The sequence below is a fragment of the Sphingopyxis macrogoltabida genome, assembly GCF_001307295.1.
GTDB lineage: Bacteria > Pseudomonadota > Alphaproteobacteria > Sphingomonadales > Sphingomonadaceae > Sphingopyxis > Sphingopyxis macrogoltabida_B.
This window is the reverse complement of record NZ_CP012700.1, coordinates 2,323,697-2,381,147: the sequence shown is the minus strand read 5'-3', so window position 1 is coordinate 2,381,147 and position 57,451 is coordinate 2,323,697. Positions and strand designations below refer to the sequence as shown.

Here is a 57,451-nt window from a genome sequence, read left to right as displayed (position 1 = left end):
GAGCGAGACGTCTTCGCTTCCCTCGGCGAGTGCATCGCGGAGTTCGGTGATCAGCCGCGCTTCCTCGCCCTCCGAGAAGAGCTGGACATCGATGCCGAAGACGGCGTTGATCTTGAGCAGCACCGGGACGGTGAGCGGGCGCTGATTCTGTTCGAGCTGGTTGAGATAGCTCGGCGAAATGCCGAGTGCGTTCGCGAGCTCGACCTGCTTGAGCTTGCGTTCCTCGCGCAGGCGGCGGAGGCGGACGCCCATAAAGGCTTTACGCATGGCAGACCCCTGTATTCGCAATATTTGCAAAATCGGCGATCGATGTTCGCAAATCTTTACAAAAATGCCTGTTTTACGTCACTTATTGCGTCTTCGCATATTGTAAAAATTATAAGGCGGCAAGGTCGGGTCGAGTGCTATTTTGGGGATCAGTTGGACCGCTGACCGCTGGAAGTGAACCTCTTCTCATCGTCACCCCGGACTCGATCCGGGGGCCATGACTTCGACGCCGCAGTGGATCCCGGATCAAGTCCGGGATGACGAAGGCGGGTGAAGCACCGCCCGCTCCCACCCCAAAGCCGCCTTCCATAATGTCGGGCCATGGCGACTCCCCAGCCGCCATGGCCCATCGCCCGTCCGGACGACGAACGATCGCGATCAGACTTTCTGCGGCATCGCCTGCGGGACGATCGTCCGGACGATGCTGGCGTCGAGTTCCTCGAACGCGTGGAGGCCGATGGTGTCGTAGAGCTGCTGGCGGGTCTGCATCCGGTCGATCATCTTGTGGGTCCCGCCATGCGCCTTGAGCGAGGCGTAGAGATCGGCCTGCGCCTTGTTGGCGACGCGGAGGCTGGAGACGGGCCAGATCACCATCTTGTAACCCATCGCCTCGAACTCGCCGGCGGTGAAGACGGGGGTCTTGCCGAATTCGGTCATATTGGCGAGCAGCGGCACATCGGGCAGCGCGGCGGCGAATTTTTCGAACATCTCGCGCGTGACGAGCGCTTCGGGGAAGATCGCGTCGGCGCCCGCTTCGACATAGCGTTTCGCACGCGTGACCGCGGCGTCGAAGCCCTCGACCCCGGCGGCGTCGGTGCGCGCGACGATGACCAGATCGCGGCTCGCCTTCTTCGCCGCCGCGACCTTGGCGGCCATATCGTCGGCGGGGACGAGGTGCTTGCCGTTGAGATGGCCGCATTTTTTCGGGAGAATCTGGTCTTCGAGATGGACCGCGCCCGCGCCGGCGTCCTCGAAGCTGCGCACCATGTGCATGACGTTGAGCGCCTCGCCATAGCCGGTGTCACCGTCGACGAGCAAAGGCAGGCCGGCGGCGCGGGCGATCTGGCGGACGAAGAAGGCGACCTCATCGACGGTGATGATGCCGAGATCGGGGAGCCCCATCGACGCGGTCATCGCGGCGCCCGAGAGATAGAGGCCGTCGAAGCCCGCCGCCTTCGCCTGCAGCGCGGCGTGGCCGTTGTGCGCGCCGGGGAGCTGGTAGATGCCGGGGCGCGCGAGCGCTTCGCGGAAGCGCCGGCCGGCGGTTTCGTGCGGCAGGTCGCTGGCGATCAGATAGGGCATAGGAGCTCTCCTCAGGCGGCTTCGCTGCGTTCGGCGAGCGGGACATATTTGAGATTCTCGGGCCCTGTATAATGGGCCGAGGGGCGGATGATCTTGTCGTCCTGGCGCTGTTCGACGACATGCGCGGCCCAGCCCGAGGTGCGCGCGATGACGAACAGGGGAGTGAACATTGCGGTGGGCACGCCCATCAGATTGTAGGAAACGGCCGAGAACCAGTCGAGGTTGGGGAACATCGCCTTGGCGTCCCACATCACGCTTTCGATGCGCTCGGCGATCGCGAACTGGCGGTGCGCCCCCGCTTCGTCGGCGAGGCTCTTGGCGACGCGCTTGATCACGACGTTGCGCGGATCGGCGATGGTATAGACGGGGTGGCCGAAGCCGATCACGACTTCCTTCGCATCGACGCGGCGGCGGATATCGGCCTCGGCCTCGTCGGGGTTCGCATAGCGTTTCTGGATTTCATAAGCGACCTCGTTGGCGCCGCCATGCTTGGGGCCGCGCAGTGCGCCGATCGCGCCCGCGACACAGCTATACATGTCCGACCCGGTACCCGCGATGACGCGCGCCGCGAAGGTCGAGGCGTTGAATTCATGTTCGGCATAGAGGATGAGCGAGCTGTGCATCGCGCGCACCCAGCTTGCCGTCGGCGGCTGGCCGTGGAGCAGGTGGAGGAAATGGCCGCCGACGCTGTCGTCGTCGGTCTCGACCGCGATGCGCCGGCCGTGATGCGCGAAATGATACCAGTAGAGGAGGATCGAGCCCAAGGAGGCGATCAGCCGGTCGGCGACGTCGCGCGCGTCGGGGACATTATGGTCGTGCGTTTCGGGGAGCACGCAGCCGAGCGCCGACACCCCCGAGCGCATGACGTCCATCGGATGCGCGGCCGCGGGCACGGCTTCGAGCGCCTGCTTCACCGACTGCGGCAGGCCGCGCAGACCGCGCAGCTTGGCCTTGTAGGCCCGGAGCTGAGTGGCGGTCGGCAGCGTGCCATGGACGAGCAGGTGGGCAATTTCCTCATATTCGGCACTCTCGGCGAACTCGAGGATGTCGTAGCCGCGATAGTGGAGGTCGTTGCCGGTGCGGCCGACCGTGCAGAGCGCGGTGTTGCCGGCGGCGACGCCCGACAGCGCGACCGATTTCTTGGGTTTGAAGGTAGCTCCCATGATCTTTTCTCCGGTCAGGTGAGGGCAGCGAAGGTGAAACGGCCCGACGCGGCGATGCGGCGGCCGCCGTCCGCTTGCGGTGTGGTGGCGAAAACAGCGATGACGGCCCGGCCGTCGCCCGCGCGCACCGTCCAGCTTTCGATGGCGAGATCGGCGGCGTCGAGATCTTCGGCGAGATCGAGCGACTGACAGTCGGTGAGACGGATCGCGCCGCATAGCCGCGCCGCGGCGCGGTCGGCGGCGGCCGCAGCCATACGGACGAGGAGGTCGAGGCCGTGAACAGGGGCGTTGGAGAGCATGGCGGCCTTATCGGCGCGCGCAGGCACGCCGGAAATGGCTGAAAAGGCGGAGGATTGCGAAGCCGGGCCTGCAAATCGGCGAAGCTTGCGAAGCGCCTCAGCAGACATCGGACGGTACCCTGACAAATCCTTCCATCAGGATGCGCGCGCTGCGGCTCATCACCGCCTTGGCCACGGTCCACTTGCCGTCGATCCGCTGCGCTTCGGCGCCGACGCGCGATGTTCCCGACGGGTGGCCGAAACGGACGGCCTGACGCTCGCCGCCGCCGGCCGCGCGATTGACCAGCGTGCCGGGGATCGCCGCAGCGGCCGCGATGGCGACCGACGCGGTGCCCATCATCGCATGGTGCAGCTTGCCCATCGAAAAGGCGCGGGCGAGCAGGTCGATGTCTTCGGCGGCGATGGTTCTGCCGCTCGATGCGACATAGCGCGCGGGCGGCGCGACAAAGGCGATCTTTGGCGTATGCTGGCGCGTCGCGGCTTCCTCGGGCGCGCCGATCAGTCCCATGCGCAACGCCCCGATCGCACGCAGCCGTTCGAAACGCGCGAGGAGGTTGGCGTCGCCGTTGATCGCCTCGCGAAGCTCGGTGCCGGTGAGGCCGAAATCGGCGGCATCGACGAAGATCGTCGGGATGCCGGCATCGATCAGCGTCGCCTTCAGCTTGCCGCCCGCGACGATGTCTTCGGGGACGTCGAGCGTGTCGACGAGATTGCCGGTCGGAAACATCGCGCCGCCTTCGCCATCGTCATCGGCCGGATCGATAAATTCGATGACGATCTCGGCGGCGGGAAAGGGCACGCCGTCGAGTTCGAAATCGCCGGTCTCGACGACCGCGCCGCCCGTCACGGGAACATGCGCGACGATCGTCTTGCCGATATTCGCCTGCCAGATGCGAACGGTGCAGACGCCGTCGCCGGCCGGCACCACATAGCCTGCGTGAATCGCGAAAGCGCCCGCTGCGGTCGAGAGATTGCCGCAATTGCCCGACCAGTCGACGAAGTCGGCGTCGACCGCGACCTGGCCATAGAGATAGTCGATGTCGTGATCGGCGCGCGCGCTCGGCGCGACGATCACGCATTTGCTGGTGCTCGACGTTGCGCCGCCCATGCCGTCGATGTGCACGGCATAGGGGTCGGGGCTGCCGATCACACGCTGGAGGAAGCGGTCGCGGGGGGCTCCCGCAACGCGCGCTGCTTCGGGCAAATCCTCGCGCCGGAAGAAGACGCCCTTGCTCGTCCCGCCGCGCATATAGGTGGCGGGAACGCGGAGATGGGGAGCCGATGCGGTCATGCGGCCTTGCTTTCCGAAGCGAGAAAATCCTGTGCGAAGCGCTGGAGCACGCCGCCGGCTTCGTAGATCGATGCTTCCTCGGCCGTATCGAGGCGGCAGGTCACCGGGACTTCGAGCGTCATGCCATTGCGGCGGCGGATCACGAGCATGAGGTCGGCGCGCGGGCGCGGCGTTCCTGCGACGTCATAGGTTTCGGTGCCGTCGAGATTGAGCCGCAGCCGCGTGGTGCCCGGCTTGAACTCGAGTGGCAGCACGCCCATGCCGATGAGGTTGGTGCGGTGAATGCGCTCGAACCCCTCGGTGACGATCGCCTCGACCCCCGCGAGGCGGACGCCCTTTGCCGCCCAGTCGCGCGACGAGCCCTGCCCGTAATCGGCGCCCGCGATGATGATCAGCGGTTGGCGGCGTTCGAGATAGGTTTCGATCGCCTCCCACATCCGCATGACCTTGCCGTCGGGCTCGACGCGCGCCAGCGATCCCTTTTTCACCGCACCGTCGACCACCGCCATTTCGTTGACGAGCTCAGGGTTGGCGAAGGTGGCGCGCATCGCGGTCAGATGGTCGCCACGGTGGGTGGCGTAGCTGTTGAAGTCCTCTTCGGGGACGCCCATTCTGGCGAGATATTCGCCCGCCGCCGAGCTGGCGAGGATCGCGTTCGACGGCGACAGATGGTCGGTGGTGATATTGTCGGGGAGGATGGCGAGCGGGCGCATGCCCTTCAGCGTTCGCGGGTTGGCGGCGAGCGCGCCGACACCCTCGATATCCCAATAGGGCGGGCGGCGGATATAGGTCGATTGCGGGCGCCAGGCGTAGAGCGGCTCCGCCCTGTCGCGGCCGCGCGGGGCGAACATCGGGTCATAGACGGCGCGAAACTGCTCAGGCTTGACCGAAGCAGCGACGATCGCGTCGATTTCGGCATCGCTCGGCCATAGATCGGCGAGGCGAATATCCCTGCCCTCCGCAGTCCCGAGTATGTCGTTTTCGATGTCGAAGCGGATCGTCCCGGCGATGGCATAGGCAACGACGAGCGGCGGCGAGGCGAGGAACGCCTGTTTCGCCTGCGGGTGGATGCGGCCGTCGAAGTTGCGGTTCCCGGAGAGGACGGCGGTCGCATAAAGGTCGCGGTCGACGATCTCGCGCTCGATAGCGGGATCGAGGGCGCCCGACATGCCGTTGCACGTCGTGCAGGCGAAGGCGACGATGCCGAAGCCGAGCGTTTCGAGTTCGGCGAGCAGCCCCGCTTCTTCGAGATAGAGACGCGCGACTTTCGAGCCGGGCGCGAAGCTGCTCTTGACCCACGGTTTGCGGGTGAGCCCGAGCGCATTGGCTTTCTTCGCGACGAGCCCCGCCGCGACGACATTGCGCAGGTTCGAGGTGTTGGTGCAGCTTGTGATCGCGGCGATGATCACCGCGCCGTCGGGGAGCATGCCCGCGCGCTCTTCGTCGCGCGCCCCGTCGAGCCCGACCGCAATGCCGCGTTCTGTGAGTGCGGCGGTCGGCAGGCGGCGGTGCGGATTGGAGGGGCCGGCCATGTTGCGGCCGACGCCCGACAGGTCGAATTCGAGCAGGCGCTCATAATGTGCGGTCTTGAGCGCGTCTCCCCACAGGCCGGTCGCCTTCGCATAGGTTTCGACGAGCCGCACCTGCTCAGGGTCGCGCCCGGTCAGGAGCAGGTAATCAATCGTCTGCCGGTCGATATGGAACATCGCAGCGGTGGCGCCATATTCGGGGCACATGTTCGAGATCGTCGCGCGGTCGCCGATCGTCAGCCGGTCGGCGCCTTCACCAAAAAATTCGAGCCAGGCGCCGACGACGCGCGCCTCGCGCAGATATTCGGTGAGCGCGAGCACGATGTCGGTCGCGGTGATCCCCGGCGCGGGGGCGCCGGTGAGGCGGACGCCGACGATATCGGGCAGCCGCATCATCGCGGCGCGGCCGAGCATCACCGTCTCCGCCTCGAGCCCGCCGACGCCGATCGCGATCACCCCGAGCGCGTCGATATGCGGCGTATGGCTGTCAGTGCCGACGCAGGTGTCGGGGAAGGCGACGCCGTCCCGGACCTGAACGACCGGCGACATTTTTTCGAGGTTGATCTGGTGCATGATGCCGTTGCCGGCGGGGATGACGTCGACATTTTCGAAGGCGCTTTTCGTCCATTCGATGAAGTGGAAGCGGTCTTCGTTGCGGCGGTCCTCGACCGCGCGGTTCCTCGCGAAGGCGTCGGCGTCGAAGCCCGCATATTCGACCGCGAGACTGTGATCGACGATGAGCTGGGTCGGCACCACCGGGTTGACCTTGGCGGGGTCGCCACCCCGCTCGGCAATGGCATCGCGCAGCCCGGCGAGGTCGACGAGCGCGGTCTGGCCGAGAATGTCGTGGCAGACGACGCGCGCCGGATACCAGGGGAAGTCGAGGTCGCGCTTGCGGTCGACGATCTCTTTCAGCGCAGCGGGGAGGAGCGCGGGATCGCAGCGGCGGACAAGCTGTTCGGCGAGCACGCGCGACACATAGGGCAGGCTGTCATAGGCACCGGGACGAATGGCGTCGATCGCGGCGCGGGTATCGAAATAGTCGAGACCGGTTCCCGGCAGCGGCTGGCGATATGGCTGGTTCATGCCGCGCGCTATCGGCGGGCGCGGGCTCCGCGAAAACGGCTGAAAAGGTCAAGATTTGCGAAGGCGATGTTGCGAAGCGGCGAAGTTTGCGAAGCTGGATCGGCGTTTTCGCCTGAACCGTCATCCCGGCGAAGGCCGGGATCTCATCATATCGGGATGACGCAACGGCGAGATCCCGGCCTTCGCCGGGATGACGGAAAACCGGGTCGGAAGGCCCCTCCGCAAACCTCAGCGCCGCTGTTCGGTGGTGCGCGCCCATTCGGCGAGGCGGCCCTGCTGCTTGATCGTTTTCAGGCAGACGACGGTCGAGAGACCGTGCACGCCGGGCAGTTTGGAGAGGTCGTAACGGAGCAGTTCGTCGAGGTGGTCGACCGAGCGCGCGAAAATCTTGAGGATATAATCGCCGTCGCCCGCCGTCGTGTGGCATTCGACCACCGCGGGGTGCGCGAGCACCGCTGCCTCGAACTCGCTGTGCGCGTCGAGGTTGATACGGACCTCGACAAAGCTTTGTACGGCAAGACCGAGCGCGACGGGGTCGAGCGACGCGGCATAGCCGCGGATGATCCCCGACCCTTCGAGGCTGCGCACGCGCGACCAGCAGGGCGATTTCGAGAGGCCGACGGTCTCGCCCAGTTCCGCGAAGGACTGGCGGCCGTCCTGTTCGAGCGCGGCGACGATTTTCCAGTCGAGCCGGTCCATGGTCATTGGAAATCCGGCTGTAGGTCGGGATGCGCCGCGGCGAAGGCGGGGAGGGCGCGGGCGGCTTCCGCGGCGGCGAGGGTGCGCGGGAAGGCGGCGAGATCGACGTTATAGCGTTCGGCGTTATAGACCTGCGGGACGAGATAGCAGTCGGCGAAGGTCGGGGTGTCGCCGAAGGCGTAGCGACCGCCGGTGCGCGCGATCAGTTGTTCGAGCGCACCGAAGCCTTCGCCGATCCAGTGCGCGATCCAGGCCTTCACCTGCGCATTGTCGGCGTCGAACTGGCTGCGCAGCCGGGTGAGGACGCGCAGATTGTTGAGCGGGTGGATGTCGCAGCCGACCAGCGCCGCGATGGCGCGCACCGTCGCGGCATCAGCGGGGGATGCAGGCAGCAGCGGCGGTTCGGGCCATTTCGCCTCGATCCATTCGAGGATCGCGGGGCTTTCGATCAGCACGGCGCCGTCATGTTCGAGCGCGGGGACGAGGCCGTGCGGGGCGATGGCCAGATAGGCGGGGTCGCGCTGTTCGCCGGCGCGCAGGTCGTGCGCGACCTGTTCATAGGCGATCCCCTTGACGTTCAGCGCGATGCGGACGCGATAGGCGGCGCTCGACCGCCAATAGCCGTGCAGGATGGTCTGGCTCATCTTGTATTCCTTCTGCGTCGCTGCATCGTTCCGCCCTGATTCGGTAAATCGGATATAGCGCATGATATTTCGCGATTGCGAAGAACATTGTCCCTCATTTTTGGAAAAATGGCAAACAATCGGGGATTTGGAGCGGCTGCGAGCCGCAAATTGCGGACAATGTTTGCAGGCATCCGGCCTATCCTCCCGTCAGCTTTGGGAGAGCGCGCTTGGCTGCGACACATATTTTCGATGCCCCGCCCGAAGGGGTCGCCGCGGACTGGACGATGCCGCAGGACTGGCCGGCCTTTACCGCCGCGCAGCATGCGACCTGGCGGACGCTGTTCGAGCAGCAGTCGGCGGCGCTGCCCGGCTATGCCTGCGCGGATTTCCTCAGCGGGCTCGACATATTGCGCGCGGTGCCCGCCGGGGTTCCCGATTGTGCCGCGCTCAACCGCCATCTGAAACCCGCGACCGGCTGGGAAATCGTCGCGGTTCCGGGCTGGATCCCCAACGAGCCCTTTTTCGAGCATCTCGCGAACAAGCGGTTTCCGGCAGCCAACTTCCTGCGCCCGCCCGAGCAGATCGGCTACAGTGAAGAGCCCGATATGTTTCACGACATTTTCGGCCATGTCCCGATGCTGACCAACCCGGCCTTTTCGGAATTTCTGGTCGCCTATGGGCAGGCGGGGCTGCGCGCCGAGAAGCTTGGCGCGTCGGATTTCCTCGGGCGGCTGTGGCTCTATACGACCGAATTCGGGCTGGTGGTCGAGGATGGCGAACTGCGCGCCTTCGGCGGCGGCCTGCTGTCGAGCTATGCCGAGACGGTCGCCGCGCTGACCTCGCCCGAGCCGCGCCGCATCTGGCTCGATATCGAGCGGGTCATGCGGACCAAATATCATTTCGACGAATTTCAGCGCATCTATTTCGTCGTCGAAGGGTTCGAGGCGCTGCTCGCCGCCACCGAGGAATCCGACTTTTCTTCGATTTACAGCAGGATCGGCGACGATATTCCGCTCGAACCGGAAGATGCTTTCCCCGGAGACCGCGCCTATGATGGCCCCCTGCAGCCGGTCCGCCCGGGGCCGGCCTTCATGAACGGAGGCGCGCGCCCATGATCCGGCAGAGCAAGGACGACGGCACCACCGTCTTCGAAACCGAAATCGACGGCGAGACGATCCAGTGGGACAATGGCCTTACCTATGCGCGTCATCTCCAGACGCAGCAGCTGCTGTCGGCGCAGGTGCCGGTGTCGGACAAGCCCGACGAGATGCTGTTCATCATCATGCACCAGACGATGGAGTTGTGGATCAAACTGGTGCTGCACGAGGCGCGGCTGGTCGTCGGGGCGATCCGGGCCGACCGCCTGGAGATCGCGGGCAAGGGGCTCGACCGCATCGCGACGATCCAGCGCCACATGATCCATAGCTGGGAAGTGCTTGCGACGCTGACGCCGCATGATTTCCTGACCTTCCGTGGTTTTCTGCGCCGCGCGTCGGGGTTCCAGTCGCAGCAATATCGCGAACTCGAATATCTGCTCGGCAACAAGCGCGGCGACATGATGATCGTCCACCAGGACGATACCGAAGCGACGCAGCGGCTGCGCGCGGCGTTCGAGGCGCCGTCGCTTTACGACGAGTTGCTGAAGCTGCTCGCGCGGCGCGGTTTCGATATTCCCGCCGATCACCTCGAGCGCGACTGGACTAAGGCGTATGAACCTTCCGAAGCGGTCGAGCAGGCGTGGCTGGAGATCTATACCGACCCCGAGCATCACTGGGACCTTTATATGCTCGCCGAGAAGATCACCGCGCTCGAATATTATTTTCAGGAATGGCGCTTCAAGCACATGAAAACGGTGTCGCGCGTCATCGGTCACAAGCCGGGGACGGGCGGATCGTCGGGAGTCAATTACCTGGTCAAGGCGCTGAGCCTCAGCTTCTTCCCCGAACTCTGGTCGATGCGCACGTTGATGGCGGCGCCGCGCGAAGGCGGCGATTATGTCGGCGAGGCGAGGGCATGAGCCGGATCTGGGACATTTCGCAGCCGCTCCATGCCGGGGTTCCGGTGTGGCCCGGCGAGCCAGCGTTCGCGCTGCACAGCCATGCAGTGATCGGCGACGGCTGCCCGGTCAATGTCGGCGGTATGTCGACGCCGCTGCATGCTGGAACGCATGGCGATGCGCCGCTGCATTATGCCAATGACGGCGTGTCGTCGGCAGACAGCGCGCTCGATCCCTATATCGGGCCGTGCGTGCTACTCGACGTCCGCCATGCGGAAGGGCGCGTCGAAGTCGGCGATATCGACTGGGATGCGGTCGCGGGCGCCGAGCGGGTGCTGCTCAGGACATACGAGTCGTTTCCGCACGACGCCTGGGACAGCGACTTTACCGCGATCGCCGCCGAGGTGATCGCGCGGCTCGGCGGCATGGGGGTGCGGCTGATCGGCACCGATGCCGCGTCGCTCGACCCCGAACAGTCGAAGACGCTTGACGCGCATCAGGCGGTGAAGGCGGCCGACATGCGGATCTTGGAGGGGCTGGTGCTCGATGACGTGCCGCCGGGGCGGTACGAACTGATCGCGCTGCCGCTGCGCATCGTCGGCGCCGACGCGAGCCCGGTGCGCGCGATTTTGAGGGAGCTTGCATGACCGACACGATGTTCGCCAACGATGTCGCGGCGCGCGACGCCGCCGACCCGCTCGCGCACTTTCGCGAGCGTTTTCACCTGCGCGACGGGCTGATCTACCTCGACGGCAATTCGCTCGGCGCGCTGCCGAAAGCGACGGGCGAGCGGCTGGCGCGGGTTGTCGCCGACGAATGGGGCGAGGGGCTGATCACCTCGTGGCTCGGCGCCTCATGGTCGACCGCGCCGCGGCGGATCGGCGACAAGATCGCCCGTCTGCTCGGCGCGAATCCTGGCGAGATTGTCGCGAGCGATTCAACTTCGGTGAATATTTTCAAGGCGCTGACTGCCGCACTTTCATTGCGGCATGAACGGTCGGTGATCCTGTCGGAAGCGACCAATTTCCCGACCGATGTCTATATGATGCAGGGCATCGAGGCGTTTTCGGGCGGGCGGGTGAAGGCGATGACCGTCGCGCCCGACGATGTCGTCGATGCGCTGAACGAAGACGTCGCGGTGCTGCTGCTGACGCAGGTTCATTACAAGTCAGGCCGCGTCCGCGACATGGCGGCGATTACCCGGCGGGCACATGAGGTCGGAGCGCTGGTGGTCTGGGATTTGAGTCACAGCGCGGGGGCGATTCCGGTCGATCTGGGTGGCGCGGATGCCGATTTCGCGATCGGCTGCGGCTATAAATATCTGAACGGCGGCCCCGGTGCGCCCGCCTATCTGTTCGCCGCGGCGCGACACCATGCGGCGACTCCGGTGCTGTCGGGCTGGTTCGGCCACGCGCGGCCGTTTGCTTTCGAGGAGGATTATGACCCGGCCGCCGGTATCGAGCGTTTCCAGTGCGGGACGCCGCCGGTGCTCGGCCTCGCGGCGCTCGAGGTCGGGGTAGATCTGCTGCTCGAAGCCGATATGGCCGAGCTGCGCCGCAAGTCGCTGGCGCTCGGCGATCTGTTCATCGAGCGGATGGCGCCGCTTTGCGATGCCTATGGCTTTACGCTGGCGAGCGTCGCGGAGCATGCGGCACGCGGCAGCCAGGTCGCCTATGCCCACCCGCAAGGCTATCAGATCGTCCAGGCGCTTAAGGAATATGACGTGATCGCCGATTTCCGGGCGCCCGACATTTTGCGCTTCGGGCTGACGCCGCTCTACCTCGGCTATCGCGATGTCGTGGAAGCGGTAGCGCGGCTCGAAAAGGTCTGTGCGGCGCGCGCGTGGGACAAGCCGCAATATCACGAGCGGGCGGCGGTGACATGAGCGACGTGTCGGCCCCCTTTTTGCCCAAATCGCGCGTCGCGGCGGTGCAGGCCGCGCCGGTGTTCCTCGACGCCGCGGCGACGGTCGACAAGGCGTGTGCGCTGATCGCCGAAGCGGCGGCGGGCGGCGCGCAGCTTGTAGCGTTCCCCGAGGTGTTCGTCGCCGCTTACCCCTATTGGAACTGGCTGATGACGCCGATCGAGGGGGCGGCTTGGTTCGAGCGGCTCTATCGCGCCTCGATCCGCGTCGACGGGCCCGAGGTTGCGGCGCTGTGCGCGGCGGCGCGCGATCATGGCTGTACCGTCGTGATCGGGATCAACGAGCGCGATCCGGTCAGCGTCGGCACCCTCTACAACACCAACCTGATCATCGGCTCCGACGGCAGCCTGCTCGGCCGTCACCGCAAGCTGGTGCCGACCTGGGCCGAGAAACTGACCTGGGCCGGCGGCGACGGTGCCTCGATCCGCGTGTACGACACGCCGGTCGGGCCGCTGGGTACGCTGGCGTGCGGGGAGAATACCAACACGCTGGCGCGCTTCGCGCTGCTGTCGCAGGGCGAGCTCGTCCATGTGGCCAATTATATCGCGCTGCCGGTGGCGCCCGCGTCGTATAATATGGCCGAAGCGATCCGCATCCGCGCCACCGCGCACAGTTTCGAGGGCAAGGTCTTCACCATCGTCGCCTGTTCGACGGTAAGCGAGGAGATCATCGCCGCGATGAGTGTCGAGCGCCCCGAAAACCGCGCCTTGCTCGAACGGCGGAGCAGCGCCTGGTCGGGGGTCATCGACCCGCATGGCAATCTGGTCGGCGAGGCACTGATCGACGACGAGGGCATCGTCTATGCCGATATCGACCTCGGCGCCTGCGTTGGGCCGAAGCAGATGCACGACATCATCGGCGGTTATAACCGCTTCGACATCTTCAACCTGACCGTCGACCGGACGCCGCGCGCGCCGGCGACGTTCGCGGATGCGCCACCCGCCGTGGAGGGCGCCAGCGAGGAGGAGCCGTCATGACCGACCATCCCGCCGTGATCGACCCGCGCGACAAGGTGCTGGGGCGCTCGCACGTCACCGACACACCCGAACTGGAAGCCTTTTATCAGGAGCTTGCGGGCCGGAATGCAGGCGCATTCTGGAAGCGCGCAAATGCGATCGAGCCGTGGGAGCCCGAGACACGCTATCGCCCGACACTGTGGCGTTATGCCGATATGCGTGCGCTGTGCCTGCGCGCGATCGACCTCGTCCGGCCCGAGGAAGCGGGGCGGCGCGTCGTCACCCTGCTCAACGACAGCGATGCGGGCCGCGAGAATGTCGCGGTGTGCGGCTGGCTGTTCAGCGGCATGCAGGCGATGAAGCCCGGCGAAATCACCCCCGCGCACAAGCACACCGCCTCGGCGCACCGCTTCATCATGGAAGGGCGCGGCGCCTATACAGTCGTCGACGGGCATCATATCACGCTGGGCGCCAATGATTATGTGCTGACCCCGAACGGCTGCTGGCACGACCATGGTATCGCCGCCGACGGCGAGGTGTCGATCTGGCAGGACGGGCTCGATATTCCGTTGATGAACTGCATGGAAACGAACTTCTATGCGGTTCACGACCAGCCCCGCCAAACGCCGGCCTTTCCGTCGAACGATCTGCCGCTGAGCTATGGCGGCGCGGGGCTGCGGCCCGAGGGCGTCGGCGCGTGGGACAAGCCTTATTCGCCGGTGATGGTCTATCGCTGGGAGGCGGTGCGCGATGCGCTGTGGAACCTTGCCGCGGTGTCGGAGGGATCGCCGTTCGACGGGCATCTGATGCGCTATGCCAACCCGCTGACCGGCGGCTGGGCGCTGCAGACGATGGGCGCGCATATGCAGATGCTGCCCGGTGGCTTTCGCGGGCAGGCGCACCGGCACACCGGCAACGTCGTCTATAATGCCGCGGGCGGGCGCGGCTATTCGATCATCGGCGGCGAACGGTTCGACTGGGAAACGCACGACATCTTCTGCGTGCCCGCGTGGATGTGGCACGAGCATGTCAACCTCGACCCGTCCGAACCGGCTTTCCTTTTTTCGTTCAACGACTTCCCGGTGATGGAGGTGCTCGGCGTCCGCATCGAGGAGCCTTATCCCGACCACGGCGGCCGCCAGCCCGCCTGATTTTTCCAGACAGACAGGACATCTTCATGCGCTTCGTAACCTATCGCACGGTCGAAACCGAACCGCGGCTCGGGCTGCTTCACGACGGGCTGGTGATCGACGTCGAATATTTCGGCGACGCGATCGGGCAGGACCTGCCCTCGACGATGCTCGATTTCATCGATCTGGGGCCGATCGGGCTGCGCTTCCTCAAGGAAGCGGTCGCCGGCGCAACGGCGGCCGATCTGGTCGGCACCTCGCTGCCCGGGGGCAATGTCGCCTTGCTCGCGCCGATCCCGCGGCCGCGCAAGAATATCTTCGGTATCGGTCTCAACTATACCGAGCATGTCGCTGAATCGGCACGCAGCCTCGACACGTCGAACGAACTTCCGAAGCAGCCGGTGATCTTTTCGAAGCCACCGACCGCGGTCGTCGCGTGGAATGATCCGATCCGCCACAATGCCCGGGTGACGCAGCAGCTCGACTGGGAAACCGAGCTGGCGGTGGTGATCGGCAGCACCGCGCGTCATGTCGCCGAGGCCGACGCGCTAAACCATGTCTTCGGTTACACGGTGATCAACGACGTTTCGGCGCGCGACTGCCGCCGCGCCGGGCAGTGGATCGTGTCGAAGGGGCAGGACAGCTTCGCGCCGATGGGGCCGTGCATCGTCACGGCGGACGAGATCGGCGATCCGCACAACCTCAATCTGTCGACCCGCGTCAACGGGGTCGAGAAGCAGAACAGCAACACCCGCTTCATGCTGTTCAACGTCAACCAGCTCATCGCCGATATTTCGAGCGTGATGACGCTGGAGCCGGGGGACATCATCGCGACCGGCACCCCGGCGGGAGTCGGCGCGGGCCGCGATCCGCAGGAATTCATGTGGCCGGGCGACGTCGTCGAATGCACCGTCGAGGGCATCGGCACGCTGCGCAACCCGATCGTCGCGGTCTGATGGGCGGAATCATGGCAAGACCGATCCGGATCGGGCAGATCGTCCCGAGCTCGAACGTCACGATGGAAACCGAAATCCCGGCGCTGCTCCGTGCGCGCGAGGGCATCGCCCCCGAACGCTTCACTTTCCACTCGTCGCGGATGCGGATGAAGAAGGTGACGAAGGAGGAACTGGCGGCGATGGACGCCGATTCGGACCGCTGCGCGCTCGAACTGTCCGACGCCGCGGTCGACGTGCTCGGCTATGCCTGCCTCGTCGCAATCATGAGCATGGGCGAGGGCTATCATCGCGTGTCGGAGGCGCGGCTGCACCAGCGGACGGTCGAGAACGGCCATGCCGCGCCCGTCGTCACCAGCGCCGGCGCGCTGGTCGAAGGGCTGAAGGTGCTGGGGGCGAAGCGCATCGCGCTGGTCGCGCCCTATATGAAGCCGCTGACCCAGATGGTCGTATCTTATATCGAGACCGAGGGTGTCGAGGTAAGCGATTGGCTTGCCCTCGAAATTCCGGACAATCTGGAGGTCGCGGCGCAGGACCCGGCGAACCTGCTCGACCATTACAAACGGTTTGACCTGAGCGGCGTCGATGCGCTCGTCCTGTCGGCGTGCGTCCAGATGCCGTCGCTGACGTCGGTGCAGAAGATCGAGGATGCGATCGGCAAACCGGTGATATCGGCGGCGATCTGTACCGCGCACCAGATGCTGACGCGGCTGGGCCTGCGCACCGAAGTGCCCGGCGCCGGGGCGCTGCTGTCGGGCCGCTATTAAGGCGGCCAACCGCTTGCAAAGTATCGGGATGTGGGGAATGGGTCGGCGATGACGATTGCCGCCCGGACCCGATCAACTCTGCCGTTCGCGGCGGCCTTGCTGCTGCCGATCGCCTTGATCGCAAGCCCCGCCGCCGCCGAGGGGCAGCGCGAGCTTTGCCCCGACCGTCCGGGGCTCGGCACGCCGGCCTGCACCGTCGACCGCGGCAAGGTGATATTCGAGCTCGGGCTCGGCGACTGGACACGCGACCGGCAGGGGCCGGTGCGAACCGACACGGTGCAAGTCGGCGATGCGCTGGTTCGCATCGGCCTGACCGAAAGCCTCGAGGCGCAGCTTGGCTGGACCGCCTATGGCCATGTCCGGACCCGCGACCGCGCCGCAGGGACTGTCCGCAAGGCATCGGGGATAGGCGACGTCACACTCGCGCTGCGACAGAATCTGCGCAATCCCGACGGATCGGGCTTTTCGGTCGCGGTGATGCCCTATGCCAGCCTGCCTGCGGGCGGCAGCGCGATCGGTGCCGGCGACTGGGGCGGCGGATTGCTGGTGTCGATGAGCTTCGACTTGTCGGATTCCGTGTCGCTTGCCGTCACGCCGCAGGTCGATGCGGCGGTCGACGGCGATGGCGCCGGACGGCATCTGGGTTATGGCAGCGTCGTCGGCCTTGGTTTCGGCCTGAACGACAGCCTCTCGGCGGCCGCCGAAATATCGCTGTACCGCGACCGCGATCCCGGCGGCCACAATACGCAGGCGCTGGCGGGTCTGTCGATGGGCTGGCAGGCCGGCGACGACACGCAGCTCGACGTCGGGGTGAACTTCGGCCTCAACCGGGTCAGCCCCGACGCCGAGGTCTATTTCGGCATCGCGCGGCGGTTCTGAAGGGGGCGGCTTTCCGACTCCCTCCGATCGCGCCGGGTCAGCGGCGAAGCTGCGCGACCGCTTCGATCTCGACGAGCGCGCCGTCGAGCACGAGATCGCTGACCACCGTCGACCGTGCGGGGTAGGGGGCGCTGAAACGCGCGGCGTAGGTCGTGTTGAAGCCCGCGAAATTTTCCTTCGACGTGATCCAGATCGTCGTCTTGACCACGTCGGTCAGGTCAAGGCCGAGGCTGGCGAGATGGCCCTCTAGCCCGTCGAGCGCGCGCCCGGTCTGGGTAACGATGTCGTCGCCGAAGACCTTGCCGTCGGCGAGCGAGAGCTGGCCCGAAATGAAGACGAGGTCGCCGGCCTGGCGAACCATCGACAGCGGCAGGGCGGAAATATTAGTCATCATCTTGCTCCTTGATTTGGTCGGGACGTGTTGGTGCGAAGGCCGCGGGCGCGACCGTCGTCGATCTTTCGCCTTTGCGGGGCGGGTTATGGCCCTTCGGCGCCCCTAAGCGGCTTTGCCGGGGCGGTGGCTGGCGCTGGGGACGAGGGCCGACAAATCCTCGTCGGCGCTCGACATGACGCCGATGGTCAGCGTTTCGCCCGATTTCGCATCGCAGACATAGGCATGGCCCATGCCCGAATCGATATAGATCGACTCGCCGGGGTTCAGTTCGATCGGATCGTAAAATTCGGTGTGCACGATCAGCCGTCCCTCGACGACATAGATGAACTCCTCGCCCGAATGGCGGACGAGTTCGCCGAATTCCTCGATCGTCTTGGCGCGGATGCGCGTGATGACGGGCACCATGCGCTTGTTCCGAAGCTCGGTGCAGACATAATTATACTCGTAATTGGGCGTTTCGACGCGGACCGCGGTTTCGAGCGTGCCGACGCTGCGCCGTCCGAGCACGGTCGCCGCCGCGGGCTCCTCGGCGAACAGGTCGGCCATGCTGATGTTGAGCCGCTCGCTGACCTGTTGCAGCTTGTCGTAAGTGAGCGACAGCCGGTCATGCTCGACCTTCGACAGGGTCGACATGGGGATGCCGCTGTGCTGGCTCATTTCCTTGAGCGTCCAGCCGTTGCGCGTGCGAAGGCCCGCCATCACCGCACCCAAAGTCTTTCGACCACCTGCCACCGATATTCGCTCCTTCTGTTTCGGTCCGATACTTATATCCTAATCAGGATAAATTGAAGTGCTTCGCCCTAGATTTCCTGTTCTTTTCGGGTTTCCGATCGGATCGCCTGCACGGTCGATCGGTGCCGCGGCATGACAAAATCAGCGGCATGGCGCATAGGGCGACGGGTCGAGTTCGGGCGCCGTCCCCGCCATCAGGTCGGCGAGCAGGCGCGCCGAGCCGGCGGCGAGCGTCCAGCCGAGATGGCCGTGGCCGGCGTTGACCCACGACCCCGCGACCCGGCCGGGTCCGATATAGGGGCGCCCGTCGGCGGCGACCGGACGCAGCCCTGTCCACGGCTGGCCGGTCGCGAGCACGGCGCCGCTGGCGACCGCCGGATAGGTCGCCTTGAAAAGCTGGCCGAGATTGCCGATCCGCTTCGGATCGAGCCGTAGGTCGTGGCCCGCGAACTCGGCAGTTCCGGCGACGCGGAGCCGGGTGCCGAGCGGGGTGATGGCGGTGTGATAGCCGTCGTCGATGACCGGCAGGCGCGGCATCGGCCCCGCGGGGTCCGGCGTGTAGGTCATCGAATAGCCTTTGACCGGCTTGACCGCGAGATCGAGCCCGAGTTTCGCGGCGAGCGCGGGGCTGGCAACCCCGGCCGCGACGACGACCCGTTCGGCCGCGATCGTTTCGCCTGCCAGCCGCACGCCTGCGACGCGGCCGCCGCGCACCTCGACTGCTTCCACCGTCTGGCCGTAGCGAAAGATGCCGCCAAGCTCGGCGATCGTTCGCGCAGCCTCGCGGCAGAAAAGATAGGCGTCGCCCGACGCGTCGCCGGGATAGTGGATCGCGCCGGCAATCTCGGCGCCCACCGGGGCGAGGCACGGTTCGACCTCGACCGCGCCGTTGCCGTCGAGCGGCCGGGCTTCGATGCCATGTTCGCGGACGAGGTCGGCGATGGCGAGCGCGGCGTCGAATGCCGCTTCGGTGCGGAAGAATTTGAGCGCGCCGCCGTCCGATGCATCGAAGGCGAAGCCGAAGCGCTCGCGCAGTTCCTTCATCGCCGTGAGCGAATAGGTTGCGAGTTCGAGGTTGGCGAGCGTCGCCTTGCGGTGCGGCGCGGCGCGCGAATTGAGCAGGAATTGCGGGCCCCAGCGAAGGAGCGAGGGCAGGGCGCCGAGGCGGATCTTGAGCGCCGCCGACGAACTGACGAGATATTCGAACAGGTGGCGGTGGACGCCCGGGGCATTCCACGGATCGGACATCGACGGGGTCAGCAAGCCGCCATTGGCGAAGCTGGTGCCCAGCCCCTCCTGCGCCGCCGAATCGACCAGCGTGACGCGCTCGCCGCGCCCGAGAAGCTCGAGCGCCGTGGTCAGTCCGACGACTCCGCATCCGATGATCAGATTGTCGGCCACCGCATTCTTTCCCTTGCCGCCAGCGTGAGTCGCGGCGTCTTCGCCCACCTCGCGCCGGGCCCCACCGGCTTAGCGGTTGCGCCAAAAATCGACAATACAGAAATGTATGGTCGGAACGGAAAAATATATTCCGGCGAAGCCAATTTCGCCTTCGTCATTATCGCCGGCCGGTAAAACTGGCCGTTCCTAAACAGGCAATTGATCGATACAGCGATCCATGGGCGAACCGACTTCCATGCGATGGAAGCGCGATGAACAGAGGAGCAGGTGCAGTGGCGAACGGTCGTTTGACCCGCGGGGACTGGATCGCGGTCGCGCGCAAGGCGCTGATCGCGTCGGGCGTCGACGATGTGAAGGTGGATGTACTGGCGCGCCGAATGAAGGTGACGCGCGGCAGCTTCTATTGGCATTTCAAGCATCGGCAGGAATTGCTCGACGCGCTGCTGGAGGACTGGAAGGACAATAATCGCCGCGAAATCGCCGCGATCGAACAGCGCGCCGCGGAGGGGGCGACGGGGCTGATCGAGTTGTTCAAGGTCTGGCTGGGCGAGGACCCGAATTTCCCGGCGTTCGACATCGCGATCCGCGTCTGGGCGCGCAAGTCGCGCGACGTAACCAAGGTGGTTCACGATATCGACGACGCGTGGATCGGCTTGTTCCAGCTCTTCCTCGAGCGCAACGGGATACAGGGGACCGAGGCGTTTGTCCGCGCCCGCGTGATGTATTTCCACCAGATCGGCTATTACGCCCTCGCGATCCGCGAGAGCATCGAAGACCGTATCGAACTGGCGCCCTATTATTGCACCGCGGTGACCGGCCTGCCGGCGCCCGAGGGGCTGAAGGACGCGCTTCGCACGCTCGAAAAGCCGAAACCGCGGGCGAGGGCCAAGCCCAAGGCTGCCTGAGGAGCGCGCTGGGGCGCGGCCCGTGGCGTCGGTCACGACGAGACCGGCGCCATCCCCAGTTCGGCCATCACGAAGCCGAGCCATTCGGCGCGCTGGGTCACCGAGGTGTCGGCGTCGAACGAGGCGTGGCCGGTGTCCCTCCACACGCGCAGCAGCGTCCGGTGGCCCGACGTCGATGCTTCGAGCATCCGCGCCGTGAACTTGCGGCCGTGGAAGGGACGGCAACCGGCATCCTTTTCGCCGAAGACCTGGAACACCGCGGGATAGGCGATGCCATCGCGGACATTGTGATAGGGCGAATAGGAATAGAGGATCTTCGACATCACTGGATCCTGCGGATCGCCATAATCCTGCCAGAAGATCGCGCGGATCGGCGCCGATTCGGCGTCGTCGGGAAGCGGCTCCATCTCGTCGAAGGTCGGCACGTCGGGGACGACGACGCGGAACAGGTCGGGGCGATGGACGATCGCGACCCCGGCGAGCAGGCCGCCGTTGCTCGCGCCGGTCATCGCCAGCCGGTCGGGCGCGGTGACGCCGTTGGCGATCGCTTCCTCGACGATGGCGAAGAGATCGAGATAGCTGTTCCATTTGCACGCGAGCCGGCCGCTGTCGTGCCAGATCTTGCCATATTCGCCGCCGCCGCGGATGTTGGCGTGGATCAGCACGCCGCCGGCGCGGACGAAGGGCGTGAAATGGGCGAGGAAGGCCGGGACAAAGGCCGAATTGAAACCGCCATAGGCAGTGATTAGCGCCGGGCGCGGCGCGCTGAAGTCCAGATCGTCGCGGTGGACCAGATAATAGGGGATATGGACGCCGTCCTTGCCGCGCGCAAAATGCTGGCTGACCTTGATCCCGTCCAGTTCGACCTCGGGCGCGACGACGGTGCTAACCTCGCCGCTGTCCAGGTCGTAATGATAGATGCCGGCGGTCTTGGTGAAGCTTGCATAGTCGAAGGTCAGCGCGTCGGTGCGGTCGAAACGGTGGAAGGCACTGATCCAGCTCGCGCCCGCGTCTTCGAGCGGCACGAGCTGTTCGCTGCCGTCGACGGGATCGATGACGCGGAGGCGCAGCGAGACGTGCAGCAGTTCGGCGACGACGATCTTGCCGCGGATCGTGCCGACGGCGCGGATCACCGCCGCGCCTTGCGGCGCGATCTCTCGCCACGTGCTGCGGTCCTGCGAAGTCGCCACCGGAATGGCGACGATGCAGCCGCGCGGCGTGTCGTCGCCGTGCGCGCGCGCGACATAGGTGTCGGCGTCGAGCCAGCCGCCGGTCAGTTCGCCGTCATAGCCGTCGGGGATGAAGGGGCGCCATTCGCCCGTCGTCGTATCGCCGACGACATAGGCGGTGCGTTCGTGCGGGCCCGAATCCGCGATAACCCAGCGTTCGCCCGGCGAGACGTTGCAACTGAGGCCCGACATGTTGGCGGGCACCTCGGCATCGCCGAACACGACCTCGGGCCGGTCGGCAACGCCCTCGTCGAGCGCGACGAAGCCGATGCGGTGGCGCCCTTGCGCGTCGCGGCCGTGGAGATAGAAGCCGCTGCCGTCGGCGAGCCAACCCGGGATCGCGCCGCTGTAACCGATCGCCGGCAGCGGCGCGCGCAGCGCCTTGCCGGTCGCAGTATCGAAGATATGCCATTCGCCCATCATGTCGCCGCCGATGCAGACGATCGCCGCGACGCGGGCGCCGTCGGGCGACGGCTCCCACCACAATACCGCCGCGCTCGCCGCGTCTTCCCGCGCGACATGGTCGGCGAGGGCGAAGACCGGCTGCCCCGCGTCGGCGAGGCTGGTCGAGGTCCAGACCACGCGCCCGCCGCCGCCGGGGGGCGGCGCGATCCAGAACCAGCGATCGCCGCGAAGGCGCGGCGGTGTCCGCGAGACCATGAAATTGCCGGCGTCGTTGGCGCGGATCTGTTCCTTGAGCGCCTCGAAATGGGGCCAGGCGCGCGCTTCGCGCTGCGCGATCGCATCCTGTTCCCACTGCCACGCCAGCGCTTCGTCGCTGTCGTGCTGGAGCCAGTCATAGGGGTCGTCGAAGGTGACGCTGCCGATCGTCTTGGTGACCGGGCGGCGGGGTGTGGTGGTCATCTATTGTCTCCCGGTTGGGCGTGAGGCGCGGTTCAGCCCCGCGTTTCGAGTTTGGCCTTGATGCTTTCGAGATAGCCGGTCAGCGCGGCGTCGAATTGCGCGGTCATTTCCGCCACCGCGGCGGCGATTTCGGCGCGCCCGGCGCCCGCAGGCTGCGGTATGCCGAGCGTCGAATGGCAATCGAGACGGTAGCGGGTGCCACCGGGAGCCGCCTCGGCATGATAGGTCGCATAGACGATCATGCCGCCCGCGAGATAATCGGCGAACATGCTCAGCCGGTGCGCGATCTCGTCGCGTTCGGTGACATGGCAGAGGCGCTCGTCGACGACGGCGCCATCCTGTTCGAGGCGTATGCGGTAGCCGCCGAGACAGGCGGCGGGATCGTCGAGCGGTTCGATCGCGTAGCCGATCTCGCGGAACTTCTTCGCCTCGATATATTCGTCGAGGATCGTCTGCCACACCGCGGCGGGCGGCGCGGCGATGTCGACCGCGGCATGGTTGACGATCGTCACGCGGACATTCTGTTCGGTCATGGGCGGGCGCTTTCGAGGACGGGAAGTTCGAGGCGCGACGGCCGCGCTGCATCGTGAAAGACGGTGATCGTCGCGGTCTGCATCCGCGTCGCGGTGGCGATCGGTTCGCCGGTGTTCGGGTTGGGATCGACGAAGGGGAAGAAGTCGGGGCGCAGCAGCAGCGCGAGGCGATGCCCGGCGGTGAGTTCGTGCGCCGAGAGGGTGAGTTTCAGCCGCACCTCGACCGGCTCGCCGGGCACCATCGGCACCTCGCGGTCGAAGCCTTCACGGTAGCGGAGGCGCAGCGCGTGATAGGCAAGTTCGACCACTGATCCGTCGGGCCGGATCTCGGCGAGATGCGCGACGATATCGGCATCGGGCGTGTCGGTCGCGACGTGCAGCACGACTTCGGTTTCGCCGAGGATCGCGAGCGGCTGGGCGAGCGGTTCGGTGCGGAAGAGCAGGGTGTCGATATGGCGGACATGTTCGTCGAGGCTGCTGATCCGGCCGAGCGCTTCGGTGAGCGGCGCGGCGAAAGGCATCGCCGGGTCGGCGCGCATGCGGTCGGGATCGCCCTTGATCGCATCCGCGTCGGTGACGAGCGTGCCGCCGCCATATTCGCCGTTCGCGGCGCTGTCGCTGGCGAGGAAGAAGGACAGGCTGCGCACTTCGCGCGGCGGGAAGGCATCGAAGACTTCGTAGCGATTGCGTCCGGTGATGAAGATCTTCGCCTTGCCGCCGAGGTCGGGGCCGTTGCCCTTGCCCTTGAGATGCTTGTCGTAAAAGGCGAGGCGGATCGGGAAAGGATCGGCCGCGGCCGCGGCGTCGAATTCATGCGGGCCATAGCTGCTGCTACCGCCGGTATAGACCTGGCCATGGTCCCACGGGCCGAGCAGCAGCTGGCGGTCGTCGCGGTCGCGGGCGTTGGCGGCGACGCCGTGCCAGGCACCCATCGCGCCGAGGCTGGGGTCGAAATTGCCGGTGATGAACAAAGCCGGCAGGTCCATCGCGGCATAATCCTCGGCGCCGAGGGACCGCTCCCGCCACCAGTCGTCGAAGGTCGGATGTTCGAGCGCCTCACGGTAATGCGCGAGCTTGTCGCCCTTCAGCACGTCGTCGGCGGCGTCGATCGCCGGGCGCATCATCAGGCGGCGGAACCAGTCGGGCTGCGCGAGGATGGGCAGCGTCGAGACGAAGCCGCCGGTGAGTTCGGCGAGCGAGCCGATCGAGATCAGGTTCAGCCAGTTGATCGTGTGCTGGCGGGTGAAGGCGCCGCCGAAATAGGGGAGTTCGCGGAAATAATTGACCGCGGGTACCTGCGGGATGATGCATTTGAGGTGCGGCGGCCGTTCGGCGGCAGCGAGGAGTTGGGTGAGGCCGACATAAGAGCCGCCGTCCATCCCGACATTGCCATCGCACCATGGCTGCGCGGCGAGCCATTCGATCGTGTCATAGCCGTCGGTGCGCTCATAGGGCGAGCTGAAGCGGAATTCGCCCTCGGACTCGCCGGTGCCGCGGATGAGCTGGTTGACGACGATATAGCCGTGGTCGCGGTAACGGAGCTGGCGCAGCCGCGCCCAGCCGAGCACCTCCTCGCGGTACGGCGTGCGCCACAGGATCACCGGCGCCGGGGCGTCGCCGGCAGGGCGCCAGACATAGGTATCGAGCCGCACCCCGTCGCGCATCGGCAGCATCAGTCTGAGGTCGGGGTCGGGCATCATTTCGATCGCGGGCGTGTCGCTGCCGCCCGCGCGGCCGAGCAACGTCATCGAATCGTGCGGGGCTTCGTTGGCGGCTTCCGGGCCGTTGGGGGTAACCGTCTCTTTGCTCATTCCCGTCCCTTCCGGCTTTGACGATGCCGATTTGTCTTCCTGCGGGGAAACGAATCCTCAGTGGAAAATCTGATAGCGATATAGAAACATACAATACTGTACTGTCAAGCTTGGATGTGTCTGGCGGAGACTATATGCAGAAGAGGGCGGTGGCCATTGGCGGGTACGGAAGGGGAATTTGACTCTCTTCGTCATCCCGGACTTGATCCGGGATCCATTGCAGCGCCGAAATCGTGGACCCCGGATCAAGTCCGGGGTGACGGAGAAGGAAAGTTCGGTTTCAGTCGGACTGTCTGGCCAGCGATCAATCCGGCGCCGCATCGGCGTCGATCGGCCAGATCGGCCGTTGCAGCCTTTTGTATCGCGCAGGGTCGAGGTCGAGCGTCAGCGAGCCGGGAGTTTCGCAATAATAGATTTTGGCAGCGAGCGGGGCGAAGCGTTCGTAGAAATGCTGGGTCGATTTGACGACGATAACCCGCGCCGCCGACAGATCGACGCCGAGGGCGGTGAGGCAAACAGGATCATAGACCTGCTGGCGCACGCTGTTGACGACCACCTGCACGCCGCCGATCCGCAGCAGCGCCGCGCGGCCGATGCCGAACATCAGGCCGCCCGCCGGGTCTTCCTGTTCGATGTCGTCGGCGAGCGCGATCACGGTGGCTTCGCCATCTACCGGTAGCCCCGCGAAGGGGCCGGTCTTGCCGCCGAGGCGCAGGTTGAGCCGGTTGCCGACGCCCGCCTGATGCGCAAAATCGACCGCGACCGGATCCCAGATCATCGCGAGCGCCGCGTCCTCGACGCCGCGCTCGATCAGCCGGCGGAGGATGAAGGTCGAATCGGCGCCCGCGCCGCCGCCGGCGTTGTCGGCGACATCGGCGATGACAAACGGACCGGCTGCGGGCGACGCCGCGATCTCGTCGAGGATCGTGTCGATCGGCTTGCGCAGGCTGCGCGTTTCCTCGCGCGCCGCGAAGAAGCGGCGGCCGAGGTCACGCGCGAGGCCGGGCACGTCGGCCTGTCCGGGCTCGGCGACGACGACCACGGCGGCGCCGACTTCGGGATGGTCGGCCCACGGGAAGCCGTGCATGAGCGACACGGCGTGCACCCCGTCCTGCCGCTCGGCGGCGAGCACGGCAGCGTTGACCGCCTCCATCTGCGGCAGCGTCGTGTAGAAGAGACCGAGCATCGGCACGCGCCGGATATGGTTGCGGGTGCGGATCTCGCCGCGCACGAAGCGCTCGCCGATGTCGAAAAGCTGCTCGCCGCGTTCGTCGAAATCGGTGTGCGGGTAAAGGAGGCAGGCGACGAGCGCGTTCGATGCCTCGGCCATCCGCGCCGTCACATTGCCGTGCAGGTCGAGTTCGACCCCGATGAACACGTCGGGCCCGACAATTTCGCGGACCTTTTCGATGACGTCGCCTTCGCAATCGTCATAACCGTGCGCCATCTGCGCGCCGTGCAGCATCAGCAGCACCATATCGACCGGCATCGCGGCCCGGAGGTCGGCGAGGATTTCGTCGCGGAGGCCCTCATAATCCTCCTGCCGGCACGGCGCCGCAGGTTCGGCGAAGGCGTGGAGCGAGGCGTGGGCGGTATAGCCGCGCTCGCGCGCGAGCCGCAGGAAGGTGCGATAGCCGAACTGCTCGTAAGCCGCGGGCTCGGGGTCGGGTCCTGTGCGTTCGGGCCGGTAATACATCGGGTTCACGAAGGAATCGCGGGTGCAGGGGATGGCCGAAAAAGCGTTGGTTTCCATCATCATGCCGGCAACGAATATGTTCATGCATTTCCTCTTTCCGGGCATCGCGCCCTCGGGCCGGGCTCGCTCGCCATTTCTCGCGGCGGCCGCATTTTTTTGTCGACTCATATCCAAACACTTGTGTATCGTCGGGTCAATGGGCTTTAGCGAAGCCGAGGCCGGGAACGGGAGGAAAGCGTGAATCTGATGACGCCGCGGGCACTGCTCGACGACAGTCTGGTGTGGGACAATCACGGCTGCATGCCGCTGCGTCCGCTCGACGAGAGCTTCCTGCCGCAGCTTGCCCGTTACCGGGCAGGCGGCGTCAATGCGGTGACGATCAACATCGGCTTTGGCGATCAGGGCGTCGAGGAACATGTCCGGATGGTCGCGCAGTTCCGCCGCTGGCTGGCGCTGAACGGCGACGATTATATGCTGGCGACCTCGGTCGAGGATATCGAACGGGCGCGGCGCGAGGGCAAGCTGGCGGTGCTGTTCGACATCGAAGGCATGAACGCGATCGCCGACCAGCCGAGCCTCGTCCAGCTCTATTACGACCTTGGCGTCCGCTGGATGCTGATCGCCTACAACCGCAACAACCCGGTCGGCGGCGGCTGCCAGGACGAGGATCAGGGACTGACCGCGTTCGGCCGCACCATCCTCGACGAGATGGCGCGTGTCGGCATGGTCGCCTGCTGCTCGCACACCGGCGAGCGGACCGCGCTCGAGGTGATGGACTATAGTTCGCGGCCGGTGATCTTCTCGCACAGCAACGCGCGCGCGATCCACGATCATCCGCGCAACGTCCGCGATCATGTGCTGAAGGCCTGCGCCGCGACGGGCGGCGTCGTCGGGCTCAACGGCATCGGGCTGTTCCTCGGCAAGGGCGGCATCGATCTGGTCGATGCGCTGATCAACCACCTCGACCATATCGTCGGCGTGGTCGGGATCGAGCATGTCGGGCTGGGGCTCGATTATGTGTTCGACGCCGCCGAGCTCGAGGAATTCCTGGCCAATCCGGCGATCTTCCCGCCCGAACTCGGCTATGGGCCGACGCTCGAAATGGTGCCGCCAGAGGCGATGGAGGAGATTGTCGGCGGGCTCGGCAAGCTCGGCTATGCCGACGACGACATCCGCGCCATCCTCGGCGGCAATCTGATGCGCGTCGCAAAGCAGGTGTGGCGCCCGGCGTTCGGCTTTTCGGGCTGATCGCGGCCATGCTGGCGCTGCAGGACATTTGGGACAGCCTTGTCGACGATTGCACGAAGGGCATTCCGGCAGGCACGGGGCTGCCGCTCTGCGATATCGGCGGGCAGGGCTGGCGGTTGCTGGCGGGCGACACGCCCTTGCCGGCGGCGGTGCTGCGGCAATCGGCAATCGAGCATAATGTCGACTGGATGCGGCGCTTTACCGGGCTGACCGGCATGGTTCTCTGCCCGCACGGCAAGACCAGCATGAGCCCGCAATTGTTCGACCGCCAGCTCGAGGCGGGCGCGTGGGGGATGACCGCGGCGACGGTGTCGCACCTCCATGTCTATCGCCGCTTCGGCGTGCAGCGCATCCTGCTCGCCAACCAGCTCGTCGATCCCGCCGGTATCCGCTTCGTGCTGTCCGAACTGACACGCGATCCCGGGTTCGATTTCTATTGCCTCGTCGATTCGGTGGCGACGGTCGCCATGCTGCACGACGCCGCGGCGAAAAGCGGCTGTCCGCGCCCGATCCAGCTGCTCGTCGAAATCGGGCAGGCCGGCGGGCGCACCGGCGCGCGCAGCGTCCAACAGGCGATCGAGGTCGCGCGCGCCGTCCATGCGGCCGCCCCGCATCTCGCGCTGCGCGGCGTCGAGGGGTTCGAGGGGGTGCTCGAAGCGGCCGAGCCCGCCGAAACGCTTGCGCGGATCGAGAAAATGCTGGGCGATATGGCCGCGGTCGCGGTTGGCTGCGATGCCGAGGGGCTGTTCGCCGACGGGCCGGTCATCGTGTCGGCGGGCGGATCACAATATTACGACCTGCCGCCCTCGCTCGCCCGGCGGCTGGGCATGTCGCGCGAGACGCTGCTCGTCCTGCGCAGCGGCTGTTACATCACCCATGATTCGAGCTGGTTCAGCGAATATGCGAAGGCGATTGCGCAGCGTATGCCTGCGGTCGGCGAACTCGGCGAAGGCTTGCGCCCGGCGATCGAGGTGTGGGCCTATGTCCAGTCGCTGCCCGAACCGGGGCTGGCGATCGTGACGATGGGCAAGCGCGACGCCTCGTTCGACGTGCATCTGCCGACGCCGCTGAAATGGCACCGCGACAACATGGCCGCGCCGGCAGCGCTGGCGGGGCACCAGGTGCTGAAGTTGAACGACCAGCACGCCTATGTCGCGCTGCCCGACGACAGCCCGCTTGCCGTCGGCGACCGGATCTGCTTCGGTATCGCGCATCCGTGCACGACCTTCGACCGCTGGCCCGTGATGATGGTCGTCGATGACGATTACCGGGTCGTCGACGCGATCCGTACCTTCTTTTAATCGCCGCGCTGGAAGATCATCGCCATTTCCTCGATATCGAGGTCGCGTTCGAGTTCGTGGAGCACCTCGTCCTCGATCAGCCCCGCGCGGTGGATACGAATCAGTTCGGCGCGGCTCGCGGCAATCGCTTGCAGCAGCACGTCGAAATGCGAACGCAGCCCGTCCATCGCCGCCGCCGGTTCGGCGGTGTAGCGCTCCATGAAGCGCATGCGCTTGCGATGTTCCTCGAGCATCATCGGGTGGATCAGCGTGCCGTCTTCGTCATAGGCGAGCCGTTCGACGACCGCCGACCGGGCGTGCGCCATCGCGCCCTCGGCGGCGGGCAGCGCCATCTGCGCGGGCGGATCTGAGGATCAGCGTGCAATAGGCACCCCCTTCGTGGGGTGATCGGCGTGCAAAAAGGACCCCTTCATCCCGGGGATTTAGTCGGCCGACTGGTTTTGATCAGTTGGCGAGAACGGGATGTTGATCGTGGAGACAGTGGTTCGGATTCGGCGTGAGCATGCAGCGGGTAAGGCGATCAAGGCGATCGCTCGTGACCTTCGTTTGTCGCGGAAGGTCGTCCGCAAAGCGATCCGGTCGCCGGAGGCGGCGTTCAACTATCAGCGCAAAGTCCAGCCGCTGCCGCGGATCGGTCCTTATCAGGATCGTCTCGATGCGCTGCTTGAGGAGAACGAAGGTCGCGGCCGCCGCGATCGGCTACGGATGACGCGTATCCATGACCTGCTGGTGCGCGAGGGGTTCGATGGATCCTATGATGCGGTGCGCCGCTATGCGGCGCGCTGGCGTGCTGCGCGGCGGAAGGATGCTGGCGAAGGCGCACCGGCGTTCATCCCGATGACCTTCCAGCCGGGTGAGGCCTACCAGTTCGACTGGAGCCACGAGGATGTGGAGATCGCCGGCAAGCCGATGCGGGTGAAGGTGGCGCATATGCGTCTCTGCGACTCGCGCGCACCCTATGTCCGGGCCTATCCGCGCGAGGGCCAGGAGATGCTGTTCGATGCCCATGCCCGGGCGTTCGCGTTCTTCGGCGGTGTGCCGCGACGCGGTATCTACGATAATATGAAGACGGCGGTGACGGCCGTGTTCACCGGCAAGGAGCGTGTGTTCAACCGCCGCTTCCTGATCATGACCGATCATTACATGGTCGAGCCGACCGCCTGCTCGCCGGCGGCGGGATGGGAGAAGGGCCAGGTCGAGCAGCAGGTCCAGACGATCCGAGGCCGCTTCTTCCAGCCGCGACTCCGGTTCGCCAGCCTGGCCGAGCTCAACGGGTGGCTGGAGGCCGAGTGCCGGCGCTGGGCCGAGCATCATGCCCATCCCGAACGCGGGGATATTACCGTCGCCGAGGCGCTGGATATGGAGCGACCGGCCCTGCAGCCGATCCTGGCACCGTTCGACGGCTTCCATGAGAGCGAGCATGCCGTCACCGGCACCTGCCTCATCAGCTTCGATCGCAACCGCTACTCGGTCATGTCGACGGCCGCACGCCGGACCGTTCAGGTGCGCTCCTATGCCGATCGCATCGTCATACGCTGCGGCGATGCGATCGTCGGGGAGCATGAGCGCCACTTCGGTCGGAACCGCACGATATACGATCCCTGGCATTATCTGCCGGTCCTCGCGCACAAGCCCGGCGCGCTGCGTAACGGCGCACCGTTCCAGGACTGGGATCTGCCGCCCGCCCTGCACCGATTACGGCGAAGGCTCGGCACCGGGGACGAGGCCGATCGCAGGTTCGTGCGGGTCCTCTCGGCGGTGCTCACCGATGGCCTGGAGCCGGTAGAGGCTGCCGTGCGCGAAGCGTTGGCGAACGGAACGGCCAGCGACGAGCTGATCCTCAACATCCTCTCCCGGCGCCGCGAGCCGGCGACACCCCACAGCATCGTCACTTCGGAAGACCGGATGCTGCAGCATCCTCCGCTCGCCGACTGTGCCCGCTATGATCTGCTGCGAGGCTATGATGCAGCGGCATGATATGATCGACACGATGCGCGGCCTCGGACTCAAGGGCATGGCGGCGGCGTTCGACGAGGCGGTCACCACCGGCCTCCAGCGCAAGCGCACCACCATGGAGATACTGACCGACCTGCTCCGTGCTGAGGCGACCCACCGGGATGCAGCCTCCATCCGCTATCGGATGACGGCTGCGAGGCTGCCCGTGGTGAAGGACCTGGAGCGGTTCAGCTTCGAGGGCACACCGATCAATGAGGAGATGATCCGCTCCCTTCACGATGGCTCCTTCCTCCCGCCTCGCCGCAATATCGTGCTGGTCGGCGGCACGGGGACAGGCAAGACCCACCTCGCCATCGCGATCACCGCCAATGTCGTGCGAAGGGGCGCTCGCGCCCGCTACTTCAACACCGTCGATCTGGTGACACGCCTCGAAGAGGAGACCCGGATCGGCAAAGGCGGGACCCTGGCGGCGCAGCTGTCGCGGCTCGACCTGATCGTGCTCGACGAGCTCGGTTATCTGCCGTTCGCCCGCTCGGGAGGGCAGTTGCTGTTCCACCTCATCAGCAAGCTTTATGAGCGGACCAGCGTCATCATCACCACGAACCTCGCCTTCGGCGAATGGCCGACCGTGTTCGGCGATCCCAAGATGACCACGGCGCTGCTCGACCGCGTCACCCACCACTGCGATATCGTCGAGACGGGCAACGACAGCTGGCGCTTCAAAAACCGCAGCTGACAGCCACCTTCGGCGCCTTCAAAAATCTATCTTGCGCTGCGCGCGCCTCCGGTCGGGCTACGCCCGCCCTCCGCCGCACGCAGCGCAAGGCCATCTTCAACAAACCAGCATCATATTATCCGAAAAGGGGGTCCCTCTTCGACGCCGATCGGGGGTCCCTTTTGAACGCCGTTTGACACTTCTACGACTTTCGCGAGATAGATCGATCCGCCATCCACTGCCTTTGTTTTTGAGGCGCATTTAACTCGTACGCCTCCACGCACTCAGGTGACTGTCGGAACTATGGCCACGCGGACCAGAGGCGGGATTTTTCTGCCGGGCAGGGGCGAGGTCGCCGACGCAGGGCGGCCGGCATAGAGATCGGGGGCGCGGGAACGAGTCTCGCGTTCGCGAGGCATCACCGGCGAAAGTCAGGCCGCCGAGGCAGCGGGTGAAGCCGGGCGCGCCGGGATGGCGCGCCAACCCCACCACAGCGCGGCCGCCGCGATCATACCGGCACCGGTCGCATGCACCGGAGCCGAGATATCTCCAAATGCGATGTAGGCGGCGCTCCAGATCCGGGTGAAACCGATCGTCTCGAACAGTAGCGACTGCAGCATGATGAGAGCCGCCACGACCAGCCACGGCTGGCCGTTTCGACGGTGGCGGGACCATAGCCACAGCGCGATCATAATTGCGGTGAGGCCACCGAGATGGACACTCCAGCGGAATAGCGGGAAATCCTGGGGGCCGTTGATAATGAGACCGGGGAGGTGGGCATTGTACACGCGCCCCAGCGCAGGTCCGATCAGCAGCAACGGCGTCGCAAGCAGCCAGGCGGCATGCCGCCCGACATTGCGCCGTTCCTTCAGCGCCATCACGCCAAAAAGGAGAAAGGCGGCCGCGCCGATCAGATCGTAGATGCCCAGCGGCGAGACCCAGAGATTGTAAAAGGGATCCTGTCCGGACGCCGTCGCAATGGCCATGCTGTGCTCGACCCCGGCGGCACCGACCAGGAACAGCGGCACCAGTATAAAGATCGCCAGACCGAGACTGCGGTGCCGGGCGCGTTGTCCCCGATCGATCGACCAGCTCTGCGCTGCGAGCAGCAACAGCCAGGCCGTCGCGGTGATTGCGTGAACATGCCAGGCGATCTTCGCTGTGCCGAGCCGCGAGAAATATCCGGGCCAGAAGGCCAACACGGTCATCGCGATGATCGCGAGACAGTAAATCCACGCATTGCGATACGGCATCTTCATCGCCCCCCAATGTCAGCCATGGTCCATGACCGGTGCCCGCGTCCCCGTTCGCAAGTGACCACAAGAGAATGGGCAGGGCAAGATATAGCGAGGGGCGCTTTGGCTCCCTTCTCAACGCGAGCGATCGCGGCCCCACGGTTGTTCGGTCGCCTCGCGGTAAAGCGTGCGGCCCTCATCGCGCCAGAGGTTCCAGCCGGGCATTCCTACCTCAGCCTGCAGCCATGTCGAATAATGATCGGGCGGGACGATCGCGGGCATCGCGCGGGCTTCCACCGGGTCGGCACCGCTGACGAGGATACCGGCGAACCCGCGGTGGCGGCCGATCTGCCGCCAGACGCCTGCCCAAGCGAAGATCGGCATGTCGTCATAGCCATAGCTTGTTCGGGTACGCGCGCCCTTCGGGCCATCGGCGTGCGTAAAGCTGTCGAGAATGATGAGGCAGCGTTGCGCGGGTCCGAGCAGTGCAGGGTCGTACCGCCAGAGGTCGCGCTGCCAGATCGCCGTGGGGCGCGGTTCGTTCGCTTGCGGGCTCCCCGGTACGTGCGGCAAACCCCAGCGCATCGGGTCGCAGAAGCGGCCCATGCCATATTCGCGCACGACGAGGCCCTTCCTGCCAGGCCAGACTTCCGCGGACCATCGAGGAAAGAAGGACGGCCATAGCGGGAGCGGCGGAGCCGCGCCGGTCAGTCTTGCGACTTCGCTTTTGCTGGTTCGGCAGTAGTATAACTTGGGCACAGGAATCTCCCGGCGCATGCAGCAATGGCGAGGATGCCAATTGCTAAGACGCACGCGACGCGATTTTCAGGCGCGCAGCAGCTCACTACGAAGAAAATCAAAGCGTCCTTCCGCTCTATCGGTGGTGCTGTTCATCCATATCTTGAAGGTTGCTCCGCAGTTCAATGAGCATCGAAGCCTTCCCTCAACTCGGCTTTTGTTTGACCAAATTTGTCATGATTCTTGTCACGATTTTGATTCCATCGCTGTTCGCAATCCAGTATAAGGGAGAAATCCGCAGATTCCTGCGGCTTTCAGAGCGCTTGAGCGTAGGTCGAAATTCTCGATAGCGGCTTTTGATGCCGCCATTCGCAGGTTCGAATCCTGCCGCCCCAGCCAGCCGGTGTTTTCCCCTATCGCGCAGGTTTGCGGGCATAGACGCCGAAGGCAGCGATCACGGCATAACAGGCAGCCGGGAGCGCGAGGGCGATCGCCAGACTGCCCGTAACGTCGGCGAGCGCGCCGGTGGCAAGCGGCACGACGGCGCCGCCGAAGATAGCGACGTTGATGATCCCCGATCCGTCCGCGGCTCGGCTGCCCAGCCGCTCGCAGGCGAGGCTGAAGATCGTCGGGAACATGATCGCGTTCATCAGCCCGATCGCTAGCAGGCTGTAACCGGATAGCGCGCCTGTCGAGGCGGTCGAAACAAGGATCAGGGCGATCGCGCCGGCCGCCACACCGGCGAGGAGCTTGCCGGGGCTGACGATGCGCATCAGCCCCGACCCGATGAAGCGGCCGATCATCGCGCCGCCCCAATAAAGGCCGATCAGCTTGCCTGCCGCCTGCTCGGGCAGCGCCATGACGCCGGGCTGCATCAGGTAATTGACGATCAGCGAGCCGATCGACACTTCGGCGCCGACATAAAGGAAGATGCAGAGCGCGCCGAAGCCGAAGCGCGGTCGCCGCAGAAGGTCGAGCCCGGCGAGCCCGGCGCTTTCCCCATGCCGTTCGCCCTGCAGCCGGCCCCGGAACATCCAGACCGCTGCGGCGACGACCGCAAGCGCCGCCGCGATGCCGAGATAGCCGTGGACGATCGCCTGGGTTTCCGCGGTGCGATAGGCATCGAGTTCGACGCCCGAGAGCTGATCGGCGCTGATCGCCGCGAGGCTGCCGAGAATGAGCGTTGCGCCTACATAGGGAAAGACGGTGGTGCCGAGCGAATTGAAGGCCTGCGCAAAGGTCAGGCGGCTATGCGCCGTTTCGGGCTTGCCGAGGAGCGAGATCAGCGGATTGGAGACGACCTGCACGATCACCACCCCGCTGGCGAGCACGAACAGCGCGAACAGGAACAGTCCATAGGTCGCGCTCTGCGACGCGGGGATGAAGAGCAGGCAGCCGGCCATCATTGTCAGCAGCCCGGCGACGGCGCCGCGCATATAGCCGATCTTCTTGACCAGCTTCGCGCCGGGGATGCCGACCAGCAAATAGGCGGCGAAAAAGCAGAACTGGACCAGCATCGCCTGCGTATAGTTCAGCGTGAACAATTCCTTGAGCTTTGGGATGATCACGTCGTTGAGGCTGGTGATACCACCGAAGATGAAGAACAGGCCCATCACGAACAGGCGCAGTTCGGGCGCATCGATGGGGGCCGAAGGTTGATCGGATGCGTCGACGCCGGGGGATGCAATGGCCATATTGTGTTTCCTGACATGCGAAGAGGATCGGGGTCACGACCCGATCACCGATCGCGCGGCGTTTCCGCGAAGCTGTCGATGCCGAAGACCGATCGCCCGGGGCCATGCGGCAACCGGTCGAGCAGTCGGTCCAGCTTTTCCCGATCGGCGCGCCAAGGCGCGAAGTTTTCACCCAGTTCCATGATGTTGCGGGCCGTTCCGGTGAAAGCTGGCCAAGTCGGGAGGCCGGGGCCATTGGGGTCGCCGTGCTTGACGAAATTGGCCCAGTATTTCGACATGGATGCGGCGATGGCGCGATCGCGGTCGGTAAAGGGCCGGTCGGGGGCTGCTTTCAAATTGTTGAATGCATAAGGGATTTCGGCCGAATGGAAGGCGCCGAACAGGTCCGATCCGGGACCGGGTTCGGCATGGGTGAAATAATAGGCGAACGCGGGTGCGCGATGCGCACGCGCCCAGTCGGCGAGCGAGGCGAGCCCGTAGCGGCGCGTCAACTTGCGGCCCGTTGCCAAGATCGCGGCTTCGCTGTCGAGCGGATCGCCCGCGAGCAGGGTATCGGTGCCCGTTTCGCCTGCCATCCGCGTCGCACGGGCGCGCACCTCCGCGGCGGTGGTGCGGAAATAGGCGGGGTTGAGTACGCCTTCGTCAGCGTTCAGTCCGACGAGAACCGGCACGGCGCGGCGTCGGCCCGCTGCTTCCATCGCCGCGACCTGTGCGGGCAGGATCGATCCATCGACGACCGGGCCGAGAAGGGGCATGCCGCCGACCTCACCGGCCCCGGCCAGCGGGCCCGCATCGAGCAGCGCCGCCAGCCGATCGGCGGACAGCCGTCGCAGCGCCGCGACATGGGACACCCGCGCGCGCGTCAGCAGGTCGGCGCCGCGACGATCCGCTTCGCCGCGCTCGGGCAGCGGCACCTCGACGATCCCGCTCTGCGCGATTGCGCGCGCGAACAGCCCGTCGGCCTGTGGCGACAGGAGCAACATATGGACTGCCATGGCGCCCGCCGACTGGCCCGCAATCGTCACCTGCGCGGGGTCGCCGCCGAAGCGTCCGATATTGCGCCGCGTCCAGCGGAGCGCCGCGATCATGTCCTGCAGCCCGAAATTGGCGCCGCCGCCGGGGTCGCCCGCGAGATCATGAAAGGCGGCAAAGCCGAAGACGCCGAGGCGGTAGTTGATCGACACGACGATGATGCCTTGCCGCGCCAGTTCGGCACCATCGTAGATCGGTACGGCGTTCGACCCCGACATGAAGGCGCCGCCATGGATCCAGACCATCACCGGCAGCGGCTTGCCGTCGGAGTTGGCGGGCGCCCAGATGTTGAGGGTCAGGCAATCTTCGGAAACCGGCGGCGGCGCGACATATTCGCGCGTCCACGGACCGAAGCCGTCGGGAGTGATCGCCTGGACGCAGCCGGGGCCATGGCTGTTTGCCGTGCGCCGGCCGGTCCACGGCAGCGGTGCTTCTGGTGCGGCCCAGCGCCGGTCGCCGACCGGCGGCGCGGCATAGGGGATGCCTAGGAAGCGGACGACGCCATCGTTGACCGCGCCTGCGAGTTCGCCGCTTTCTATCGCGACCACCGGGACCTGCGCCCTCGCCGATGGTGCGGACAGGACCGAGCCGAGCAGGATCGCGAGCGAAGGCAAAAGGCGCATCGAGATAACTCCCGCTATTTGGTCAGGGGGCCTTGGCGGTCACGACCCGCTCGACAAAATCGAGCCGGGTGCGGATCGGATCAGCCGTTTCGTGCGCGCCCGTGGCGTCGAAGGTCATGACGTTGTCGGTCGCCGCAGTATAAGGCGACCAGGCCCCGCCGCCATTTGCGGAGGGCACGCCGTTCTTTGCGAAGTTGACCCAATAATCATGCGCCAGCCGGGCGGCGGTGCGATCGGCGGGTGTCGTCGCGGCGCCATGGCGGACGTCGACGGTGTCGAAGATGAAGGGCAGTTCGCTGGCGTGGAAGGCGCCCGGCACCTTGGCGCGCAGATATTCGGGGACATAGCCGAAGCGATAGGTGAATACGGGTTGTCCGCGCGCGGCGATGATCCGTGCGACATGCCGCGCGGGTTCGAGGAACATCATATCGGCCGAAACCGCGACCCCGACGCGCATTGCGTCCTTGCCGCCGGCGGGATCATAGACCTGTTCGGCGTCCGCCCGCACCGCCGCCAGCGGCGTATAGGCCTGATCAATCCCGCCGCCGAAGAAGAAGCCGTCGGCGTCGTTGGCGCCGATCATCATCGGGATCGCGGCGCCGTCGCCGGCGGCATAGGCCGCATCGACCGGCCGCTGTATGATCCGGCCGTCGGTATAGAGCGGGGTGAAATCCTTTGCGCCGAACAGGCACATCAGGTTGAGGCCGCTCATCACGCTGTCGGCGGGGAGAGCGCGGAGCGCCGCGGCGGCATCGGCGCCGTCGCCTGTGACTCCCTTCGCTTGCGCGAAGCCGGTGCCGATCGCTTCGGCCTCGGCCGCGGTCCTGAGCGGGCCCATCAGGTCGCGCCCGCCGCCCGACATGCTGATGGCCTTGTGGAACAGCCCCTTCGCGAGCAGGGTCGTGGACAGCGCATGCACCGACATGCCGCCCGCCGATTCGCCGAAGATGGTGACGTTGCCGGGATCGCCGCCGAACGCCGCGATATTGTCCTGCACCCATTTGAGCGCCGCAATCTGGTCGAGGATCGCATAATTCCCCGTCGGCGTCCCGGCGGCCTCTCGGCTGAGCGCTGGATGGGCAAAGAAGCCGAAGCGGCCGAGCCGGTAGTTGAAACTGACGAAGACGACCCCCGACTCGGCGAAGGCGCGGCCCGAATAGACCGGCGGCGAGCTGCCGCCGTTGACGAAGCCGCCGCCATAGATCCACACCATCACCGGCAATTTCGCGCGCGGCCGCTTAGCCGGGGTCCAGACGTTGAGATAAAGGCAATCCTCCGACGGCTTGACCCCCAGCGGCGCGGCATCGGCCTTGTAGGGGATTTGCATGCAATCGGGGCCGAAGCTGTCGGCAACGCGAAGCTTCTGCCAGGGCTCGGCTGGCTGGGGTGCGCGCCAGCGCAGGTCGCCGACCGGCGGCCGGGCATAGGGAATGCCGCGATATGCCGTGCTTTCGCCCTCGGCGATACCCTCGACAGCACCGCTGCGGGTTTCGACAACGGATTGATCCGCAGCGGCGACGGGCGATGCGATTGTCAGCGCGAGTGCGATGGCAGGGAATATGCGCATTTCTGTCCTTTCAAGGCTATCGCGAAGATACGGGCAAAGCGGGGCACGCCGAGCGCGGATCGGCGAGTTCGAGGCATTCGCCATCGACCGCATCGGTCGGCGCAACCCGCATCGCCCCGGCGAGGGTGGGCGCGACGTCGGCGACGCGCACCGGCAGCACACGTTCCTGATAAACGACGCCGGGCCACCAGAAGAGGATGGGGACGCGGCGGTTGAAGTCGCTCGGTCCCGAATGGCCCATCATGAACAGGCCGGGCAGCGGCGGCGCGGCGATTTTCAGCGGATCGGTCGCGAGCAGCACGTCGCCGCTGCGGTCGGGATAGAAGGATAGCGCCATGCGATCGGCAACCGGCATGAGGTCGGGCGACTGGTGCGCATCGGGTTTGCGCGTCCGCAACTCCGCCGCGGTCCATGCGCCTGCGATGCCCGGCTGGGTGAGCGCGCGCGCGGCTGTCGCCGCGGCAATGCGGTTCTTCAGTGCGGCGTCGCCGAGCGATCGCCCGCCGGCATCGACGACAACGAGCTGGGTCGGGTCGAAATAGGCGGGACGCAGCGGGTCCCAATCGATGCCCGTCGCGGTGCGCGCCGCGGCGTTGAGGTCGGTGAGCAGCGCTGCGGTGTCGATCCGCCCGGCATCGCGATAGCCTCGCGCCGCCAGCCGCTCGGGAATATCGCCGCCGCCATGATCGGCGGTCAGCGCGACGAGCACAGGAATGCGAAGGTCGCCGATCCGTTTGAGCAGCCGCCCGACTTCCTCGTCGACCCGCGCCATCTGGTCGCACATCTCTGGTCCCTGCGTGCCATAGGCGTGGCCGACCATGTCGGTCGCCGACAGGCCAACTGCGAGGAGGTCGGTTCCGGTCGACCGGCCGAGCTTCTGGCTGTCGATGAGGTCGATGGCGGCATCGACGGTGACTTGATCGTAGAACCACGGCGGTAGCGCCGGGCCGCTCGCGGGCGGCTGGCCGGGGATCGACGCCGCCGGATCGGGCGGCAGGTGGGCGTGGAAGCTTTTTCCGCCGGGCAGGGGAATGACGGCTTCGCGGGCAGCGCAGCTTTCGCGGTGATAGGTCCAGGCGGGCGGAGGCGTGCTCAGGCGTTTCGCGAGCGCTGCATTGGCCCCGGCGAGTGGCGACAGGCGGCGCTGCGCCTCTGCGGCATCCTTGCCCCAGCTGTCGAAGCCCTGCTTGCCGTCGAACCAGAAGGCGCCATCGGGGATATGACCACCCATCATGATCGCCGAACGGTCCTTGCCCGCGACCGAGAAGACGCGATTGGCGGGCGAGGCGGCTTTCAGCCAGTCGCCGAGGGTCGAAACCCGAAGCATCCCGGGCCCGACCCCGAGCTTGCGGGTCGCACGCGCCGCGACATGGACGCCGTCGTCGGTGCAATAGCGGTCGACTCCGCCGCGCTGGTCGAACCATTGGTTGGCGATGATCCCCGTCGCATTCGGGTGCCGGCCGCTCGCGATCACCGCGTGACCCGCGCAGGTTTCGGTCACGCCCTGCGCGTGGAAACCGTTCGCATAAACGATGCCCTGCGCCAGCGTCGCGAGCCCGGCGCGAAATTCGCCGCGGTAGGCGTTGAACAGATCGGCCGAGAACTGGTCGATCGAGATCAGGACGACGAGCTTCGCCGCCGGGCTTTCCTCGGCGACGGCGGGCGCCGAGCTCATCGCCGCCAGAGCGATGGTGGCGGCCGTCGCCGCGATCCACTTCTTCATCCTGCCCAAACTCCGGTTTTGGTGCCGGACCATCCCCCCGGTGGTCCGGCACCTGCTGCTGGCTCTTTAGAAACGGCCCTCGAGCGCGAGGCCGAGTGTCCGGAACGAGTTGAGGCCGAACATATGGTAATAGTCGCCGCGCGACTGCGAGTTGGAGTTGATGAAGGTCGGCTGGCGCTTGTCGAAGCAATTGCGGCAGAACAGGGTCAGCTTGTATTTGTCGTCGATCTGCTTGAGCCCGATGCTCGCGTCGAACAGCGCGTAGCCCGGCAAATTGGTGTTCGGGTCCTCGGTCGAGCTGAAGTTCGACTTGGTACGGGCATAGAGAGCGCCCTGCAGGAAGACCGCGAGGCTTTCGCTGACCGGCGTTTCATAGCGGCCGGTCAGGCTGACCGTCCATTTGGGCACGTTCGGCAGCCGGTTGCCCGATGAATCGACCGTGCCGTTGGCGCGGCAATCGGGCTGGAAGGGATAGCAGCGGTCGGCCTGGAAATCGGAGAAGAAGGCATCGACGTAGCTGACCCCGAGATTGAAGACCAGCCCTTCGGCAGGCAATGCCGACGCCTCGATCTCGAACCCGCGTGACTTGAGTTCGCCTGCGTTGAGCAGGACATAGCCGTTGCTGGCGGTATCGAACGCCTGCGCCTGGAAGTTCTTGAAGGTCGAGGTGTAGCCCGAGATGTTGAAAATCAGGTGGCGGTCGAGCAGCGTCGATTTGATCCCCGCTTCGTAGGAGGTCGGAATTTCGGGCATGATCAGCGGCGCGCGCGGATCGATCGTCAGGTTGAAGCCCGGCCCCTTGTAGCCGCGCGCGACCGAGGCATAGGCCATGACATCGTCGGTCAGGTCATATTGCGCGCCGACGCGCCACGAGAAATTCTCCTCGCTGATCCGCTGGTCGCGCGACCCCGCCGCGCCGAGCGGGATCACAAAGTCCGACGCATCGCTGACCGAGCGCAGCTTGAGCTTGTCGGAGGTGTAGCGTCCGCCGAAGGTGAAGCGGAAGCTGTCGCTGAGGTTGAGCGTGCCCTGCCCGAAGGCGGCATAGCTTTTCGACGTCATCGACCCAGTCGAGCGCGTCCCGACCCACGCTTCGAACCCGGCTGGCGGCGGGGTCGTCAGCCCGTTGGCGCCGGCGGCGGTGATGTCGGAATCGCTTTTCGAATCATAATAATAGAGGCCGAGCTGATATTCGAAGAATTGGCCGACCGACGACGCCAGCCGCAGCTCTTCGGTGAACTGGCTGATCTTCGAGAGCTGATGGTTGGTGTCGAGCAGGTTGATGCGGTGCTTGTCGGAGTCGAACAGATTGTCGGCGTCGAACTTTCGCCAGGCGGTGATGCTGGTGAGCGTGTGGCCGCTGGCGAATTCATAGTCGATATTCGCCTGCAACCCGCCGACGTCGAAGGTCGCGCGCGTCGGGGCGCCATAGCTCGAAAAGAAATTGTCGGGGCCGGCGACGATGCCGAGATCGTCGTTTTCGGCGGCGAAGCGGCTGGTCGGGCGGACGATGCGGTCGGCGCTGCCGCCCGAGCCGACGCCCGAGGAATGGGCATAGTCGCCGGCGATGAAGATGCTGAGCTGCGATGTCGGTTCCCAGAGCAGCTTGGCGCGCAGGCTGGTCTGGTCCTGCCCATATTGGCTACCGGGAACGGCGACGAGATTCTTGATCACCGGGTCGGTGTGGGTTTGCGAAGCGCTGACGCGCAGCGCCGCATTGTCGCCGAGCGGGACGTTGACGATACCCTGCAGGCGATAGAGCAAGCCGTCGCCCGGAACCTTCATCTGCGCGATCTCGCCCATCACCTGCCCGTCGAAGCGGCCGAGTTCGGGGCGCCGTGTCGTGATGTTGACGAGGCCAGCCGACGCGTTCTTGCCGAACAACATGCCCTGCGGCCCGTTGAGCACCTCGATCTGCGCGAGATCGAGATAATTCATGAAGCCGAGCGACGGATTGCCCATGACGACACCGTCGATCACCGAAGTGACGCTCGCTTCGATGGTGTTCGAAAAGCTCAATGTCCCGACGCCGCGCACCGAGAAATTCGAGGCGCCGAGCGCGGCGTTGAAGCTCTTGACCTGCAGGCTGGGCGCGACGAGCTGGAGTTGCGACGGATCGAAAATCTGGCGCGACGCAAGCTGGTCGGCGCTGAGGACGGTGGCCGAGATCGGCACGTCCTGCAAATTCTCGGCGCGTTTCTGCGCGGTGACGATGATTTCGCCGAAGCCGCCACTCTGTTCGTCGGCCGCCGCCGCATCCTGCGCCGCGGCGGGTGCGGCGGCTGCGAGCGCGGCGGTGAGCGCGATAGCGGAAGTCCAAATCTTCTTCATCTCAATCCCCCTGTCTTATCGTTTATTTGCGGTAACCCCAGGTCTTGCCGGCGAGCGTGACGGCGGTTTCCCCGATCAGTTCCTCGGCCGATGCGCCGAGCGCGAAGCGGTAGGTGCCGGGTGCGATCGTCCAGCCCTTCGGTCCCCATTCGGCGAGCAGGCGCGGATCGATCGGCACGTCGAGGGTGCGCGCTTCGCCGGGCTTCAGCTCGACCCGCGCAAAGGCGGCGAGCCGGCGCGTCTTCCCCTTGGGGGTTTCGATCAGATAGACCTGCCCGACATCGGCGCCGCCGCGCGCTCCGCTGTTGCGGATCGTGAAGGATGCGCTCGGGCTGGCGCCGCCCGATACGGCGAGGCCCGAACGTTCGAAGCTGGTGTAACTCAGCCCGTAGCCGAAGGGATAAAGCGGCTTTTCATCCTTGCGGGCGAACCAGCGATAACCGACGTCGGCGCCCTCGACATCATAGTCGATGTCGAGTGTCTGGCCGGGCTTGCCATGACCCGCAAAGCTCGGTTCGACCGTTTCGGCGCCGGGCAGGGCGGGGCGGGGCAGTTGCGCAACCGATGCCGGGAAGGTCACCGGCAGGCGCCCCGACGGATTGACGTCGCCGAACAGCACCGCGGCAATCGCTTCGCCGCCGCGCGCGCCGGGATACCAGGCTTCGACGATTGCGCCGACATCGTCCTTCCACGGCATTGCCACGGGCCCGCCGGTCTCGAGGACGACGACGGTGTTCGGATTGGCCCTGCCCACCGCGGCGATCACCGCATCCTGCCCCTGCGGCAGCGACAGGTCGGGGACGTCGAGTCCTTCGGTCATCCACTGGGTACCGAAGACGATGACGAGGTCGGCGTTCTTCGCCGCGAGCGCCGCTTCGGCGGGATAGCGGCCGTCGCGGAAGACGACCTCGGCCTGCGGCGCGCGGGCGCGAATGGCGTCGAGTGGCGAGGAGCGATGATAATTTTGCGCCATCAGCGCCGAAAATACCCCGTCCTTCATCGTCGGCAGCGACACGGCGGGGCCGCCTTCACCCTGCGTCTGCGACGATCCGGCGCCCGACAGCACCCCCGAATCGGCATAGCCGCCGACGACGAGGATCCGCTTTGCGGTGGCGGCGAGCGGTAGGATGTTGCCGCGGTTCTGGAGCAGGACGATGCCCTTCTCGGCGATCTCCTGCGCGACTGCGGCGCCCGCTGCGACGTCGATCGGAGCCTTGCGCGGCGGATTGCGATCGACCCCGACCGCGTAGATGGAACGCAGGATGCGGCGGCTCATGTCGGCGATGCGGAGCTGGTAGCGCTTGTCGCGATTGGCGGCGTCGAGCAGCGGCTGGCCGAAAAATACCGCGCCGTCGAGTTGCGACCCCGATTGCTGATCGAGCCCGGTGAGCGCGAAATCGGTCGCCCGCACCGAACCCCAGTCGGACATCACCCAGCCCTTGTAACCCCAGTCGCCCTTGAGGATGCCGTTCAGCATCCGGTCGTTGCCGCACGCCTGCGCGCCGTTGACCTTGTTATAGGCGCACATGACCGAACCGGGCTGTCCCTTTTCGATCGCGATTTCGAAGGCGAGCAGATCGCTCATCCGCAGCGCGCCTTCGTCGATGATGCCGTTGTGAAACTGGCGGCCGATTTCGGTCGGGTTGAGCACGAAATGCTTGATCGTCGAAATTACGTTACGTGACTGGATGCCGGCAACCGCCGCGCCGCCGAGCAGGCCCGAATGGAGCGGATCCTCGCCGAGATATTCGAAAGCGCGGCCGCCGCGCGGGTCGCGGACGAGGTTGATGCCGCCGGCGAGCAGCACGTTGAAGCCTTTCGCATGCGCTTCGCCGGCGATCTGCGCGCCGCCCTTCTGCATCAACTCGGGACTCCACGTCGACCCCATCGCCATGCCCGACGGCAGGGCGGTGGCGCCGTCGCCGCGCAGGCCGCCGATATAGGAAACGCCAAGGCTGGCGTCGGTTTCGGTCAGCGCGGGGACACCCAAGCGCTCGATGCCGGGAATATAGCCCGCGCCGAGCGGGGCCCCTTCGGGAATCTTCGTGTCGCCCAGCGGCATGGCGAGGATGCCGTTGAGAAGCGTCACCCGTTCTTCATTGGTCATCGCCGCTTCGGTCGTCGCGGCACGCCGGTCGGCGTCGTTGTTTGTATCGGCGGCATGCGCCTGCGAGGCGACGGCCAAAGGCGAACAGGCGGCAAAAAGCGCTGCGCGGCAAAGCCACGGTCCCATGAAACTCTCCCATTTATCTCTGTTCTCGAATCGCTAGCTATCTAATAATGTCAGCGCTGACAATCGAAAATGTCAGCGCTGACATAGGGACTGGACTGGATACGTATTCGGTGGCTAACAAGGCGCGATGAAACCTATCGTCACCGGCGTGAAAAAGCCTGCCACCCTCGATGATGTCGCGGCGATTGCCGGCGTGTCGGCAAAGACCGTGTCGCGCGTTGTCAATCGCAATGCCAACGTCAGCGCTGCAACGCGCGAGCGCATCGAGGCGGCGATCCGCGAGACCGGCTATCGCGTCAATCAGGCCGCGCGCTCGCTGGCGGCGTCGCGCTCCTTTCTGATCGGCGCGTTCATGCCGCACCTGTCGTCCTATTATTTCGCGGAGATTTTTCGGGGCGCCGCAAAGGCGTGCCGCCAATATGGCTATCACCTCGTCCTCGAGGAGTTCGACCATGGCGTCGACAGCATCGTCGACCGCTACGAACAGGGGCTGCGCGGCGCACATTGCGACGCGCTGATCCTGACGCCGCCGGTCTGCGACGACGAGAAGCTGCTCGACGCGCTCGATCGCGACGGCCTCCCCTATGTGCGGATCGCGCCCGGCAAGCAGGTAGGCCGCTCGATCGCGGTTGCGGCGAACGAGCGGCAGGGGGTGCGAGAACTAGCCAGGCATTTGTGGGACAGCGGGCGCCGCAGATTCGCCGTCGTTGCCGGACCCGCGCACCATGCGGCGGCGATGGTCCGCGAACAGGCCTTTTGCGAGGCGTTGGCCGAATTGGGGTGCGATCCGGCGAGCGTGTTGCTGACCCGCATCGACTTGCACGAAAGCATATCCGAGGCGGGGCGCGAGGCGAGCCTGGAACTGCTGCGGGGCGCGGCGACGCTGCCCGATGCGATCTTTGCCTTCAACGATGAAATCGCCGTCGGCACGATCGCCGCGATCCGCGAACTGGGGCTGTCGGTCCCCGGCGACATCTCGGTCGCCGGCTTCGACAACAGCAATATCGCCGAACTGATGTGGCCGCCGCTGACCACCGTACATCAACCGATTGCCGGTCTTGCCTTTCGCGCGGTCAGCATCATCGCCGATGCGAGCCGGCCGGAAGACCGAAACCTTCTGTTGCCGACGAACCTTGTCGTCAGGGGCACGTCATAAAGGCTGGGGGGCGTCGTCCGCCGCGCTTCGCGGCGCCAGTCCTGCCGTCAGGATATCGACCATGGCAATCGCGATGTCGTCCGCCGGCATCGGTCCGTCGGGGCGGTGCCAGCGCGCCGGCCAGTTGAGCGCGCCCGCCAATGTGAAGGCGGTGAGCTTGATGTCGGTCGCGGCGATCGAACCGTCGGCGACAGCCTCTTCGATCAGGCTTCGCAAGGCGGCATCGATTCGCGACTTCAGCGCGCGAAAGCGCGCTGAACCCTCGGCCGACAGAACCTCGTCGCCGGTCCGGATCACGCAGCGGCCAAAATCGTCCATGTTGACCTCGGCATAGCTGCGAAGAAATTCGCGTAGCCTGTCGAGCCCGGTGCCGCTTTGGAGCCGCGCTCTCGCTGCCGCGGCGTCGAGCATCTCGAGTCCGCGGCTCACGCATTCGAGCAGCACCTGTTCCTTGTTGCCGAGATAATGGTAGATCGTCGGCTTGCTGACATTCAGGCTGGCGGCGACGTCGTCGAGCGAGGTGGCGTGGAACCCGCGCGCGTTGAACATGCGGACAGCGGCGCGCAGCACGGCTTCGCGTTTTTCCGCGCGCTCGGCGAGCTTCTCCTCGCGGCTGCGGAAAGGCGAGGGCCCGGACGCAATCGGGGTCATGCGACGGCTCGGCAAGGCGCGGACTCCCGTTGACAGGAAAGGGTGAAGCATTCCATATACTCGTGAGTATATAATTTACGCGTTGGTTTCAATGCGCGACATTGCGGCTCGATGAGCGGGCGACGGTCGCGGCGCAGCAGAAAATGGCGGGACAGGCATGAGCGAGCAGCCGGTAATTTTCCACGTTTCGGACGGAATCGCGTCGATTACGCTCAACCGTCCGGCGTCGGGGAACGCCATCGATCTCGCGATGGCGAATGCGCTGGTGGACGCCGCGATACGCTGCGAAACCGACCGATCGATTCGCTGCGTCGTGCTGACCGGGACAGGGCGGCTGTTCTGCGCCGGCGGCGATGTCGGCGGCTTTGCGACGGCCGGCGAGGGCGCGGGCGCCCACCTCAGCCTGCTCGCGGGAACCTTGCACATGGCGGTCGCGCGGTTCGCGCGCATGCCATGCCCGATGGTGGTGCTCGTCAACGGGCCCGCGGCGGGCGCAGGGCTGAGCCTGGTCCTGGCCGGCGATATCGTCCTCGCCGCGCGCTCGGCGCATTTCACCGCCGCCTATTCGGCGATCGGGTTGACCCCCGACGGCGGAATGAGCTGGCTGCTGCCGCGGCTCGTCGGGCTGCGCAAGGCGCAGGAGATCATTCTGACCAACCGGCGTATCAAGGCCGAAGAGGCCGAGGCGATCGGAATCGTGACGCGGCTCGTCGATGATGAGGCGCTAGCAGGAGAAGGCGCCGAAACGGCCGGGCGTCTAGCGGCCTCGGCCGTCGATGCGCTCGGGACGGCGCGCCGCCTTTTGCAGCGGAGTTTCACCAACGGTCTCGAAACCCAGCTCGAAGACGAGGCGCGTGGGATAGCGGAGGCCGGCGCGGGGCCGGAAAGCCGCGAAGGGATTGCCGCCTTTCTTGCCAAGCGCGCGCCCGATTTCCGGGGTGCCGGTCGATGACGGGGCCCTTCGCGGCCCGACGCAGATATTGTAAATTGAGGAGCTGAAAATGAAGATCGAAGGATTGGCGGCCGTCGTGACCGGTGGCGCGTCGGGGCTGGGCGGCGCGACCGCTGCGATGCTCGCGGAGCTTGGCGCCAAGGTCGCGATACTCGACCTCAATGAAGAGGTCGGTGCCGCCCATGCCGAGGCGATCGGAGGCCTGTTCGTGGCCGCCAACGTTGCCGACGAGGCAAGCGTCGCTGCGGCGCTGGACGCCGCCGAGGCTGCGCATGGTCCGGCGCGCATCCTCGTCAACTGCGCCGGCGTCGCGCCGGCGATCAAGACCGTCGGCAAGGAAAACAAGGCGCATCCGCTCGATGCGTTTCGCCGCACCGTCGAGGTCAATCTGATCGGCAGTTTCAACCTGATCGCCCAGTTTGCGGCGCGCCTCGCCGCGGCGGAGCCGGTCGGCGAAGAGCGCGGCGTGATCGTCAATACGGCGTCGGTCGCGGCCTTCGACGGGCAGATCGGGCAGGCGGCGTACTCGGCGTCGAAGGGCGGGGTGGTCGGCATGACATTGCCGATCGCGCGCGATCTTGCCCAGCACCGGATCCGCGTCGTCACCATCGCGCCCGGCATCTTCCTGACCCCGATGCTGATGGGGCTGCCGCAGGCGGCGCAGGACAGCCTCGGCACGCAGGTCCCGCATCCCAGCCGTCTCGGCAAGCCCGAGGAATATGCGCAGATGGTGCGCAGCATCGTCGAGAACCCGATGCTCAACGGCGAAACGATCCGTCTCGACGGCGCGATCCGGATGGCGCCGCGATGAGCGCGTCGGACCGGGCCCGCGCGATCGGCGAGCGCGTCGAAGCGTTCGTTCGCGACATCGTCGTTCCCTATGAGAGCGATCCGCGCCGCGACCATCATGGCGCGCCGACCGACGCGCTCGTCGACGAGCTGAAGGAGAAGGCGCGCGCCGCCGGGGTGTTGACGCCGCATATCTTGGCGGATGGCGATCATCTGACGCAGGTCGAAACGGCTTATGTGCTGCAGAAGACCGGGCTGTCGCCGCTCGGACCGCTCGCCTGCAACACCGCGGCGCCCGACGAGGGCAATATGTATCTGCTCGGCAAGGTCGGCAGCCCCGAACTGAAAGCGCGCTTCCTCGACAAGCTGGTGCGGGGCGAGGCCCGTTCGGCCTTCTTCATGACCGAGCCCGCCGAAGAGGGCGGGGCGGGATCCGACCCGTCGATGATGAAGACGACCTGCCGGATGGACGGCAACCACTGGGTGGTGAATGGCCGCAAATGCTTCATCACCGGCGCCGACGGCGCCAGGGTCGGCATCGTCATGGCAAAGGCCGAGGATGTCGCGGCCGGCGGCGGCGCGTGCATGTTCCTCGTCGACCTGCCCGATCCGGCGATCCGCATCGAACATGTGCCCAATACGATCGACAGCTCGATGCCCGGCGGTCATGCGACCGTCGTCATCGACAATCTGCGCATTCCCGCCGACCAGATGCTGGGCGAAGCGGGCGAGGGGTTCAAATATGCGCAGGTGCGCCTGAGCCCCGCGCGCCTGTCGCACTGCATGCGCTGGCACGGCGCCTGCCAGCGCGCGCACGAGATCGCGACCGATTATGCCAACCGGCGTCATGCCTTCGGCAAGCCGCTGGTCGATCATGAGGGCGTCGGTTTCATGCTCGCCGAAAATCTGATCGACCTGAAGCAGGCCGAACTGATGATCCGCTGGTGCGCCGAAATCCTCGACACCGGCGATCTCGGCACCGCCGAAAGCTCGATGGCGAAGGTTGCGGTGTCGGAAGCGCTGATGCGCATCGCCGACCGCTGCGTCCAGGTGATGGGCGGTACCGGGGTCACCGACAAGACGATCGTCGAGCAGGTGTTCCGCGAGGTTCGCGCCTTCCGCATCTATGACGGTCCGACCGAGGTCCACAAGTGGAGCCTCGCCAAGAAGATCAAGCGCGACTGGAAGAATGCGCATGGCCACTGACGCATCGGCGAATATCGGCGCGGGCGAAGTGCGCGTTGCGCTCGACGCGGCGGCGCTCGAGACCTGGCTGGAGGCGAATGTCGCCGGCTATCGGGGGCCGCTGACGATCGAGCAGTTCAAGGGCGGCCAGTCGAACCCGACCTACCGTCTGACGACACCGGGTGCACAATATGTGATGCGGCGCAAGCCGCCGGGGGAGTTGGTGAAGGGCGCCCACGACGTGCTTCGCGAAGCGCGCGTCCTGTCGGCGCTGGCGCCAACCGCGGTGCCGGTGCCCGAGGTGCTGGGGATTTGCGACGACGATGCGGTCGTCGGTAGCGCCTTCTATGTGATGGCGCTGGTCGAAGGGCGCATCTTCTGGGACGCGTCCTTCGGCGAGGTGCCGGTCGGCGAGCGCGCGGCCTATTTCGACGCGATGAACGCGGTGATCGCTGCGCTGCATCAGGTCGTTCCGGAGGCCGTCGGGCTCGGCGACTTCGGGCGGCCGGGCAATTTCTTCGCGCGCCAGATCGGGCGCTGGTCGAAACAATATCTGGAGGACGAGGCGGCGGGCCGCAATGCCGATATGGACGCGCTCGTCGAGTGGCTGCCGCAAAATATTCCCGCCGATGAAGACAGCGGCATCGTCCACGGCGATTTCCGGTGCGACAATATGATCTTCCATCCCACCGAGCCGCGTGTCGTCGCGGTGCTCGACTGGGAGTTGTCGACGCTCGGCAGCCCGGTTTCGGATTTTGCCTATCACGCGCTGATGTACCGCATGCCGCCGGATATCGTCGCGGGGCTTGGCGGCGCCGACCCGGTGCCGCTCGGCCTGCCGAGCGAGGCCGCCTATGTCGATGCCTATTGCCGGCGGACCGGACGCAGCGAAATTCCCGGCTGGGATTTCTACGTCGCGTTCAACTTCTTCCGCCTCGCGGCGATCTTTCACGGCATCAAGGGGCGGGTGATCCGCGGCAGCGCGAACAGCGCCCACGCCCGCGAGCGCGCCGAAGCCTTTCCCCGGCTCGCGTCGCTGGCGCGTCAGGCGATCGAGGCCTGCGGCTGAAGGACGCTCGATGACGGTTTTCAGCCGGGAACTGCCGTCTCTTTCATCGTCATGCTGAACTTGTTTCAGGATCCATGGTCTGCCGTTTACTTCGGCGCTGCGCCAAATTCGAGTTCAGGCCATGGATGCTGAAACGAGTTCAGCATGACGAGATTTGAAGGGCAGCTTCCCATCCAAATTGTCGCTCGTCGATCAGCCCGCCGCCGCGTCCGCATCGGCAAACAGCGCGGCGATCTCCGGCACCACCGCATGCGCGGTCATTTCGAGTTGCAGCGGCGTCACCGACACCTTGTTGTCGAGCACCGCATGCAGGTCGTTGCCGTCGTCGTCGCCGCCTTCGGGGAAGCCGATCTTGATCCAGTAATAGGGGACGTGGCGCTCGTCGACGCGGCGGACGGGGCGGAAGCATCCCGAGGGGCGCTGGCCCTGCGTCGTCGCGCGGATGCCGGTGACCTCGTCGACCGGGCAGTTGGGGAAGTTGACGTTGACGAACAGCCCGGGCGTCCAGTCGAGTTCGAGCAATTGCCGGATCACGATCGGCGCATATTTGCGCGCCGTGTCCCAATGGATCGGGCTCTGGTAACGGATGATCTGGCTGAGCGCGATCGCGGGAATGCCGAGCACCGCGCCCTCCATCGCCGCCGACGCGGTGCCTGAATAGGTGATGTCCTCGGCGAGGTTCGGCCCGCGGTTGATCCCCGACAGGATCAGGTCGGGCGCCTTGTCGGTCATGAACTCATAGATGCCGAGCAGCGCGCAATCGGTCGGGGTGCCGCGTACCGCCCAATGGCGTTCGTCGCGCTGCACGACGCGCACCGGGTGGCTGATCGACATCGAATGGCCCGCGCCCGATCGTTCCTCGTCGGGTGCGACGACCCAGACGTCGTCGCTGAACTGGCGCGCGATCTCTTCGAGCAGCACGATTCCCGGCGCGTCGATGCCGTCGTCGTTGACCACCAAAATGCGCGGATTCGCCGTCAGGCCCATGTCGTCATCCTTCCCCGATGCTGCTTGTCGAAGCTTCATAGGGGAAAGAGCATTCATTGGTCAATATCGTTCGACGATTTTGCCCAATGCTTATTGACATCAGGGCGCGCTTCGGTCACCTAGCGGACAAAGAAACGACGTCAGGGGATGAGGATTGGCCAAGCTGCCTATCGACAATGCACTTCATGTGAAGCCGCCGGCATCGCCGCTGGTCGAGGCGACGCTGGGGCTGGTGCAGCAACTGGTGCGCGACCGGTTTCGCGAATCGGGGCGGGACTGGGATGCCTTCACCATGGCGGGTGCCGACGACCTGCTGACCAAGGAGGATTTTGCGGCGATCGAGGCGCGCTTGCTGGCGAGCGGGCACCGCTTCGACTGGTCGGCCAGCATTTCGGTCGCTGAGCGGCCCGAAGCCTATAAATCGGCGGGCGACGATGCGGCGACCGATGCCGGTTTCGCGCATCCCGAAGCACCGTCGAGCGAGGCCGATGGCGAGGGTCGCGCGCTACGCGGGGTCGGCGACAATGTCGTCCAGCATCCGCAGGATATTAGCGGCACGGCACGCTATATCCGCTCGAACGACCGCGTGCTCGCCTATCTGACCGACGGCGTGCCGCCCGGAACGATCGCGGTGATCGACGACAGCGGCGGGACGCTGACCGCGCCGATTATCGAGCAGTTTGCGGGCGTCATCTGCGCCGGCGGCACGGTGCGCTCGCACCTCGGCATCCTGACCCGCGAATATAATATTCCGTGCCTGATGAACGCGAAGATCGCGGGGATTCGCGACGGCGACACGGTGATGATCGAGGCGAGCGCGCCCGCAAAGACAACCGAGGATTATCAGGACGGGGTCGAACGTGTCGGCCGCGTCTGGTTGCTGGAAGGAGAGGGGGCGTGAACGACCGCGACCTGGCGCTGCACGGCGCCGCGATCAAGCGCCACGCGCCCGCCAAGGCGATCGGCGAACTCGTCGGCCTGAGCGAGGAGCGCGCCGCCGCGTTGCTGGCCGACGCCGTCGCGACCGGCCGCGCGATCGAGGCGAAGGGGGCGTATGCGCTGACCCCGCTCGCGGGCGTCGCACTGCAGTCGCGCTATGGCCTGCATTTCCAGCATTTGCGCGACGATGCGGGGTTTCGTTCGGCCTATGACGGGTTCGAGCGAATCAACCGGACGCTGAAGCAGATCATCACCGACTGGCAGACGCTCGACGTCGGTGGACAGAAGGTCGCGAACGATCATCGCGACAAGGACTATGACGCGAAGATCGTCGACCGGCTGGGCGCCTTGCACGAACAGGCCGAACGGATCCTTGCCGGACTTGCGCGCGGATTGCCGCGGCTGAAGATTTATGGCGACAAGTTGATCGAGGCGCTCGAGGCGGCCGAGGATGGCGATATCGAATGGGTCAGCGATATCCGCCGCGACAGCTATCACACCGTCTGGTTCGAATTGCACGAGGAGCTGCTGCGCATCATGGGCACGGAGCGCGACGAATGAGCGGCTGGACGATCCGGCTGGACGGCAGCGAATCGCCGACGAAGGAAGCGGCGGGCGGCAAGGCCTGGTCGATCGCGCGGATGCGCGGGCTCGGCCTGCCCGTGCCGCCGGCGTTCGTGATCGGCACGAAGGCATGCCTTGCCTTTCTCGACAGCGGCGATTTTCCGGCCGGGCTGGCGGAGGAGATCGACGCCGGGCTGGCATGGCTCGAAAGCGAAACCGGTCGCAGCTTCGGCGCGGGCGAGAAGCGCCTGTTGCTTTCGGTGCGGTCGGGCGCCGCCATATCGATGCCCGGAATGATGGACACGGTGCTCAACCTCGGCATCGACGATGCCGGCGAAGCAGCGCTGGCGGCGGAAACGGGGCTCGCCGGTTTCGCGCGCGACACGCACCGGCGCTTCCTCGAGCTTTATGCCTCGATCGTGCTCAAGGCGCCGGTCGAACTGGAGGGCAATGCCGCGCCCGGCGACTGGCGCGCGGCGGTCGAGGCGGCGGGCGGGCCGGTGCCGGCAAGCGTTCGCGACCAGTTGCTCGCGACGGTGCGCGCGGTGTTCGAAAGCTGGAACACGCGGCGCGCGCGGCGCTACCGCGAGCATAACAATATCCCGCACGACCTCGGCACCGCGGTGACGATCCAAGCGATGGTGTTCGGCAATCTCGACGAACGCAGCGGCACCGGGGTGCTGTTCAGTCGCAATCCGCTGACCGGCGAGGCCGAGCCCTACGGCGAATATCTGCCGCGCGCGCAGGGCGAGGATGTCGTGTCGGGGAAATTCACCCCGCTGCCGCTCGATGCCATGGCGACGGCCGAGCCCGAGGCGCATGCCGCGCTGCTCGCCGCGAGCGACCGGCTCGAACGCGAGCATGGCGACGTGCAGGATATCGAATTCACCGTCCAGTCGGGGCAGCTCTACCTGCTGCAATCGCGCGCCGCCAAGCGTGCGCCGGCGGCTGCAGTGCGCTTTGCGGTGGACATGGTTGCCGAGGGTCGCATCGACCCCGCCACCGCGCTGTCGCGGGTCAGCGCCGAACAGGTGCGGACGCTGCTGCTGCCGCGGCTCAGCGACGGCGCGACCGATGGTGCGGCGGTGCTTGCGACGGGCGAGGGAGCTTGTCCGGGCGCTGCGACCGGCGTGCTGGTCGCCGACGCCGACGAAGCCGAACGCCGCGCGGCGGCAGGCGAGGATGTGATCCTCGTGCGCAAGACGACGAGCCCAGACGACGTCCATGGCATGATCGCGGCGCGGGCGGTGGTGACAGAGCAAGGCGGGTCGACCTCGCACGCCGCGGTGGTCAGTCGCGCGCTTGGGCGGCCGTGCGTCGTCGGGGTTGGCGACGGTGCCGTCGCGAAATCGGGAACGGTGGTGACGGTCGATGGCGCGGGCGGGCTGGTCTATGCTGGCACGCTTGCGACCGAAGCGCCGAACGAACAGGCCGACGCCCGGCTCCGCCAGCTTATCGAATGGGCGCGTGCGGCGAGCCCCGTTGCGGTGGTCGATTTCGCGGCCGGGCCCGACGGGTTCGACGTCGACCGCGCGCTTGCGGCCGGCGATGCCGAGGCGCTGGCGGGGGCAATCGGCGGCGCCAGCGTCGTGCGCGGCCATGCGCTCGCCAATGACGATATCGCGCGGATCGCCCGCGGCGCGGGGGCGACGACGATCGTTACCGAACCGATACTGCCGGTCTTGCTGACGATGATCGGGGATGCTGCATGAGCTCGACGATCGAGGAGGTCCGCGCGCTGCTCGCCAGCTTTACCGCCTCACCGTGGCGCGACCTGCATTTTCGCAGCGGCGGCTGGTCGCTGTTCATGGCGAAGGCCGATGGCGGCGCCAATCCGATGCTGACGCGTGCGGGCCAGGCGGTCGCCGCGGCGGTTGCGGCGCTGCGCGACGTCACCGCACCGCATCTCGGCATCTTCTCGGCGCGGGTCGCCCCGGGGACGATGGTCGAGGCCGGGACGGTGGTCGGGCAGGTCGACAAGCTCGGCGAGGCGACCGACATCGTCAGCGACACTGCGGGCCGCGTCGCGGCAATCCTGCCGAACGACGGCGATCTCGTCGAATATGGCGCACCGCTGGTGCGATTGGAGACGGGCTGAGTCCTCTCGTCATTGCGAGCGAAGCGAAGCAATTCGCTCGCAATGACGAAGTCTTTCACCCTGCCGCCATCGCGCGCTTCTCCAGCAGCGCCACATAGGCGGGGAGCACCCCGGCAAAAGCCTGAAAACGCGGATCGGCGATACGGCCGCTGTTGAAGAGATAGGCTCCGACAGAGATGATCGCGGCGACCTTCGCCTGTCCCAGCACCGCATAGCGCGCGACGTCGACGGCGGTGCGGCCGGTGCCCTTTTCCCACTCGGCGATCATCCGCTCGGCCGACCACCAGCCGGGCAGGGCAAAGCCCGCGTCGGCAAGCGAGGCCTCGCCCTGATCATGGAACATCAGCACATAGCCGAGATCGAGCAAAGGATCCGAAATTTGGGCCATTTCCCAGTCGAGCAGCGCGGTCAGGCGGCCTTCGTGCCACAGGCAATTGCCATGCTTCGGGTCGCCGTGCACCGGGGTCGGCGCACCGCTGGTGCGCGGCGGGCGCTTGGCCAGATCCTCGAGGATATCGACCAGCACCGGCATCGACTCCGCCCCGCGCGCGACGTCGAGCCAGTGCTGCGCCTCCTGCTGCACCGTTCGTTCGCCCGGCGGCATCGCGCCGGCGGGCATGTTATGCAGCGCGATCAGCGCGTCGAACCACTGGCGGCAGACGCTGTCGGCGCCGGCGTCCGGATCGGCGGCGAGCCAGTCGGGCACCGCATATTCGAACGCCTCGCCCGGCACCTGTCCCATCAAGAAAAATTCGTCGCCGAGGACGGACGGGTCGGTGCAGAGTTCGAGGACGGGCGGCAGCGGGACATCGGGAGCGGAGTTTGCGACCGCCGACAGGACGGCGTGCTGCCGCGCCATATCATAGGGCGGCAGCAGGCCTTCCTCGGACGGTGGCATGCGCAGCACCTCGCCGATACCGTCGACCAGATAGGTCTCGTTCGAGTGCCCCGCCGACAGCGTGGTCACCCCGGTGATGCCGGCGCCGCGCGGCAGGAAGTCGCGCAGGCCGGCGGCGAGCTGGTCGGTATCGCGCACCATCGGGTCAGACGATCGAGTTCGCTGCGGTCAGCCCGAGTTCGGGATGCGCGCCGTGGATGATCGTTTCCATGATGCCGTAGCCGACCGCGTCGCCCTGCCGCACGCGGATCGGGCAGTCGCGAAGCTGGCGGATGCGCTTCAGCGTCTCGACGTCCATCGTGTCGGGGAAATATTCGCCCTCGATCGTCAGCGGGCCGTGCCAGCTGCCATGCTTGCGCCCGTCGAAGCCCAGATAGAGGCCGGGGCCGAGGTGGACGCCGGCGGTGCCCATCACTTCGACCTCGACGCTGTGGGTGCCGCCCTGCAGCATGTCGAAATGAACCGTCCCGCCGAGCAGGCGCCGGGTCTTGTCGTCGTAGCGCAGTTCGGGGCGCACGCGCGCGACCTTTTCCTGCGTGCCGTCGGGCAGGTTGCGATAGCCCGACGAGTAGAAGATGTGGCCCTGTTTCGACATGTGATAGAAATGGAAGGAGGAGCGTTCGCCGTTCGGGCTTTCGAGCATGAACGGGCTCCAGACGAGCACGAACTCGCCTTCGCCAAACTTGACGTCGCCGAAGTCCGACGAGGGGCGGACGTCGGCGTTGTGCGCGCCGACGTCGAGCCGGGTGCCCCAGCTATGGTCGCGATATTCGGTCCATTCCTCGGGGTTGACCTCGAACCGCTCGCCCTCGATCTCGACCCAGCCCGACGGCACGCCGATCTGGTGGTAGCGGACAACGTCGGAGCCAACGCGGAAGCCGTCGCGTTCGCGCTGTTTGTGGCGATCCTCGAAGAACGGCGGCATTTCGGCGGAGAAGGTTATGTCGTAGCTGATCGGCTGCGCGTCGTTTTTCGCGAGTGCGTAACGGACCTTCTTGAGCGGTTCGATGATCTCGTAGGTCAGCGGGCCGACCTCGGTAATCGAGGGATCGTCGCGCAGTTCGCGGTTGGCGCGTACCGTCCATTGCTCCGACCCGCGCGACACCGCCGCCCAGCCGTCGAGCACGCCGCGGTTATGATAGCGGCCGAGCCCGAAATCGATCCCCATCGTGCCGTCCTTGCGGACGATCGCCGACCAGATCTTCTCGGTCCAGCTCTGTTCGGAGGTCGAGACGGTCGAAAAGGTATCGACGATCTGGTGATTCAGTACCTCGTCGAGCGCGGTGATATAGCCGATGTCGCTCATCGCGTTGCGGACATAGGGGGTGTTGGGAT

51 protein-coding genes and 1 tRNA gene (2 of these 52 cut by a window edge) are annotated in these 57,451 nt (G+C 66.1%); 24 read left to right on the top strand and 28 right to left on the bottom strand.

From position 1 onward, the window contains the following. The 8 genes from AN936_RS11230 to maiA all read right to left on the bottom strand — a co-directional run. A protein-coding gene (locus AN936_RS11230; RefSeq protein WP_054588233.1) for a short-chain fatty acyl-CoA regulator family protein crosses the window boundary here: on the bottom strand, window positions 1-267 show its beginning. 1,134 nt of this gene lie to the left of the window's left edge; 267 of the gene's 1,401 nt are visible here — the first part of the coding sequence; its start codon is at window positions 265-267; its stop codon lies beyond the left edge, outside the window. A 378-nt stretch (window positions 268-645) separates the two neighbouring features. Continuing rightward, complete coding sequence (gene prpB, locus AN936_RS11225) at window positions 646-1,569, bottom strand: methylisocitrate lyase (RefSeq protein ID WP_054588232.1); 924 nt, start codon at window positions 1,567-1,569, stop codon at window positions 646-648. A gap of 11 nt (window positions 1,570-1,580) precedes the next feature. Further along, window positions 1,581-2,732 (bottom strand): bifunctional 2-methylcitrate synthase/citrate synthase, encoded by a 1,152-nt coding sequence (prpC, locus tag AN936_RS11220; RefSeq protein WP_054588231.1) that lies wholly within the window; start codon window positions 2,730-2,732, stop codon window positions 1,581-1,583. Between the two features lie 14 nt (window positions 2,733-2,746). Next, window positions 2,747-3,031: a hypothetical protein gene (locus AN936_RS11215; RefSeq protein WP_054590237.1), complete on the bottom strand. Its 285-nt coding sequence runs from the start codon at window positions 3,029-3,031 to the stop codon at window positions 2,747-2,749. Between the two features lie 97 nt (window positions 3,032-3,128). Further along, on the bottom strand, window positions 3,129-4,322 hold the full coding sequence (gene prpF, locus AN936_RS11210; protein WP_054588230.1) for a 2-methylaconitate cis-trans isomerase PrpF: 1,194 nt from the start codon (window positions 4,320-4,322) through the stop codon (window positions 3,129-3,131). Beyond that, complete coding sequence (acnD, locus tag AN936_RS11205) at window positions 4,319-6,937, bottom strand: Fe/S-dependent 2-methylisocitrate dehydratase AcnD (RefSeq protein WP_084758290.1); 2,619 nt, start codon at window positions 6,935-6,937, stop codon at window positions 4,319-4,321. Before acnD ends, prpF begins: the two co-directional genes overlap by 4 nt. A gap of 228 nt (window positions 6,938-7,165) precedes the next feature. Beyond that, complete coding sequence (locus AN936_RS11200) at window positions 7,166-7,642, bottom strand: Lrp/AsnC family transcriptional regulator (protein ID WP_234715815.1); 477 nt, start codon at window positions 7,640-7,642, stop codon at window positions 7,166-7,168. Next, window positions 7,639-8,280: a maleylacetoacetate isomerase gene (maiA, locus tag AN936_RS11195; RefSeq protein WP_054590236.1), complete on the bottom strand. Its 642-nt coding sequence runs from the start codon at window positions 8,278-8,280 to the stop codon at window positions 7,639-7,641. Before maiA ends, AN936_RS11200 begins: the two co-directional genes overlap by 4 nt. 209 nt (window positions 8,281-8,489) lie before the next feature. Here maiA and phhA point away from each other — a divergent pair, with 209 nt between their 5' ends. From phhA to AN936_RS11150, 9 genes are read left to right on the top strand one after another with little or no spacing between them, the layout of a single operon-like run. Further along, on the top strand, window positions 8,490-9,377 hold the full coding sequence (gene phhA, locus AN936_RS11190; protein ID WP_084758289.1) for a phenylalanine 4-monooxygenase: 888 nt from the start codon (window positions 8,490-8,492) through the stop codon (window positions 9,375-9,377). Next, window positions 9,374-10,279: a tryptophan 2,3-dioxygenase gene (locus AN936_RS11185; protein ID WP_054588227.1), complete on the top strand. Its 906-nt coding sequence runs from the start codon at window positions 9,374-9,376 to the stop codon at window positions 10,277-10,279. The genes phhA and AN936_RS11185 overlap by 4 nt, the downstream gene beginning before the upstream one ends. Further along, entirely contained in the window at window positions 10,276-10,905 is a 630-nt protein-coding gene (gene kynB / locus AN936_RS11180) for an arylformamidase (protein ID WP_054588226.1), read from the top strand. Before AN936_RS11185 ends, kynB begins: the two co-directional genes overlap by 4 nt. Further along, window positions 10,902-12,143 (top strand): kynureninase, encoded by a 1,242-nt coding sequence (gene kynU / locus AN936_RS11175; protein WP_054588225.1) that lies wholly within the window; start codon window positions 10,902-10,904, stop codon window positions 12,141-12,143. Before kynB ends, kynU begins: the two co-directional genes overlap by 4 nt. Then, complete coding sequence (locus AN936_RS11170) at window positions 12,140-13,159, top strand: carbon-nitrogen hydrolase family protein (RefSeq protein ID WP_054588224.1); 1,020 nt, start codon at window positions 12,140-12,142, stop codon at window positions 13,157-13,159. The genes kynU and AN936_RS11170 overlap by 4 nt, the downstream gene beginning before the upstream one ends. Then, window positions 13,156-14,289, top strand: coding sequence for a cupin domain-containing protein (locus AN936_RS11165; protein WP_054588223.1), 1,134 nt, complete (start codon window positions 13,156-13,158; stop codon window positions 14,287-14,289). The genes AN936_RS11170 and AN936_RS11165 overlap by 4 nt, the downstream gene beginning before the upstream one ends. 26 nt (window positions 14,290-14,315) lie before the next feature. After that, entirely contained in the window at window positions 14,316-15,224 is a 909-nt protein-coding gene (locus AN936_RS11160) for a fumarylacetoacetate hydrolase family protein (protein WP_054588222.1), read from the top strand. Window positions 15,225-15,235: 11 nt separating this feature from the next. Beyond that, entirely contained in the window at window positions 15,236-15,988 is a 753-nt protein-coding gene (locus AN936_RS11155) for an Asp/Glu racemase (RefSeq protein WP_269465189.1), read from the top strand. 48 nt (window positions 15,989-16,036) lie between these two features. Then, the gene (locus AN936_RS11150; protein ID WP_054588221.1) at window positions 16,037-16,867 is read left to right on the top strand and encodes a transporter; all 831 of its coding nucleotides are present in this window, start codon (window positions 16,037-16,039) and stop codon (window positions 16,865-16,867) included. Between the two features lie 37 nt (window positions 16,868-16,904). On the opposite strand, the gene AN936_RS11145 is transcribed toward AN936_RS11150, so the two are convergent. From AN936_RS11145 to AN936_RS11135, 3 genes are all read right to left on the bottom strand, one after another. Then, a complete protein-coding gene (locus AN936_RS11145) occupies window positions 16,905-17,258 on the bottom strand; it encodes a RidA family protein (RefSeq protein ID WP_054590233.1) in 354 nt (117 codons plus the stop codon). Window positions 17,259-17,363: 105 nt separating this feature from the next. Further along, window positions 17,364-17,993 (bottom strand): helix-turn-helix domain-containing protein, encoded by a 630-nt coding sequence (locus AN936_RS11140; protein ID WP_257719801.1) that lies wholly within the window; start codon window positions 17,991-17,993, stop codon window positions 17,364-17,366. Between the two features lie 141 nt (window positions 17,994-18,134). After that, the gene (locus AN936_RS11135; protein WP_158500078.1) at window positions 18,135-19,394 is read right to left on the bottom strand and encodes an FAD-dependent oxidoreductase; all 1,260 of its coding nucleotides are present in this window, start codon (window positions 19,392-19,394) and stop codon (window positions 18,135-18,137) included. Window positions 19,395-19,666: 272 nt separating this feature from the next. On the opposite strand from AN936_RS11135, the gene AN936_RS11130 reads away from it, so the two are divergent. After that, the gene (locus AN936_RS11130) at window positions 19,667-20,299 is read left to right on the top strand and encodes a TetR/AcrR family transcriptional regulator (RefSeq protein WP_158500077.1); all 633 of its coding nucleotides are present in this window, start codon (window positions 19,667-19,669) and stop codon (window positions 20,297-20,299) included. Window positions 20,300-20,331: 32 nt separating this feature from the next. On the opposite strand, the gene AN936_RS11125 is transcribed toward AN936_RS11130, so the two are convergent. The 4 genes from AN936_RS11125 to AN936_RS11110 form a co-directional block, all read right to left on the bottom strand. After that, window positions 20,332-22,392, bottom strand: coding sequence for a prolyl oligopeptidase family serine peptidase (locus AN936_RS11125; protein WP_054588217.1), 2,061 nt, complete (start codon window positions 22,390-22,392; stop codon window positions 20,332-20,334). A 32-nt stretch (window positions 22,393-22,424) separates the two neighbouring features. Then, on the bottom strand, window positions 22,425-22,925 hold the full coding sequence (locus AN936_RS11120) for a hypothetical protein (RefSeq protein ID WP_054588216.1): 501 nt from the start codon (window positions 22,923-22,925) through the stop codon (window positions 22,425-22,427). Next, window positions 22,922-24,736 carry a CocE/NonD family hydrolase gene (locus tag AN936_RS11115; protein WP_054588215.1) on the bottom strand — a complete coding sequence of 605 codons (1,815 nt, stop codon included), beginning with the start codon at window positions 24,734-24,736 and terminating at the stop codon, window positions 22,922-22,924. Before AN936_RS11115 ends, AN936_RS11120 begins: the two co-directional genes overlap by 4 nt. A gap of 304 nt (window positions 24,737-25,040) precedes the next feature. Further along, the gene (locus AN936_RS11110) at window positions 25,041-26,516 is read right to left on the bottom strand and encodes a M81 family metallopeptidase (RefSeq protein WP_054588214.1); all 1,476 of its coding nucleotides are present in this window, start codon (window positions 26,514-26,516) and stop codon (window positions 25,041-25,043) included. 162 nt (window positions 26,517-26,678) lie between these two features. Here AN936_RS11110 and AN936_RS11105 point away from each other — a divergent pair, with 162 nt between their 5' ends. Further along, the gene (locus AN936_RS11105) at window positions 26,679-27,680 is read left to right on the top strand and encodes a dipeptidase (RefSeq protein ID WP_054590232.1); all 1,002 of its coding nucleotides are present in this window, start codon (window positions 26,679-26,681) and stop codon (window positions 27,678-27,680) included. Continuing rightward, a complete protein-coding gene (locus AN936_RS11100) occupies window positions 27,650-28,981 on the top strand; it encodes an alanine racemase (protein WP_201782984.1) in 1,332 nt (443 codons plus the stop codon). The genes AN936_RS11105 and AN936_RS11100 overlap by 31 nt, the downstream gene beginning before the upstream one ends. Here AN936_RS11100 and AN936_RS11095 read toward each other — a convergent pair. After that, window positions 28,978-29,313, bottom strand: a complete 336-nt coding sequence (locus AN936_RS11095) for a hypothetical protein (RefSeq protein ID WP_054588213.1) — start codon at window positions 29,311-29,313, stop codon at window positions 28,978-28,980. The two genes, AN936_RS11100 and AN936_RS11095, sit on opposite strands and share 4 nt — an antisense overlap. Before the next feature lie 130 nt (window positions 29,314-29,443). On the opposite strand from AN936_RS11095, the gene istA reads away from it, so the two are divergent. After that, entirely contained in the window at window positions 29,444-30,958 is a 1,515-nt protein-coding gene (gene istA / locus AN936_RS11090) for an IS21 family transposase (protein WP_021238707.1), read from the top strand. Then, a complete protein-coding gene (istB, locus tag AN936_RS11085; RefSeq protein ID WP_031304487.1) occupies window positions 30,945-31,673 on the top strand; it encodes an IS21-like element helper ATPase IstB in 729 nt (242 codons plus the stop codon). The genes istA and istB overlap by 14 nt, the downstream gene beginning before the upstream one ends. A 410-nt stretch (window positions 31,674-32,083) precedes the next feature. Here istB and AN936_RS11080 read toward each other — a convergent pair whose 3' ends face one another. Next, on the bottom strand, window positions 32,084-32,851 hold the full coding sequence (locus tag AN936_RS11080) for a hypothetical protein (RefSeq protein WP_149037649.1): 768 nt from the start codon (window positions 32,849-32,851) through the stop codon (window positions 32,084-32,086). Window positions 32,852-33,022: 171 nt separating this feature from the next. Further along, complete coding sequence (locus AN936_RS11075) at window positions 33,023-33,508, bottom strand: hypothetical protein (protein ID WP_149037648.1); 486 nt, start codon at window positions 33,506-33,508, stop codon at window positions 33,023-33,025. 440 nt (window positions 33,509-33,948) lie between these two features. Here AN936_RS11075 and AN936_RS11070 point away from each other — a divergent pair. Further along, a tRNA-Gln gene (locus AN936_RS11070) sits at window positions 33,949-34,024 on the top strand. A gap of 14 nt (window positions 34,025-34,038) precedes the next feature. Here AN936_RS11070 and AN936_RS11065 read toward each other — a convergent pair. From AN936_RS11065 to AN936_RS11040, 6 genes are all read right to left on the bottom strand, one after another. Beyond that, window positions 34,039-35,319 carry a sugar MFS transporter gene (locus AN936_RS11065; protein ID WP_054588210.1) on the bottom strand — a complete coding sequence of 427 codons (1,281 nt, stop codon included), beginning with the start codon at window positions 35,317-35,319 and terminating at the stop codon, window positions 34,039-34,041. Window positions 35,320-35,363: 44 nt separating this feature from the next. Then, entirely contained in the window at window positions 35,364-36,974 is a 1,611-nt protein-coding gene (locus AN936_RS11060; RefSeq protein WP_054588209.1) for a carboxylesterase/lipase family protein, read from the bottom strand. A gap of 22 nt (window positions 36,975-36,996) precedes the next feature. Beyond that, window positions 36,997-38,541, bottom strand: coding sequence for a carboxylesterase/lipase family protein (locus AN936_RS11055; RefSeq protein WP_054588208.1), 1,545 nt, complete (start codon window positions 38,539-38,541; stop codon window positions 36,997-36,999). Window positions 38,542-38,557: 16 nt separating this feature from the next. Further along, window positions 38,558-40,264: an alkaline phosphatase family protein gene (locus AN936_RS11050; protein WP_054588207.1), complete on the bottom strand. Its 1,707-nt coding sequence runs from the start codon at window positions 40,262-40,264 to the stop codon at window positions 38,558-38,560. A gap of 66 nt (window positions 40,265-40,330) precedes the next feature. Further along, window positions 40,331-42,595 carry a TonB-dependent receptor gene (locus AN936_RS11045; RefSeq protein ID WP_054588206.1) on the bottom strand — a complete coding sequence of 755 codons (2,265 nt, stop codon included), beginning with the start codon at window positions 42,593-42,595 and terminating at the stop codon, window positions 40,331-40,333. A gap of 22 nt (window positions 42,596-42,617) precedes the next feature. Continuing rightward, window positions 42,618-44,828, bottom strand: a complete 2,211-nt coding sequence (locus tag AN936_RS11040) for a beta-glucosidase family protein (RefSeq protein ID WP_054588205.1) — start codon at window positions 44,826-44,828, stop codon at window positions 42,618-42,620. Between the two features lie 127 nt (window positions 44,829-44,955). Between AN936_RS11040 and AN936_RS11035 the strand changes: the two genes are divergently transcribed. Continuing rightward, a complete protein-coding gene (locus AN936_RS11035) occupies window positions 44,956-45,984 on the top strand; it encodes a LacI family DNA-binding transcriptional regulator (protein WP_054588204.1) in 1,029 nt (342 codons plus the stop codon). On the opposite strand, the gene AN936_RS11030 is transcribed toward AN936_RS11035, so the two are convergent. Then, a complete protein-coding gene (locus tag AN936_RS11030) occupies window positions 45,979-46,635 on the bottom strand; it encodes a TetR/AcrR family transcriptional regulator (RefSeq protein ID WP_054588203.1) in 657 nt (218 codons plus the stop codon). The two genes, AN936_RS11035 and AN936_RS11030, sit on opposite strands and share 6 nt — an antisense overlap. A 157-nt stretch (window positions 46,636-46,792) precedes the next feature. On the opposite strand from AN936_RS11030, the gene AN936_RS11025 reads away from it, so the two are divergent. Genes AN936_RS11025 through AN936_RS11010 form a run of 4 tightly spaced genes read left to right on the top strand, consistent with a single transcriptional unit; the run spans window position 46,793 to window position 50,630 of the window. Further along, window positions 46,793-47,587: an enoyl-CoA hydratase/isomerase family protein gene (locus tag AN936_RS11025; RefSeq protein WP_054588202.1), complete on the top strand. Its 795-nt coding sequence runs from the start codon at window positions 46,793-46,795 to the stop codon at window positions 47,585-47,587. Window positions 47,588-47,636: 49 nt separating this feature from the next. After that, a complete protein-coding gene (locus tag AN936_RS11020; protein ID WP_054588201.1) occupies window positions 47,637-48,398 on the top strand; it encodes an SDR family NAD(P)-dependent oxidoreductase in 762 nt (253 codons plus the stop codon). Then, complete coding sequence (locus AN936_RS11015) at window positions 48,395-49,582, top strand: acyl-CoA dehydrogenase family protein (protein ID WP_054588200.1); 1,188 nt, start codon at window positions 48,395-48,397, stop codon at window positions 49,580-49,582. The genes AN936_RS11020 and AN936_RS11015 overlap by 4 nt, the downstream gene beginning before the upstream one ends. Continuing rightward, on the top strand, window positions 49,572-50,630 hold the full coding sequence (locus AN936_RS11010) for a phosphotransferase (RefSeq protein ID WP_149037647.1): 1,059 nt from the start codon (window positions 49,572-49,574) through the stop codon (window positions 50,628-50,630). The genes AN936_RS11015 and AN936_RS11010 overlap by 11 nt, the downstream gene beginning before the upstream one ends. Before the next feature lie 192 nt (window positions 50,631-50,822). Here AN936_RS11010 and surE read toward each other — a convergent pair whose 3' ends face one another. After that, window positions 50,823-51,617 (bottom strand): 5'/3'-nucleotidase SurE, encoded by a 795-nt coding sequence (gene surE, locus AN936_RS11005; RefSeq protein WP_054588198.1) that lies wholly within the window; start codon window positions 51,615-51,617, stop codon window positions 50,823-50,825. A 154-nt stretch (window positions 51,618-51,771) separates the two neighbouring features. On the opposite strand from surE, the gene AN936_RS11000 reads away from it, so the two are divergent. From AN936_RS11000 to AN936_RS10985, 4 genes are read left to right on the top strand one after another with little or no spacing between them, the layout of a single operon-like run. Then, window positions 51,772-52,518: a PEP-utilizing enzyme gene (locus AN936_RS11000; RefSeq protein WP_234715814.1), complete on the top strand. Its 747-nt coding sequence runs from the start codon at window positions 51,772-51,774 to the stop codon at window positions 52,516-52,518. After that, on the top strand, window positions 52,515-53,117 hold the full coding sequence (locus AN936_RS10995; protein WP_054588197.1) for a hypothetical protein: 603 nt from the start codon (window positions 52,515-52,517) through the stop codon (window positions 53,115-53,117). The genes AN936_RS11000 and AN936_RS10995 overlap by 4 nt, the downstream gene beginning before the upstream one ends. Further along, entirely contained in the window at window positions 53,114-54,832 is a 1,719-nt protein-coding gene (locus tag AN936_RS10990) for a pyruvate, phosphate dikinase (protein WP_054588196.1), read from the top strand. Before AN936_RS10995 ends, AN936_RS10990 begins: the two co-directional genes overlap by 4 nt. Next, window positions 54,829-55,218 (top strand): acetyl-CoA carboxylase biotin carboxyl carrier protein subunit, encoded by a 390-nt coding sequence (locus tag AN936_RS10985; RefSeq protein WP_054588195.1) that lies wholly within the window; start codon window positions 54,829-54,831, stop codon window positions 55,216-55,218. Before AN936_RS10990 ends, AN936_RS10985 begins: the two co-directional genes overlap by 4 nt. A gap of 55 nt (window positions 55,219-55,273) precedes the next feature. On the opposite strand, the gene AN936_RS10980 is transcribed toward AN936_RS10985, so the two are convergent. Together AN936_RS10980 and AN936_RS10975 are read right to left on the bottom strand one after the other, a co-directional pair. Beyond that, window positions 55,274-56,257, bottom strand: coding sequence for a phosphotransferase family protein (locus AN936_RS10980; protein WP_054588194.1), 984 nt, complete (start codon window positions 56,255-56,257; stop codon window positions 55,274-55,276). Window positions 56,258-56,261: 4 nt separating this feature from the next. Next, a protein-coding gene (locus tag AN936_RS10975) for a hypothetical protein (protein WP_054588193.1) crosses the window boundary here: on the bottom strand, window positions 56,262-57,451 show its 3' portion. 13 nt of this gene lie beyond the right edge of the window; 1,190 of the gene's 1,203 nt are visible here — the last part of the coding sequence; its start codon lies off the right edge, out of view; its stop codon occupies window positions 56,262-56,264.

Excerpts from the sequence above, each read along its gene's own strand:
- prpB (WP_054588232.1), bottom strand. The coding sequence starts at position 1,569 with ATGCCCTATCTGATCGCCAGCGACCTGCCGCACGAAACCGCCGGCCGG.
- prpC (WP_054588231.1), bottom strand. The coding sequence starts at position 2,732 with ATGGGAGCTACCTTCAAACCCAAGAAATCGGTCGCGCTGTCGGGCGTC.
- AN936_RS11215 (WP_054590237.1), bottom strand. The coding sequence starts at position 3,031 with ATGCTCTCCAACGCCCCTGTTCACGGCCTCGACCTCCTCGTCCGTATG.
- prpF (WP_054588230.1), bottom strand. The coding sequence starts at position 4,322 with ATGACCGCATCGGCTCCCCATCTCCGCGTTCCCGCCACCTATATGCGC.
- acnD (WP_084758290.1), bottom strand. The coding sequence starts at position 6,937 with ATGAACCAGCCATATCGCCAGCCGCTGCCGGGAACCGGTCTCGACTAT.
- AN936_RS11200 (WP_234715815.1), bottom strand. The coding sequence starts at position 7,642 with ATGACCATGGACCGGCTCGACTGGAAAATCGTCGCCGCGCTCGAACAG.
- maiA (WP_054590236.1), bottom strand. The coding sequence starts at position 8,280 with ATGAGCCAGACCATCCTGCACGGCTATTGGCGGTCGAGCGCCGCCTAT.
- AN936_RS11185 (WP_054588227.1), top strand. The coding sequence starts at position 9,374 with ATGATCCGGCAGAGCAAGGACGACGGCACCACCGTCTTCGAAACCGAA.
- kynB (WP_054588226.1), top strand. The coding sequence starts at position 10,276 with ATGAGCCGGATCTGGGACATTTCGCAGCCGCTCCATGCCGGGGTTCCG.
- kynU (WP_054588225.1), top strand. The coding sequence starts at position 10,902 with ATGACCGACACGATGTTCGCCAACGATGTCGCGGCGCGCGACGCCGCC.
- AN936_RS11170 (WP_054588224.1), top strand. The coding sequence starts at position 12,140 with ATGAGCGACGTGTCGGCCCCCTTTTTGCCCAAATCGCGCGTCGCGGCG.
- AN936_RS11165 (WP_054588223.1), top strand. The coding sequence starts at position 13,156 with ATGACCGACCATCCCGCCGTGATCGACCCGCGCGACAAGGTGCTGGGG.
- AN936_RS11160 (WP_054588222.1), top strand. The coding sequence starts at position 14,316 with ATGCGCTTCGTAACCTATCGCACGGTCGAAACCGAACCGCGGCTCGGG.
- AN936_RS11155 (WP_269465189.1), top strand. The coding sequence starts at position 15,236 with ATGGCAAGACCGATCCGGATCGGGCAGATCGTCCCGAGCTCGAACGTC.
- AN936_RS11150 (WP_054588221.1), top strand. The coding sequence starts at position 16,037 with ATGACGATTGCCGCCCGGACCCGATCAACTCTGCCGTTCGCGGCGGCC.
- AN936_RS11145 (WP_054590233.1), bottom strand. The coding sequence starts at position 17,258 with ATGACTAATATTTCCGCCCTGCCGCTGTCGATGGTTCGCCAGGCCGGC.
- AN936_RS11125 (WP_054588217.1), bottom strand. The coding sequence starts at position 22,392 with ATGACCACCACACCCCGCCGCCCGGTCACCAAGACGATCGGCAGCGTC.
- AN936_RS11120 (WP_054588216.1), bottom strand. The coding sequence starts at position 22,925 with ATGACCGAACAGAATGTCCGCGTGACGATCGTCAACCATGCCGCGGTC.
- AN936_RS11115 (WP_054588215.1), bottom strand. The coding sequence starts at position 24,736 with ATGAGCAAAGAGACGGTTACCCCCAACGGCCCGGAAGCCGCCAACGAA.
- AN936_RS11110 (WP_054588214.1), bottom strand. The coding sequence starts at position 26,516 with ATGAACATATTCGTTGCCGGCATGATGATGGAAACCAACGCTTTTTCG.
- AN936_RS11105 (WP_054590232.1), top strand. The coding sequence starts at position 26,679 with ATGACGCCGCGGGCACTGCTCGACGACAGTCTGGTGTGGGACAATCAC.
- AN936_RS11095 (WP_054588213.1), bottom strand. The coding sequence starts at position 29,313 with ATGGCGCTGCCCGCCGCCGAGGGCGCGATGGCGCACGCCCGGTCGGCG.
- istA (WP_021238707.1), top strand. The coding sequence starts at position 29,444 with ATGTTGATCGTGGAGACAGTGGTTCGGATTCGGCGTGAGCATGCAGCG.
- istB (WP_031304487.1), top strand. The coding sequence starts at position 30,945 with ATGCAGCGGCATGATATGATCGACACGATGCGCGGCCTCGGACTCAAG.
- AN936_RS11065 (WP_054588210.1), bottom strand. The coding sequence starts at position 35,319 with ATGGCCATTGCATCCCCCGGCGTCGACGCATCCGATCAACCTTCGGCC.
- AN936_RS11060 (WP_054588209.1), bottom strand. The coding sequence starts at position 36,974 with ATGCGCCTTTTGCCTTCGCTCGCGATCCTGCTCGGCTCGGTCCTGTCC.
- AN936_RS11055 (WP_054588208.1), bottom strand. The coding sequence starts at position 38,541 with ATGCGCATATTCCCTGCCATCGCACTCGCGCTGACAATCGCATCGCCC.
- AN936_RS11050 (WP_054588207.1), bottom strand. The coding sequence starts at position 40,264 with ATGAAGAAGTGGATCGCGGCGACGGCCGCCACCATCGCTCTGGCGGCG.
- AN936_RS11045 (WP_054588206.1), bottom strand. The coding sequence starts at position 42,595 with ATGAAGAAGATTTGGACTTCCGCTATCGCGCTCACCGCCGCGCTCGCA.
- AN936_RS11040 (WP_054588205.1), bottom strand. The coding sequence starts at position 44,828 with ATGGGACCGTGGCTTTGCCGCGCAGCGCTTTTTGCCGCCTGTTCGCCT.
- AN936_RS11035 (WP_054588204.1), top strand. The coding sequence starts at position 44,956 with ATGAAACCTATCGTCACCGGCGTGAAAAAGCCTGCCACCCTCGATGAT.
- AN936_RS11030 (WP_054588203.1), bottom strand. The coding sequence starts at position 46,635 with ATGACCCCGATTGCGTCCGGGCCCTCGCCTTTCCGCAGCCGCGAGGAG.
- AN936_RS11025 (WP_054588202.1), top strand. The coding sequence starts at position 46,793 with ATGAGCGAGCAGCCGGTAATTTTCCACGTTTCGGACGGAATCGCGTCG.
- AN936_RS11020 (WP_054588201.1), top strand. The coding sequence starts at position 47,637 with ATGAAGATCGAAGGATTGGCGGCCGTCGTGACCGGTGGCGCGTCGGGG.
- AN936_RS11015 (WP_054588200.1), top strand. The coding sequence starts at position 48,395 with ATGAGCGCGTCGGACCGGGCCCGCGCGATCGGCGAGCGCGTCGAAGCG.
- AN936_RS11010 (WP_149037647.1), top strand. The coding sequence starts at position 49,572 with ATGGCCACTGACGCATCGGCGAATATCGGCGCGGGCGAAGTGCGCGTT.
- surE (WP_054588198.1), bottom strand. The coding sequence starts at position 51,617 with ATGGGCCTGACGGCGAATCCGCGCATTTTGGTGGTCAACGACGACGGC.
- AN936_RS10990 (WP_054588196.1), top strand. The coding sequence starts at position 53,114 with ATGAGCGGCTGGACGATCCGGCTGGACGGCAGCGAATCGCCGACGAAG.
- AN936_RS10985 (WP_054588195.1), top strand. The coding sequence starts at position 54,829 with ATGAGCTCGACGATCGAGGAGGTCCGCGCGCTGCTCGCCAGCTTTACC.
- AN936_RS10980 (WP_054588194.1), bottom strand. The coding sequence starts at position 56,257 with ATGGTGCGCGATACCGACCAGCTCGCCGCCGGCCTGCGCGACTTCCTG.